The 56823-nt window shown below is 64.0% G+C and carries 53 protein-coding genes and 1 pseudogene (1 of these 54 only partly in view); 34 read left to right on the top strand and 20 right to left on the bottom strand.

Annotated features, from left to right (window positions below):
* The first annotated feature begins 1084 nt into the window (after positions 1-1084).
* Positions 1085-2428 (top strand): replication initiation protein, encoded by a 1344-nt coding sequence (locus U5768_RS00560; RefSeq protein ID WP_322028433.1) that lies wholly within the window; start codon positions 1085-1087, stop codon positions 2426-2428.
* A 71-nt stretch (positions 2429-2499) separates the two neighbouring features.
* On the opposite strand, the gene U5768_RS00565 is transcribed toward U5768_RS00560, so the two are convergent.
* The 3 genes from U5768_RS00565 to U5768_RS00575 are packed head-to-tail and all read right to left on the bottom strand — an operon-like array spanning position 2500 to position 4689.
* Positions 2500-3435 carry a phosphatidate cytidylyltransferase gene (locus tag U5768_RS00565; RefSeq protein ID WP_322028434.1) on the bottom strand — a complete coding sequence of 312 codons (936 nt, stop codon included), beginning with the start codon at positions 3433-3435 and terminating at the stop codon, positions 2500-2502.
* 2 nt (positions 3436-3437) lie between these two features.
* Entirely contained in the window at positions 3438-4058 is a 621-nt protein-coding gene (locus tag U5768_RS00570; RefSeq protein WP_322028435.1) for a lysophospholipid acyltransferase family protein, read from the bottom strand.
* Positions 4051-4689 carry a CDP-alcohol phosphatidyltransferase family protein gene (locus U5768_RS00575; protein WP_322028436.1) on the bottom strand — a complete coding sequence of 213 codons (639 nt, stop codon included), beginning with the start codon at positions 4687-4689 and terminating at the stop codon, positions 4051-4053. Before U5768_RS00575 ends, U5768_RS00570 begins: the two co-directional genes overlap by 8 nt.
* Before the next feature lie 235 nt (positions 4690-4924).
* Between U5768_RS00575 and U5768_RS00580 the strand changes: the two genes are divergently transcribed.
* The 3 genes from U5768_RS00580 to U5768_RS00590 are packed head-to-tail and all read left to right on the top strand — an operon-like array spanning position 4925 to position 7048.
* On the top strand, positions 4925-6082 hold the full coding sequence (locus tag U5768_RS00580; RefSeq protein ID WP_322028437.1) for an MGDG synthase family glycosyltransferase: 1158 nt from the start codon (positions 4925-4927) through the stop codon (positions 6080-6082).
* Positions 6079-6558 (top strand): hypothetical protein, encoded by a 480-nt coding sequence (locus tag U5768_RS00585; protein ID WP_322028438.1) that lies wholly within the window; start codon positions 6079-6081, stop codon positions 6556-6558. Before U5768_RS00580 ends, U5768_RS00585 begins: the two co-directional genes overlap by 4 nt.
* 31 nt (positions 6559-6589) lie before the next feature.
* Complete coding sequence (locus U5768_RS00590) at positions 6590-7048, top strand: dual specificity protein phosphatase family protein (protein ID WP_322028439.1); 459 nt, start codon at positions 6590-6592, stop codon at positions 7046-7048.
* Between the two features lie 34 nt (positions 7049-7082).
* Here U5768_RS00590 and U5768_RS00595 read toward each other — a convergent pair whose 3' ends face one another.
* Complete coding sequence (locus U5768_RS00595) at positions 7083-7826, bottom strand: helix-turn-helix transcriptional regulator (protein WP_322028440.1); 744 nt, start codon at positions 7824-7826, stop codon at positions 7083-7085.
* Positions 7827-7945: 119 nt separating this feature from the next.
* Between U5768_RS00595 and U5768_RS00600 the strand changes: the two genes are divergently transcribed.
* The 7 genes from U5768_RS00600 (at position 7946) to U5768_RS00630 (ending at position 17045) form a co-directional block, all read left to right on the top strand.
* On the top strand, positions 7946-8557 hold the full coding sequence (locus U5768_RS00600) for a YebB family permuted papain-like enzyme (protein WP_322028441.1): 612 nt from the start codon (positions 7946-7948) through the stop codon (positions 8555-8557).
* A 124-nt stretch (positions 8558-8681) separates the two neighbouring features.
* A complete protein-coding gene (locus tag U5768_RS00605) occupies positions 8682-10550 on the top strand; it encodes an MFS transporter (RefSeq protein WP_322028442.1) in 1869 nt (622 codons plus the stop codon).
* An 81-nt stretch (positions 10551-10631) separates the two neighbouring features.
* Entirely contained in the window at positions 10632-12305 is a 1674-nt protein-coding gene (locus tag U5768_RS00610; protein ID WP_322028443.1) for a long-chain-fatty-acid--CoA ligase, read from the top strand.
* Between the two features lie 232 nt (positions 12306-12537).
* Complete coding sequence (gene fae, locus U5768_RS00615; protein ID WP_322028444.1) at positions 12538-13050, top strand: formaldehyde-activating enzyme; 513 nt, start codon at positions 12538-12540, stop codon at positions 13048-13050.
* A 23-nt stretch (positions 13051-13073) separates the two neighbouring features.
* Positions 13074-14105: an aldo/keto reductase gene (locus U5768_RS00620; protein ID WP_322028445.1), complete on the top strand. Its 1032-nt coding sequence runs from the start codon at positions 13074-13076 to the stop codon at positions 14103-14105.
* Complete coding sequence (locus U5768_RS00625; RefSeq protein WP_322028446.1) at positions 14102-15541, top strand: NAD-dependent succinate-semialdehyde dehydrogenase; 1440 nt, start codon at positions 14102-14104, stop codon at positions 15539-15541. Before U5768_RS00620 ends, U5768_RS00625 begins: the two co-directional genes overlap by 4 nt.
* A gap of 82 nt (positions 15542-15623) precedes the next feature.
* The gene (locus U5768_RS00630; protein WP_322028447.1) at positions 15624-17045 is read left to right on the top strand and encodes an MFS transporter; all 1422 of its coding nucleotides are present in this window, start codon (positions 15624-15626) and stop codon (positions 17043-17045) included.
* 75 nt (positions 17046-17120) lie between these two features.
* Here the strand turns inward: U5768_RS00630 and U5768_RS00635 are convergent, their stop codons facing one another.
* Positions 17121-17990, bottom strand: coding sequence for a LysR family transcriptional regulator (locus U5768_RS00635; protein WP_322028448.1), 870 nt, complete (start codon positions 17988-17990; stop codon positions 17121-17123).
* 319 nt (positions 17991-18309) lie between these two features.
* Here U5768_RS00635 and U5768_RS00640 point away from each other — a divergent pair.
* A pseudogene (locus tag U5768_RS00640) lies at positions 18310-18543 on the top strand (DNA methyltransferase); the annotation flags it as partial.
* On the opposite strand, the gene U5768_RS00645 reads toward U5768_RS00640, so the two are convergent.
* The 5 genes from U5768_RS00645 to U5768_RS00665 all read right to left on the bottom strand — a co-directional run bounded on the left by U5768_RS00645 (position 18527) and on the right by U5768_RS00665 (position 21960).
* Positions 18527-19564 carry a lysozyme gene (locus tag U5768_RS00645; RefSeq protein ID WP_322028449.1) on the bottom strand — a complete coding sequence of 346 codons (1038 nt, stop codon included), beginning with the start codon at positions 19562-19564 and terminating at the stop codon, positions 18527-18529. The pseudogene U5768_RS00640 and the gene U5768_RS00645 overlap by 17 nt on opposite strands.
* Positions 19564-20079, bottom strand: coding sequence for a PAAR domain-containing protein (locus U5768_RS00650; protein ID WP_322028450.1), 516 nt, complete (start codon positions 20077-20079; stop codon positions 19564-19566). Before U5768_RS00650 ends, U5768_RS00645 begins: the two co-directional genes overlap by 1 nt.
* A gap of 2 nt (positions 20080-20081) precedes the next feature.
* The gene (locus U5768_RS00655) at positions 20082-20645 is read right to left on the bottom strand and encodes a PAAR domain-containing protein (protein WP_322028451.1); all 564 of its coding nucleotides are present in this window, start codon (positions 20643-20645) and stop codon (positions 20082-20084) included.
* Positions 20646-21212: a hypothetical protein gene (locus tag U5768_RS00660; protein WP_322028452.1), complete on the bottom strand. Its 567-nt coding sequence runs from the start codon at positions 21210-21212 to the stop codon at positions 20646-20648.
* 76 nt (positions 21213-21288) lie between these two features.
* Positions 21289-21960 carry a PAAR domain-containing protein gene (locus U5768_RS00665; RefSeq protein WP_322028453.1) on the bottom strand — a complete coding sequence of 224 codons (672 nt, stop codon included), beginning with the start codon at positions 21958-21960 and terminating at the stop codon, positions 21289-21291.
* A gap of 904 nt (positions 21961-22864) precedes the next feature.
* Here U5768_RS00665 and U5768_RS00670 point away from each other — a divergent pair.
* The gene (locus tag U5768_RS00670; RefSeq protein WP_322028454.1) at positions 22865-23134 is read left to right on the top strand and encodes a hypothetical protein; all 270 of its coding nucleotides are present in this window, start codon (positions 22865-22867) and stop codon (positions 23132-23134) included.
* 50 nt (positions 23135-23184) lie between these two features.
* On the opposite strand, the gene argG is transcribed toward U5768_RS00670, so the two are convergent.
* Positions 23185-24519 carry an argininosuccinate synthase gene (gene argG, locus U5768_RS00675; protein ID WP_322028455.1) on the bottom strand — a complete coding sequence of 445 codons (1335 nt, stop codon included), beginning with the start codon at positions 24517-24519 and terminating at the stop codon, positions 23185-23187.
* Positions 24520-24722: 203 nt separating this feature from the next.
* On the bottom strand, positions 24723-25733 hold the full coding sequence (locus U5768_RS00680; RefSeq protein WP_322028456.1) for a glycosyltransferase family 2 protein: 1011 nt from the start codon (positions 25731-25733) through the stop codon (positions 24723-24725).
* A gap of 281 nt (positions 25734-26014) precedes the next feature.
* Between U5768_RS00680 and U5768_RS00685 the strand changes: the two genes are divergently transcribed.
* The 8 genes from U5768_RS00685 to U5768_RS00720 all read left to right on the top strand — a co-directional run bounded on the left by U5768_RS00685 (position 26015) and on the right by U5768_RS00720 (position 34017).
* Positions 26015-27100, top strand: coding sequence for an FUSC family protein (locus U5768_RS00685; protein WP_322028457.1), 1086 nt, complete (start codon positions 26015-26017; stop codon positions 27098-27100).
* Positions 27101-27229: 129 nt separating this feature from the next.
* Positions 27230-27955 (top strand): 2OG-Fe(II) oxygenase, encoded by a 726-nt coding sequence (locus tag U5768_RS00690; protein ID WP_415913824.1) that lies wholly within the window; start codon positions 27230-27232, stop codon positions 27953-27955.
* A gap of 30 nt (positions 27956-27985) precedes the next feature.
* Complete coding sequence (locus tag U5768_RS00695; protein ID WP_322028458.1) at positions 27986-28537, top strand: methylated-DNA--[protein]-cysteine S-methyltransferase; 552 nt, start codon at positions 27986-27988, stop codon at positions 28535-28537.
* Positions 28538-28544: 7 nt separating this feature from the next.
* Positions 28545-29282: a 2OG-Fe(II) oxygenase gene (locus U5768_RS00700; RefSeq protein WP_322028459.1), complete on the top strand. Its 738-nt coding sequence runs from the start codon at positions 28545-28547 to the stop codon at positions 29280-29282.
* A 231-nt stretch (positions 29283-29513) separates the two neighbouring features.
* The gene (locus U5768_RS00705; protein WP_322028460.1) at positions 29514-30233 is read left to right on the top strand and encodes a DUF969 domain-containing protein; all 720 of its coding nucleotides are present in this window, start codon (positions 29514-29516) and stop codon (positions 30231-30233) included.
* On the top strand, positions 30230-31180 hold the full coding sequence (locus U5768_RS00710; RefSeq protein WP_322028461.1) for a DUF979 domain-containing protein: 951 nt from the start codon (positions 30230-30232) through the stop codon (positions 31178-31180). Before U5768_RS00705 ends, U5768_RS00710 begins: the two co-directional genes overlap by 4 nt.
* Before the next feature lie 10 nt (positions 31181-31190).
* Positions 31191-32201: a DUF2891 domain-containing protein gene (locus U5768_RS00715; RefSeq protein WP_322028462.1), complete on the top strand. Its 1011-nt coding sequence runs from the start codon at positions 31191-31193 to the stop codon at positions 32199-32201.
* Positions 32202-32451: 250 nt separating this feature from the next.
* Entirely contained in the window at positions 32452-34017 is a 1566-nt protein-coding gene (locus tag U5768_RS00720; protein ID WP_322028463.1) for a methyl-accepting chemotaxis protein, read from the top strand.
* Positions 34018-34030: 13 nt separating this feature from the next.
* On the opposite strand, the gene U5768_RS00725 is transcribed toward U5768_RS00720, so the two are convergent.
* The 7 genes from U5768_RS00725 to U5768_RS00755 form a co-directional block, all read right to left on the bottom strand.
* A complete protein-coding gene (locus U5768_RS00725; RefSeq protein ID WP_322028464.1) occupies positions 34031-35773 on the bottom strand; it encodes a Na/Pi cotransporter family protein in 1743 nt (580 codons plus the stop codon).
* Positions 35774-35812: 39 nt separating this feature from the next.
* Positions 35813-38593: an HAD-IC family P-type ATPase gene (locus tag U5768_RS00730; protein WP_322028465.1), complete on the bottom strand. Its 2781-nt coding sequence runs from the start codon at positions 38591-38593 to the stop codon at positions 35813-35815.
* 190 nt (positions 38594-38783) lie between these two features.
* The gene (locus U5768_RS00735; RefSeq protein WP_322028466.1) at positions 38784-39308 is read right to left on the bottom strand and encodes a GNAT family N-acetyltransferase; all 525 of its coding nucleotides are present in this window, start codon (positions 39306-39308) and stop codon (positions 38784-38786) included.
* 49 nt (positions 39309-39357) lie between these two features.
* Positions 39358-39909: a hypothetical protein gene (locus tag U5768_RS00740; RefSeq protein WP_322028467.1), complete on the bottom strand. Its 552-nt coding sequence runs from the start codon at positions 39907-39909 to the stop codon at positions 39358-39360.
* A gap of 279 nt (positions 39910-40188) precedes the next feature.
* The gene (locus U5768_RS00745) at positions 40189-40854 is read right to left on the bottom strand and encodes an O-methyltransferase (RefSeq protein ID WP_322028468.1); all 666 of its coding nucleotides are present in this window, start codon (positions 40852-40854) and stop codon (positions 40189-40191) included.
* Between the two features lie 73 nt (positions 40855-40927).
* On the bottom strand, positions 40928-41335 hold the full coding sequence (locus tag U5768_RS00750) for a VOC family protein (RefSeq protein ID WP_322028469.1): 408 nt from the start codon (positions 41333-41335) through the stop codon (positions 40928-40930).
* A 180-nt stretch (positions 41336-41515) separates the two neighbouring features.
* Positions 41516-42082 (bottom strand): XRE family transcriptional regulator, encoded by a 567-nt coding sequence (locus U5768_RS00755; protein ID WP_322028470.1) that lies wholly within the window; start codon positions 42080-42082, stop codon positions 41516-41518.
* Between the two features lie 161 nt (positions 42083-42243).
* Here U5768_RS00755 and U5768_RS00760 point away from each other — a divergent pair, with 161 nt between their 5' ends.
* The 5 genes from U5768_RS00760 (at position 42244) to U5768_RS00780 (ending at position 46774) form a co-directional block, all read left to right on the top strand.
* A complete protein-coding gene (locus U5768_RS00760; protein ID WP_322028471.1) occupies positions 42244-43623 on the top strand; it encodes an LLM class flavin-dependent oxidoreductase in 1380 nt (459 codons plus the stop codon).
* 70 nt (positions 43624-43693) lie between these two features.
* On the top strand, positions 43694-44200 hold the full coding sequence (locus tag U5768_RS00765) for a flavin reductase (protein ID WP_322028472.1): 507 nt from the start codon (positions 43694-43696) through the stop codon (positions 44198-44200).
* 110 nt (positions 44201-44310) lie between these two features.
* On the top strand, positions 44311-45486 hold the full coding sequence (locus tag U5768_RS00770; protein WP_322028473.1) for an MFS transporter: 1176 nt from the start codon (positions 44311-44313) through the stop codon (positions 45484-45486).
* Between the two features lie 121 nt (positions 45487-45607).
* Positions 45608-46327, top strand: a complete 720-nt coding sequence (locus U5768_RS00775) for a GNAT family protein (RefSeq protein WP_322028474.1) — start codon at positions 45608-45610, stop codon at positions 46325-46327.
* Positions 46328-46774 carry a GNAT family N-acetyltransferase gene (locus U5768_RS00780; protein WP_322028475.1) on the top strand — a complete coding sequence of 149 codons (447 nt, stop codon included), beginning with the start codon at positions 46328-46330 and terminating at the stop codon, positions 46772-46774.
* A 17-nt stretch (positions 46775-46791) separates the two neighbouring features.
* On the opposite strand, the gene U5768_RS00785 is transcribed toward U5768_RS00780, so the two are convergent.
* Complete coding sequence (locus tag U5768_RS00785) at positions 46792-47745, bottom strand: LysR family transcriptional regulator (RefSeq protein WP_322028476.1); 954 nt, start codon at positions 47743-47745, stop codon at positions 46792-46794.
* Positions 47746-47914: 169 nt separating this feature from the next.
* Here U5768_RS00785 and U5768_RS00790 point away from each other — a divergent pair, with 169 nt between their 5' ends.
* From U5768_RS00790 to U5768_RS00825, 8 genes are all read left to right on the top strand, one after another.
* Positions 47915-49036, top strand: a complete 1122-nt coding sequence (locus U5768_RS00790; protein ID WP_415913837.1) for a M20 aminoacylase family protein — start codon at positions 47915-47917, stop codon at positions 49034-49036.
* 47 nt (positions 49037-49083) lie between these two features.
* Positions 49084-49878, top strand: a complete 795-nt coding sequence (locus tag U5768_RS00795; protein WP_322028478.1) for an ABC transporter substrate-binding protein — start codon at positions 49084-49086, stop codon at positions 49876-49878.
* A 96-nt stretch (positions 49879-49974) separates the two neighbouring features.
* Positions 49975-51165, top strand: coding sequence for a porin (locus U5768_RS00800; RefSeq protein WP_322028981.1), 1191 nt, complete (start codon positions 49975-49977; stop codon positions 51163-51165).
* Between the two features lie 129 nt (positions 51166-51294).
* Positions 51295-52302 (top strand): deoxyribose-phosphate aldolase, encoded by a 1008-nt coding sequence (gene deoC, locus U5768_RS00805; protein ID WP_322028479.1) that lies wholly within the window; start codon positions 51295-51297, stop codon positions 52300-52302.
* 13 nt (positions 52303-52315) lie between these two features.
* Positions 52316-54697 carry an aldehyde dehydrogenase family protein gene (locus U5768_RS00810; RefSeq protein WP_322028480.1) on the top strand — a complete coding sequence of 794 codons (2382 nt, stop codon included), beginning with the start codon at positions 52316-52318 and terminating at the stop codon, positions 54695-54697.
* Positions 54698-54738: 41 nt separating this feature from the next.
* Complete coding sequence (locus tag U5768_RS00815) at positions 54739-55218, top strand: RbsD/FucU family protein (RefSeq protein ID WP_322028481.1); 480 nt, start codon at positions 54739-54741, stop codon at positions 55216-55218.
* On the top strand, positions 55215-56156 hold the full coding sequence (gene rbsK, locus U5768_RS00820; RefSeq protein ID WP_322028482.1) for a ribokinase: 942 nt from the start codon (positions 55215-55217) through the stop codon (positions 56154-56156). Before U5768_RS00815 ends, rbsK begins: the two co-directional genes overlap by 4 nt.
* Before the next feature lie 39 nt (positions 56157-56195).
* Positions 56196-56823, top strand: the 5' portion of a protein-coding gene (locus U5768_RS00825) for an ABC transporter permease (RefSeq protein WP_322028483.1). Its footprint extends 410 nt past the window's final position; 628 of the gene's 1038 nt are visible here — the first part of the coding sequence; the start codon lies at positions 56196-56198; its stop codon lies off the right edge, out of view.

The raw sequence follows: 56823 nt of genomic DNA on the forward strand, positions 1-56823 counted from the left end.
ACACTTAATCGAGACCCTCTGACATAGGCGCTCGCCAGCCTCCCGCAAAGTCACAGTTTTTGTGCAACGCCTCGAAACCAGCCGACCCATACCGGAGCGGCAACGTTTTTTGTGCTTCCCCATTTCTACCGCCCTGCCGGTGCAGCAAAGTTTGCACAAAAACCGTTACCTAAGCGAGGGGCACCACGTTCTAACTTATTTCCCCCCGCCTCCGCATGCACAAAAACCGTTACCTCATTCCCGTCCACACCGCGTGCGGCGGCACTCCGGGGCACTCTGCGGCCCATATCCACACCGCCAGCTACCGAAGTCATGGCTGCACAAATTCCGTTACCACCAATAACGCGACGCGCATAACTCGCAACGCCCTCGCCGCACAATAACCGTTACCGCCCGAGGCTCCATCCGAGGGAAGCACATAAACCGTTGCCTTCACGGCAGCTCGGCCAGGCGTGCACAAAATCCGTTGCCTTCACCTGTCCAGTCTATAAAGGGATCGTGAGCCGCTTCCTCCAATAACCGTTACCGGATCCGGCATGACCTCGGCTTGCCACGAAACGTCGTGCACATAAACCACTTCCTCCGATCATCGGATGCGCACAGAAATCGTTACCTCACTTCGGCTTCGAGGAGCCGAAAACCAGTTGCATCGTGGTTCTACACCGCTGAAAGCCTTTATTCACGAGTCTTCCCGGATCGCACGGGGACATACAACACGCCAAACTTCTCGCAGAGCCTCTTTTTTGCCGAACGGTTTGTTTGTTTACTTAAAGATAAAAACCCACCAACCAACTAACGTACGAACACGTTTCCTTTAGTTTCAACAGCTTGTCCCTCAAAAGCACTGTTCTTTGTGCTCGCTGCACCGTTTTATGTGCAGCGAAGGCCCGTTTTATGTGCTGTCGCTGTAGAGATATTTGTGCGATCGGGTACGTTTTTTGTGCGCGGGCCAAATCCGGTGCCTGTTTGAGGTAACGTTTATTGTGTTGACTTGTGTTTGCGTAGTGATAGAGTGCCGCCCAATGTCGACGGAGAGAGCGTGCGTATGTCGGAGGAGAGCGGGCGGAGGACCACAACACTGCAGATGTCGCTGGGTCTCTTTGAGGAGATGTCCGGCCAGCCGATCAATGAGAGCACGCGCGAAATCGGCTTTCAGCGCAATAACGTGTTCGTCGCCATCAACGGGCTGGGGCTGTCTTCGCGGCGATTCATCGACGCCGCCTATTTCATTGCCGCCCAGGAACCCGCGCCGCGCGAGACCTACGACGTCGACCTGAATTACTTCAAGTGGCTCATGCGCTATGAGAGCCGCAACGTTCGCCATTTGCAGAGCGTCATCAAGGAAGCGCAGCGCGTGCTGATCGAGGTGACCGACACGCCGCCCGACCGCGCCCCCAACGAAGACGATCAGTGGATTTCCGAGCAGCTAATGGGCAGCGTCAAGATCGGCAAGGGGCGTATCCAGTTCCGCATTCCGCCGCTCATGCTGCGCCACATCACCGGACCCGACAAGCATCACTGGCTGAACCTGTGCATTACGGCGTCGTTTTCCCAGACTTACGCCCGCGCGATCTACGACTATGTGCTGCCCTTCGTGGCGATGGGTTTGACCGACTGGATCGAGCTGGACGTCATGCGGCGCTGGCCCGGCAAACTCGGTACGAGCGCGTCGGAGTTCAAGCATTTCCGGCCTAAGTACCTCGACCCGGCGGTGCGCCAGATCAACGAGCTATCGGACATCGATCTCACCTACGAGACGCGCGCTGACTCGGAAACGTCGCGCAAAATCAACAAGATCCGCTTCCGGATGAAGCGCAAGGACACGGTCGCCGCGCTCCTTTCCCGGCAGCCCGACGCGCACGACCTGCTGCTCACGCTCAAGGAGGAATTCGGCCTGAGCAACAAGCAGTTCGACGTGATTGCGGAACATCGCATGAGCTGGACCGACGAGCGCATCCAGCAGGCGATCGAATACACGCGGTTCCGGCTCAACCAGGGCAAGGTGACCAAGAGCCCCGCGGGCTATCTGATGAAGGCGCTGAGCCACAACTGGCAGGTCTCTGAGGCCGAGCGCAAGATGGTCGCGATCCAGGGCGAACTGGCCGTGGCGGCGAGCGCCCAGGAAACCGCCAGGACGGTGGCGACCACGGCGGTGAAGCAGAGCATCGCCGCGCGCGACGAAGAGGCGAGGTCGCAGCGCAACGAGGAGGTCAAGCAAGGCCGCGAGCACTTCGAATCGGCCGACGAGAAGACCCGCAAGGAGCTGGTGCGGCTCTACATCGCCTCGCAGGCCGGCAAGCTCATGCTGCGGCGGTTGAAGCTCGAAGCGGGCACGCTCTCCGACGCGAACATTCTCAACCACTCCGATCTGTCGTGGTACTTCGGGCAATTCGTCTACGGCAAAATGAAGCAGCTTGCCGTGCAGTAAGCGTCTTCAATACGCTCGACGGCTGAAGTCGGTTCGGGCGTGTTTCAGGGGCGTCGGACCGGCCCCGGTGCTCAGGGCGTCGCGAAGCAATACCGCGTGAGGTGGAAGAAGATCGGCGCGGCGAAACAGATCGAATCGACGCGATCGAGCATGCCGCCATGACCGGCGATCATCACGCCCCAGTCTTTCGCGCCCATCGAGCGCTTGACCGCCGAGAGCACGAGGCCGCCGACAAAGCCGCCGGCCACCGTGACCGCCGACATCAGCAGCGCCTGCCATACGTTGAATGGCGTGAGCCCGTGCAGGAGGGTGCCGAGCCCGATCGCGAGCGCGCCGCCGCCGAGCAGGCCTTCCCACGTTTTCGAAGGGCTGACGAGCGGCGAAAGCTTGTGCTTGCCCCAGAGCTTTCCGCAAACGTACTGGAACACGTCGCTCGACTGCACGACGAGCAGGAAGAACAGCAGGAGCGGTCCGTTATTGCCGAAATAATGCGGCAGCGGCAGGAGCAGCAACGCAGGCGCATAGCTCAGCGAATAGACGCACACCATGAGCGCCCACTGGATTTGCGCGTTGCGCTCCAGGAAGTCTCTGGTGTCCTGTGCGAACGCCGCCGCGGCCGACATGATGAAGAACATGTACACCGGCACGAAGATCGAGAAGAGGCCGTACCAGTGGAACGCGATCAGCAGGTACTGGACGGGCAACGCGACGTAATACGCGAGCAGCAGCGAGCCGTAGTCGGCGGGTTTGGTCGGCGTGAGCGTGATGAACTCGCGCAACGCAAAAAACGAGCAGACGAAGAACAAGCCGAGCGTTGCATACGGACCGAGCCACAATGCGGTCGTAATCACGGCGACCATAATCCACCACGCCGAGATGCGCTGGTTCATGTTGGCGATCGTTGCGTTCGCCGTTCCGAGCTTCGCGCGCAGCACAGCGCCGGTTACTGTGAAGAGGCAGAGCAGGGCGAGCACGCCCACCACTGTGATCCAGAATACGTGTGGCATGGTCAGCCTCTAACGGAGTCCTGAAGATTGACGAGCGCGCCGCGCGCCTGCGCGATAAACACGTCCTTGTCGAGGCCGGTTGCGCCCGGCACGGGGTCCCCGAACGACACGTCGCAGTTCAACGGCACGGGTACGAGCTTGCCCTTGGGCATTGCGCGCATCAGGTTGGATAGATAGACAGGCACGAGCCGCGCCTCGGGAAATTCACGCGAAAGCCAGAAGAGCCCGCTCTTGAACGGACCGATCTCCCCGTCGAGGCTGCGCGTGCCTTCCGGAAAGATGATGATCGACCAGCCCGCCGTCAGCGCCGTGCGCACGAGGCGCAGCGGATCGTCGTCGCTGGCCGTGCCTTGCCGGTTCACATACACCACGCGCAGTACGCGGTTCGCGATGAAGCGCCGGGTGGGTGTGGCGTCCCAGTAGTCGCGCGCGGCCACCGGACGCACGCCGGAGCGCAAATCCACCGGGAGGGCGGCGAGAATGGCCAGCGTATCGACGTGGCTCGAATGATTCGCGTAGTAGATCGTCTGTTGCGCGGAAGGCGGCGTGCTCGCGTAGCGGCCGCGCGCGCCCACGACGAGCCGCACGAGCCCGAGCAGCCAGCGCTGCATTACGTTATGCATGTTCCGGGTCTTCCTGGGCGCCGTTGAGGTCGTGTATGAGCGCCCGCGTGCGCGTCACGCAGGTCAGCGCGCTGCCGGCGGCGATGAGGGCAAGCGACGCGAGGAGGCAGACGTGGCCGCGATTCAGCCAGGTTTCCAGCATGGTCGCGGCGCAGGCAAACGTAAGGACTGCCATGCGATGCTGCTTGGCCATGGGCCCGATGAAGCGTTGCGGCATCCCCACGGCGCCGCCGAACACGCGCACGTACGCGGTAAGCGCCGCGAACAGCGCGGCCGCCCAGCCGAGCGACGGAACGTTCGCGGCGTAGCCGGCGGCGACAAGGAGGCAAGTGTCTGCCACGCGGTCGGGAAACTCGTTGAAGATCGGTCCGGTGATGGACTTCTTGCCGCCTTCCACGGCGACGAGGCCGTCGATCACGTTGCACAGCAGCCGCAACTGAATGCAGACGATTGCCATCGCCATCGAGACGATGCTGTCGAGGCGCAGGAGGGCTAGCGCACCGATTCCGGCGAATACGGCGCTTGCGCACGAAATCTGGTTGGGCGTAACGCGCGTGCGGGCCAGAAACGCCGCGAGCGCGACGACGTACCGGTTGGAGCGCGACTCGATGGGACGTCGGTTATCGTTCATGGGGTGTCGGCCAATAGTGCGTCACGGCTTGCTTTCGCGGTCGAAAAGCGTGCATTCTGCCCCGATCGAACATATCAAAAAAGCCAATTTCGGCGCGCGAGCGTGAGGCGTGCGGGCCGCGGCCGTATCCTTGCGGTTGATCAACCGTTCGGCATCCAAAGCGCACGCTTTACGACTCGCCGCGACAAAATCATCCGCTTTCTCAAGGCAACGCCGACCCGATCGGCTAATCGACATGGTCAAGCGAGCAACGAAGATCCTTCTTCTGAGCGTCAGCGCGGGCGCGGGGCACACGCGCGCCGCCGAAGCGATCCAGGCCTTCGCCCAGGCGCATCCGGCGGGCGTCGTGGCTTCCCATCTCGACGTCATGGATTTCGTGCCTTCGACCTTCCGCAAGCTCTACACGGATCTCTACATCGAATTCGTCACGAGCAAGCCGGCCTTGTGGGGCTATCTCTACCAGAAGACCGACGAGGCCGATCCCGCCTCGCTGGCGCAGAAGATCCGGCGCGCCGTGGAACGCCTGAACTGTCGCGCGTTGCTTGCCGCGATCGCGCAATACGAGCCGGATGCCATTGTGTGCACGCATTTCCTGCCGGCCGAACTGCTCTCGCGCGAGATTCGCCATGGCCGCGTGCAGACGCCCGTATGGGTGCAGGTGACTGACTTCGATCTCCACAGCATGTGGATCGTGCCGGCCATGAGCGGCTATTTCGCGGCGAGCGACGAGATCGCCTGGCGCATGCGTATGCGCGGCATCGCCGCGGAGCGCGTGCACGTGAGCGGTATTCCCGTCATGCCCGCGTTCGGCGAGGCGCACGAGCGCGCCGGGTGCGCCGCGCATGCCGGGCTGGACCCCGCGCGTCTGACCTTCATGATGATGGCGGGCGGGGCGGGCTTGTCGGGGCTCGACGCGGCGGCGGCCCGGTTGCTCGATATGGACGGCGATTTCCAGCTCATCGCGCTTGCGGGCCGCAACGAGGCAATGCTCGCGTCGCTTCAGGCGCTAGCGGCGCGGCATCCCGGACGGTTGTTCCCGCAAGGCTTTACGCACCGCGTCGATCGTTTGATGGCTTGCGCGGACCTCGTCGTCACCAAGCCGGGCGGCTTGACGACTTCGGAGTGCCTGGCGATGGGCTTGCCCATGATCGTTACCGCGCCCATCCCCGGACAAGAGGAGCGCAACGCCGACTACCTGCTCGAGCAAGGCGTCGCGCTCAAGGCCATCGACGCCGACGCGCTTGTCTACCGCGTTCGCGCATTGCTCGACCAGCCCGAGCGTCTCGCCGGCATGCGTCAGCGCATCGCGCCGCTTGGGCGGCCGCAGGCGGGGCGCCTCGTGCTCGACACGGTGCTGGACGCGCTCGCGCCGCACGCGCAAGGACCGGCGTGAACCGCGCGCGTTTCGTCCCCGGCCCGCGCCTGCTCGCGCTGCTCGCATGGGTCGTGCTGCTCGGCTTCTTCTTCGCCAATGTCGAAATCCAGATCGAAGGCAGCGCGGGCTGGGCGGCCAATCTGCCGACGTGGCGAATCGAGAAGCACTGGCTGCTCGATATCTTCTGGGGCGGCCGCCCGATGACGGGTTACCACGCATGGGTTTTTCCGTTCGTCGCGCTCTTTTTTCATCTGCCGCCGCTGTTCAACTGGCAATGGTCGTGGCGCATCGAGGCCCGCATCGTTGCCTGCATCATGGTGTTCTGGCTCACCGAGGACTTTCTCTGGTTCGTGCTCAACCCGGCTTACGGTCTCGCGCGCTTCACGCCCGCGAACGTGCCGTGGCACATCCACTGGTTCTGGTTCGCGCCCACCGACTACTGGACGATGAGCGCCGCCGCCGTAGCGCTCCTGTTCGTCTCGCGCACGCGGTGAGAACCGCGCCCTGCAACGAGCGTTTTCCGACATGGCCGTCAACAACCTTTTTTGCGTCACGCCTTCGCTGTATCGCAGCGCGAGGCTCACCCGCCGCGACGTGCCGCATCTGCAGGCGCTCGGCATCCGCAAGGTCGTGAGCTTTCGCGCGTTTCATTCGGACGACGCCATTCTCGCCGGCTCGCAGATCGCGGTGCTGCGCGTGCCGATCAACACCTGGCGCATTTGCGACAAGGACATGATTGCCGTGCTGCGCATCCTGCGCACCGTCGACGACGATGGCCCCGTGCTGATCCACTGCCAGCACGGCGCGGACCGCACGGGGCTCGTGTGCGCACTGTACCGCGTGGTGTATCAGGGCTGGAGCAAGTCCGCGGCGCTCGAAGAACTGCGGCACGGCGGCTTCGGCTTCCACACGATCTGGCGCAACATCCAGCGCTATTTCGAGCGCGTCGACATCGAAGCGCTGCGACACCGCATCGAAGCCTGAGCGGCGCTTTCGGCCCGACCCGGCGCTATTCGCGCTATTCGCCAACCTCGCGCCGCAGCCGCGCGAACATGCGCGGCTCCCACTCACGCGTGCCGATGAGCAACCCGGTTCCGCGCCGATGCGCGAGCGGCGCCGCCGCCGATTCGTCGTGCAGCGCGGCGAACCGGCTCTTGAGCCGGCGCAGCTCCAGTGCGAGTTCGGCGCGCGCTGCGTCGGTCAACATGCCCTGAACGAATTCCAGCGTTTCGCCGCTGGCCGCGAATCGGGCTTCGAGAAAGTCGCCGAGTCCGTGGGTGAGGAAGTATTGCCGGATCGGACCACCCGGTATCCAGTCGAAGTCGCGTGCAACGAGCAAGCGAATGCGGTCGCCGGGCATCAGGGCGATCAGGCCCATGCGGTCGAGCACGAGGAGCAGCTTGAGGCATGCGGCGCGGGAGAGGCGATAGGTGCGCACGATGTCGTCCGGCGACCAGTGGTTGAGCGCGCACACGGCGACCAGCATGAGGTGTTCGTCGGAGACGAGTTGCGCTTCCTGGTCCGCGCTCAACACCTGCAGCGTCGGCACCGCCGAAGCCGCCTGCTGCGCGAGTTCGGCGAGCGTGAGGCCAAGCAGTCCGCACACCTGTTCCAGCCGGCCGATGGTGAAACTTCCCTTCGCGAAGAGCCGCTTGACGCTCGGCTCCGAGAGCCGTAGCGCCAGCGCGACGTCGCGGTAGGTGAGCCGGCGAGCGCGCAACTCGCGCTTCAGCGTCTCGACGAGTTGGGTGGATTCGCTCATGGTGAGTATTAAAAAATGATCCTGTGAGGGCAATTTTACGCGACCGAAATTGCAAGATAAGCATTTGATGATGCCTGCGAGCACAATTCGCCCGGTCAAATCCGTTGAGGACCGTGCTCATGCGCACCCCCGCCATTGCAGTCGCCACCACGCCGCCTACGCCACTCGCCCGCTTGCTGATGCCCGGCGATCTCCTCTTCATCCGCGTGCCGGCGCGGCCCTTTCTGGAAGTCGCGGCCGCCACGCGAAGCTGGACCAATCACGTCGGCGTTGTCGTCGAGACCGGGCGCGGCGAACCGCTCGTGGCCGAAAGCACGTTCCCGCTTGCGCGCTTCACGCCGCTCTCACGCTTCGTCGGGCGTTCGGTGAATCGCGACGTTGTCGCCGCTCGCATGGCATGCGCGCCTCGCGCCGACCAGGCGCACCGCCTGCGCGCCGCGGCGGCGCGTCGTACCGGCGTGCTTTACGACACGGGCTTCAATCTCCACTCGCGTCGCCAGTTCTGTTCGCGCTTCGTGCGAGAAGTGTTCGACGAGGCGCTCGACATCGAGCTTGGTGTAGTGCAGACCTTCGAGCAGCTCTATGCATGCAACGCCGACGCGGATCTGCGTTTCTGGAACGCTTGGTTTCTGGGCCGCATTCCGTGGGCGCGCGAAACGGTCACACCGGCCAGCCTGCTCGAAAGCCCGCTTGTCGAGTTGATCTTCGACAAGCGCACGCTGCGCGGCTGACCGCTCGCACCATCACACGCCGATACTTCCCGCCACCTCCGCTTTGTTCCACGCCATGAATGAAAGCCACTCTCCTTCTTCTCACCACGAACACCGGATCGCCGGCGCCAGGTCGTCGTCATCCATGAAGCTGCTGCGCGAGCGCCGCTTCGCGCCGTTCTTCTGGACGCAGTTCTTCGGCGCGCTCAACGACAACGCGTTCAAGATCGGCTTCACTTCGCTCGTCACGTACGAGAGCGCGATGTTCCCCGGCGTGCACGCGAAGACAGCCGCATTCCTGATTCCGGCGATCTTCGTCCTGCCGTTCGTGCTCTTTTCCGCGACATCCGGTCAGATCGCCGACAAGTTCGACAAGGCCGTGCTCACGCGCCTCGTCAAGTCGTTCGAGATCGCGGCCATGTTGATCGGCGCGCTGGGATTCGGCCTGCATAGCGCGCCGCTGCTCTATCTGTGCACTTTCCTGATGGGCGTGCATTCGGCGCTGTTCGGCCCGGTGAAATACGCTTACTTGCCGCAGCATCTCGCCGAAGGCGAACTCGTCGGCGGCAACGGGCTGGTCGAAACGGGAACGTTCGTTGCGATTCTTCTCGGCACGATCGTCGGGGGACTGGCGGCGTCGGCGGCGCACGGGCCAGCCGTGCTGGCGGAGTCGTGCGTGGGGATCGCGCTCGCGGGGAGAGTCGCCTCGGCTTTCGTGCCCGCTTCGCCCGCACCGCAGCCGGCGTTACGCATCAACTGGAATCCGGCTGGTGAAACGTGGCGCAATCTTGCCATTGCCCGCAGCGACCGCACGGTATTCCTGGGACTGCTTGGTATTTCGTGGCTGTGGTTCGTCGGCGCGATCTTCCTCTCGTCGTTCTTCAACTTTGCGAAGGACGTGCTGAGCGCCAACCCCGACGTCGTCACGGTGCTGCTCGCCACGTTTTCCATGGGCATCTGCGCAGGCTCGCTGCTCTGCGAACGCCTTTCGCGCGGACGTATCGAAATCGGGCTCGTGCCGCTGGGTTCGATCGGCATCAGCGTGTTCGCTATCGATCTGTTTTACGCGAGCCATACGCTGCCCGCCGCGAGCCATTTGCAGAACGTCGGCGAATTTCTTGGCGTGCCGCTGCATTGGCGCGTGCTTGCCGATCTGTTTCTGCTTGCCGCGTTCAGCGGCCTCTACAGCGTGCCGCTCTATGCGCTGATCCAGAGCCGCAGCCCGGAGAGCCACAGGGCGCGCATCATGGCCGCCAACAACATCCTCAACTCGCTGTTCATGGTTGCCGCCGCGCTGCTGGCCGTGGGTCTGGGCGCGGTTGGCATCGGCATTCCTGGCCTTTTTCTCGCGACGGGGCTGCTCAACATCGCTGTCGCCGTTTATATCTACGCGCTGGCGCCGCAGTTTCTTTTGCGTTTTGTCGCGTGGGTGCTCGTGCAGACGTTCTATCGCATCCGGCTCGTCGGCGTCGAGCGCATTCCGCAGAAGGGCGCGGCGGTGCTGGTCTGCAACCACGTGAGCTTCGTCGACGCCATCGTCATCATGGCGCAAAGTCCGCGGCCAATCCGCTTCGTGATGGATCACCGCATCTTCCGCTCGCCGCTCGCGGGCTGGGTCTTTCGTCACGTCAAGGCGATTCCCATCGCCCCGGCGCACGAGGACGCACCGTTGCTTGAGCGCGCGTATGCGGCCTGCGCCGAAGCGTTGGCGGACGGCGAACTCGTCTGCATCTTTCCCGAAGGCAAGCTCACGCGTACCGGCGACATCAATCCGTTTCGCCACGGCGTAACGGAGATCCTGCGGCGCGCCCCCGCGCCGGTCATACCCATGGCGTTGCGCGGCCTGTGGGGCAGCGTATTTTCGCGCGACACGCAGGCGCGCGCGCCGAGGCCGCTGCGCCGTGGCGTGGCGAGCGTGCTTACGCTCGTCGTGGGCGAGCCGCTACCGGCGGCGGACGCCACGCCCCAACGGCTGCAGCAGATCGTGGAAGACCTGCGCGGCGCGCACCGCTAGACGATTCGCGCGGCGCTCATGCAAGCCGTCCCGACGAACGGGCGGCACTCATCACTCATTCCGAAGACGCACGACATCATCATGGAAAAACCCTGGCTTGCCGCGTATCCCGCGGGCGTCCCGGCAGAAATCGACGTGAATCGCTACCGGTCCGTCACGGCCCTGTTCAAAGAAAGCTTCGGGCGCTACGGCTCGCAACCCGCCTTTGCGTGCATGGGCAAATCGATCAGCTATGCACAGCTCGACGCGCTTTCGCGCAATCTGGCGGCGTGGTTCCAGTCGACCGGCATGCGCAAAGGCGCGCGCGTGGCGATCATGATGCCCAATGTGCTTCAGTACCCGGTCGCGCTCGCCGCGATCCTGCGCGCGGGCTATGTCGTGGTGAACGTGAATCCGCTCTACACGCCTCGCGAACTCGAACATCAGCTAAAAGACAGCGCGGCGCAAGCGATCGTCGCGCTCGACAACTTCGCGGCGACGCTGCAGGCGGTCGTGCGCAACACGGCGATCCAGCACGTCGTCGTGGCGACGCTGGGCGACCTGCTCGGCGCGAAAGGGTGGTTCGTGAACTTCGCGGCGCGCCACGTCAAGAAGATGGTGCCCGCGTGGAGTCTGCCCGGCCACACGCCGTTCAACCAGGCGCTCGCGCGCGGCGCACGCCTGCCGTTCGCGGCGGTGGATCAGCAGCCCGACGACGTCGCGTTTCTTCAGTACACGGGCGGCACGACCGGCGTTTCGAAGGGCGCGACGCTGCTCCATCGCAATCTGATCGCGAATCTGATGCAGACGCAGGCATGGCTCGAACCGGCGCGCGCGAAACGGCCCGGCTCCGGCCAGTTGACGACGGTAGTCGCGTTGCCGCTCTATCACGTGTTTGCGCTGACCGTTTGCGGGCTGCTCACGATCCAGACCGGCGCGCTCGGTGTGCTGATTCCGAATCCGCGCGACATCGGCGGCATGATCCGCGCGCTGCGCGGCTACCGCATCACCATGCTGCCTGCCGTGAATACGCTCTACAACGCGCTGCTCGATCATCCGGATTTCGGGCAACTGGACTGCTCGCAACTCTTCGGGGCGGTGGGCGGCGGCATGGCGGTGCAGGAAAGCGTGGCAAGGCGGTGGTTCGAGAAGACGGGCGCGCCCGTCATCGAAGGGTACGGTCTGACCGAGACGACAGCCTGCGTCACCTGCAACGCTGCCGATTCGACGCGATACAGCGGCACGATCGGCTTGCCGCTGCCCTCGACGGAAATATCGATTCGCGACGACGACGGCAACGAAGTGGCGCGCGGCGAGTCGGGCGAGCTTTGCATTCGCGGTCCGCAGGTGATGGCCGGCTACTGGAATCGCGCGGACGAAACGCAAGGCGTCATGACGGCGGACGGCTTCTTCAAGTCGGGCGACATCGCCGTGATGGACGAACAGGGCTTCGTGAAGATCGTCGACCGGAAGAAGGACATGATCCTCGTCTCGGGCTTCAACGTGTATCCGAATGAAATCGAAGACGTGGTCGCGCTGCATCCCGGCGTTTTCGAGGTTGCGGCGGTCGGCGTGCCGGATGCGCATTCGGGCGAGGCGGTGAAGGTTTTCGTCGTGCGCCGCGACCCGGCGCTCACGGAGACCGACGTGTCCGACTGGTGCAAGGAGCGGCTGACAGGCTACAAGCGGCCACGGCGCGTCGAATTCCGCGACGCGCTTCCCAAAAGCAACATCGGCAAAATTTTGCGGCGCGAGTTGCGGGACGGCAAGGCGTGAGGAACTGAAATTCCGCCGATAGCGGCACCGTGAATCGAGGCCGCGTTGTCCGTTCGTATTCCTGAATACCTTTCGCGATTCGCGCGCGCACGGCTTTCGGCGCTACCTGGCGAAAACCCGGATATGAGTTTGCCTCTCACCCCGCTGAGAAATCATCGATTCATGCGCGGCGCACCCCAATCGCACAATCCGACGACCGTTTCAATTCCAGATCAGAAGAGGAGCAGGAAAAATGGACAAGCAGCTTTATATCGGCGAAGGGTTCGAAGGTCCGGGCGTCAATCTCGCGCACATCAACGTGCTGGTCGGACCGCGCAGCGGCCCGGCCGGTCAGGCTTTTTCGACCGCGCTGGCCACGCCCTCCGCGGGTCATGCGCCGTTCGTGGTGATCGCACAGCCGGGCGTTCCCACGAAGCCGCTCACGCTCTACGTGAACAAGGCACAGATCGAGGGAGACTTCCACGGCAACGCAACGTGGGGCGCGTCGCAGGCCGGCATCGCCAGGGCAGTGGCTGAATCGCTCGAAAACGGCACGCTGCCGCCGGAAGCGGAAAACGACTGGGTCGTGGTGTCGGCGAACTGGGTCAACCCGAAGACCGACGACCTCGACGCGGTATTCAAAAACAATTACATGGCCTGCAAGAACGCCATCGTCGCAGCCATGAAGGGCCTGCCCCGCAAGGAAGACGTGTTCGCCGCCGCGCGCGACGTGTCCAACCCGTTCTATACGCCGAAGAAAGCCTGAGCGACCCAGGTAAGAGGACAAAAATGGAATACATCCGCCTTGGGCAATCCGGCCTGAAAGTATCGCGTCTGTGCCTCGGCACGATGAACATGGGCACGCCGCAATGGAAGCCGTGGATTTTCGATGAAGCGCAAAGCGAGCCGATCGTGCGCCACGCGCTCGACGCAGGCGTCAACTTCATCGACCTCGCCGACTTCTATTCGACGGGCGTGGGCGAAGAAGTCGTCGGCCGGATTCTGAAGCGGCTCACGCGCCGCGAGGAAATCGTCGTGACGACCAAGGTCGGCTACGACATGGGCGCGTATCAGAACGCGGGCGGCCACTCGCGCAAGCACGTGATGGACGCCATCGACGGCTCGCTCAAGCGTCTCGGCATGGATTACGTCGACATCTACATGCTGCATTATTTCGACGTGAATACGCCGGTCGAGGAAACGATGGGCGCGCTGAACGATATCGTGCGTGCGGGCAAGGCGCGCTATATCGGCGTGTCGACGATGTACACGTGGCAGTTCGCGAAGATCATGCAGGTGTGCGACCGCAACGGCTGGCACAAGCCCGTCAACATGCAGCTTCAGCTCAATGCCGCATACCGCGAGGAAGAGCGGGAGATGATTCCCTACTGCATCGATCAGGGTGTGGGCGTGTCCGTTTTCAGTCCGCTCGCTCGCGGCCTGCTCTCGTGCGACGCCGCGTCGACGCGCAACCAGACCGACTTCTTCACGGCGCAGATGTATGGCGACGCCGCGTCGCGCGAGATCTCGGCGTCGGTTGCCCGCGTGGCGCGTGCGCGCGGCGTGAGCCCCGCCCAGATCGCGCAGGCGTGGGTGCTCTCGCGCGAAGGCGTATCGAGCATGCTCGTGGGCGCGGATTCGCCCGCGCAGTTCGACAGCGCGCTCGCGGCCCTCACGACCGACCTCAGCGCGGACGAACTGTATGAGATCGACCGCAACTACACGCCGTGCGATCTCATCAACGACTACACGGCGGGCCGGCGCGTGGCGCGCGAGGCGCGTCCGGCACAAGCCTTCGGCGAAGAGGTGCGGGCAGCATGAGCGAATTTCTGCGTACTGGGCATTACATCGACGGCGCCTGGCGCACCGGCAGCCAGACCTATGCGGTCCGCAACCCGGCTACCGGCGAAATCATCGCGCAGGTAGCGAAGGCCGGCGGCGACGAAACGCGCGAAGCCATTGCGGCCGCCGAGCATGCTTTTCCCGCGTGGCGCGCGTTGACGGCCAAGGAGCGCGGCGCGCGCGTGAAACGCTGGGGCGAGCTGATGCTCGAACATCGCGACGCGCTGGCCGAACTCCTCTCGCGCGAGCAGGGCAAGCCGCTTGCCGAAGCACGGGGCGAGGTGGCTTATGCCGCGAGCTTCTTCGAATGGTTCGCCGAAGAGGCGAAGCGCTGCTACGGCGACGTCATTCCGAGCCCGAAGCCGAACTCGCGCATCATCGTGACGCGCGAGCCGGTGGGCGTGGTGGCCGCGATCACGCCGTGGAATTTCCCGCTCGCGATGATCACGCGAAAGGTCGGCCCCGCGCTCGCGGCGGGTTGCACGATGGTGCTCAAGCCTTCGGAGGAGACCCCGCTCAGCGCGTTCGCGCTCGGCGTGCTGGCCGCGCAGGCGGGCGTGCCGGCGGGCGTGTTCAACATCGTATCCGGCGATGCGGTCGCCATCGGCAATGCGCTCACGGAGTCGCCTGTCGTGCGCAAGCTCTCGTTCACGGGCTCCACGCGCGTGGGCAAGCTCCTCGCGCGCCAGTCGTCGGACACGCTCAAGAAGCTCTCGCTCGAACTGGGCGGCAACGCGCCGTTCATCGTCTTCGACGACGCCGATCTCGACGCAGCGGTGCAGGGCGCCATCGCATCGAAGTTCCGCAATACCGGGCAGACGTGCGTTTGCGTGAACCGCTTCTACGTGCAGGACGGCATTTACGACGCGTTCACGAAAGCGTTCGCGAAGGCAGTGAAGGCGTTGCGCGTGGGCGCGGCGCTGAGCGGCGACTTCGACCAGGGGCCGCTCATCAACGACGCGGCGCTAACGAAGGTCGAGGCTCACGTCGCCGATGCGCAGCGACATGGCGCGCGCGTGCTCACGGGCGGCAAGCGGCATGCGCTCGGCGGCACTTTCTATGAGCCGACGGTGCTCGTCGATGCATCCGCCGGCATGCTGATCGCTTCGGAGGAAACGTTCGGGCCGGTCGCCGCGTGCTTCCGGTTCAGTACGGAGAGCGAAGTGATTACGCTTGCCAACGACACGCCGTATGGCTTGTCCGCGTACTTCTATACGCGCGACCTTGCGCGCGCCTGGCGTGTTTCCGAAGCGCTGGAATCGGGAATGGTGGGCATCAACGACGGCATCATCTCGACCGAAGTCGCGCCGTTCGGCGGCGTGAAGCAATCGGGCCTGGGCCGTGAGGGATCGAAGTACGGGCTCGACGAGTATGTGGAACTCAAATACGTGTTGATGGCCGGTCTCGGCCAGTAAGGACACGACCGCGACGCTTGCGTGCGCAAGCGTCGCAAACCGCAGTACGAAACTCGAATCAGAATTACCGCAAGGAGACAGCATGGCTAATCGCCCTTCGTGGCCGGACGCCCTCGACGAGGCGCCGGTTCGTCCGTCTGCGCCCGCCTATGATGCAAAGAGCGACGCAAAGCGCGGCGCGCAACATCGGGATCAGGGGCGTGTGACGCTGGACGACATTCCCGTCAACGCTTTCCATATCAAGATTGCAGGCCTGACCTTCGGCGCCCATTTCACCGAGGGCTACGCGCTGGGCACGATCGGCTATGCGCTCGCGTCGCTCAACAAACAGATGCCGCTCGACACCTTCTGGACCGGCATGGTGGGCAGCGCCGCGCTGATCGGCATTTTTCTCGGCAGCCTCGTATTCGGGCGTCTTTCCGACCGCATGGGTCGCCAGCGCATTTTCCTGCTGAGCTTTCTGATCATCACGATTGCCGCGTTCGCGCAGTTTTACGTCAGCTCGCCGCTCATGCTTTGCGCGCTTCGAGTGCTGATCGGCATCGGCATGGGCGGCGATTTCGCCGTCGGCCATACGTTCCTTGCGGAGTTCTCGCCGCGCAAGCATCGGGGCACGCTGCTCGGTTCGTTCAGCGTGATCTGGACGATGGGTTACGTGGTGGCCAGCGTTCTCGGCATTTATTACGCGGAAGCGTCGCCCGACGCCTGGCGTTGGCTGCTCGCCTCGGCCGGCGTACCGGCGCTCTTCGTGCTGCTGGCGCGCATGGGCACGCCCGAGTCGCCGCGCTGGCTGCAGAGCAAGGGCCGCGTGGCGGAGGCCAATGCCATTGTCCACAAATACTTTGGACCGAACGTCGTGCTCGACGCCGTGCCCGACATGCCAAAGGAGGCCAACGACGGCTTCGCACGCCTGTTCAAGCCGGACATGATCCGCCGCACGCTGTTCAACTGCACGTTCTTCGTGTGCCTCGTGATTCCGTATTTCGCGATCTACACGTTCCTGCCCGCGGTTCTCAAGGCGGTGCATCTGAACGAAGGCACGGGGGCGGACTTCCTGCTCAACGGCTTCCTGATCTTCGGCGCGCTGCTCGGCATCTGGCTGATGATCCGCCTGCCGCGGCGAACCTTCCTGATCGCGTCGTTCCTGATCACCTGCGCGTCGCTCGCCACGCTGAGCCTGCTGCCCGATTCCGCGCGCACGGCCATGATCGTCGCGTTCGCGGTCTTCACGGTGACGATGTCCGCGTTTTCGAATCTCGTGGGGGTGTATCCGCCGGAATGCTTCCCGACTTCCGTGCGCGCGTGCGGCGTGGGCGTGGCGATTGCGTGCAGCCGCCTCGGATCGGCAATCGGCACGTTCCTGCTGCCGCTTGGCATTGCGCAGTTCGGCTTTCATCCGACGATGATGGCGCTGGCCGCCGTCCTGTTGATCGGAGCGCTCGTGTCGTTGGCGTGGGCGCCGGAGACGAAGCATTTGACGCTCAATCAGGCGAGCCACCACTGACGGGGTACGCCCATGCCCGGGCCGCCCTTGCGACGGCTCAGGCGGCTCAGCCGGTTCTCGCCCGGCTCACTCGGCTTACTCGGCGACCATGATCTGCTGGCGCACCCAGTCCGCAAAGGCCTGCACGTGCGCCAGTTGCACGTTCTCGCGGGCAATGTCGAGCCAGTAGCCGTGGGGTCCGGTGACCTGCACGTCGGAGAGTGGGACGAGGCTGCCGTTCGCGAGTTCCTCGGTGATCATGTTGCGGTCGACAATGGCGAGCCCCGCGCCCTTGCGCGCCGCGTGGATGGCCTGTTCCAGCGTCGAGAATTCGATGCCGTCGTCTTCGCCGTCGCCGGGCAGATCGGCGGCGTTCAGCCAGTCGGACCAGAAGTTGAGCCGCTCGCCTTCATGCAGCACATGCAGATGCGGCAATCTGCGCAGGAGCGTTTCGAACGGTTCGCCGGCGAGCGAGGGCGCGCTGACCAGCGTATGCCGCTCCACGGCCATGAGTTCAGAGTAGGCGCCTGGCAGCGCGCTGGTCCCGAAACGTATCGCGCAGTGACAGTCGGCGGTCGGACTCGTGCGGACCGAGAGATCGACGTCCGGCAGCGCGGCGGAAAGCAGCGGCAGACGCGGCGAGAACCACTGCGTGGCGAAGGTCGGCGGCAAGGCGATCACGAGCCTGCGGCGCGCTTTCTCCGAAGACGCCGCGAGCGTGCCGCGTTCGAGCAGGTCGAACGCCTCGGAAACACACGGCAGCAGGCGCGTTCCCGCCGAGGTGAGCCGAATGCCGCGATGATCGCGTTCGAAGAGCTTTTCCCCGAGCGACTCTTCCAGGATTCTGATCTGCCGGCTCACCGCGCCTTGGGTGACGCAAAGCGATTTGGCAGCGCGATTGAAACTCAGGTGTTGCGCGGTTTCTTCGAAAAAACGCAGTGCGATCAGAGAGGGGAGGCGTCGCATGAGATCTTGCCTGGTGGCAGCCGGGAGGCAACGGGGACGCGCAAATTACGATGGAAGCGTTCCATCGTCAAGCGATAAATTGGGCCTGACAGAAAGATCTGACGGCGGCCCGACCAGTTGGCACACCGTCAAATCAATCGACAAGATGCGCCCGTCCACACGGTCGCGACCGCTGCGCGTGACCAGATCGACCAGACCTTTCACGGCGCAATGCGAATACGTCATATGGGGCACGGCGGGTACGATGCCCGTGAATCCATCAGGCGAAGCGATACCGGGATTTTACGAGTGAGTAGCGCCGCGCGATCGGGTACACGTCACGCAAAAGCCATTGCCGCTTAAGCGTGAGCTACTGCGCGTTGTGCGTCCTGGTGGCGTAGTGCTTGATTGCTTCATGGGTGCAGGTACAACGGGCGTAGCATGTATACAGACTGGCCGCCGCTTCGTGGGTATCGAACTGGACCCTGGGCATTTTCGTAATGAAAAGCCCCGCTGGCGCGGGGCAACGTGCATCAACATATGGCAAACGAGTGCTCCTAATTCGTCGTTATAGAACGTAGATCGTGAAGAAACTCATTTTGCTGTTTCCTAATCGAATAGCGGCAACGTGCGGCCATAACGTCGTATAGCTCGATATGATTTCTCCGCTCCCGTTCTTTCAGTGACGGGTACTCGATACTAATTGCAAGATCGCAAGCCTTCGCCGCTTCGTCTTGCGCTCGCATGTAGCTGACCAATTCGGCCTTATTCTCGTCACTAATGCCGTGAGCCATCTTAATTGCGCCAGAAAGTTTCTGATTATCCGCCTCCAGACTCTTTGTGTGGCCTTCGTAGCAATCGAAATCCCCGAAGCCACCGCCGCCAACGTGTCGCAGGCAGTTTGCTTGCGTAAGATTTTCACTTGCATACGAACCCTGAAGATAGCCAATTGCCAATATGGCAGCGGCGGCTAGCTTAGTGATACGCATGATGATGTCCCTTGGGGTGGTTGGTCGCTTTATGTGATGAATCGTGAGTCGCGCCGTAGTTCCCTGTTTCAAAAGTCGTGCCTCCAAGGCCCTTCGCCATTCGATGCCGTGCGCACGGTAAGTTTTTATATAGGCAGGGATTGCCGCATAACTACCGGTATTTACCTTGTCAACTAGTTTCGCGATCCCTCCTGCTGGACCTGCATTATAGGCAATGCTTACCAGTGCATCATATTCGTATTGATTAAGTGGGACCTTGATTCTACGGTTTATAGCAGATTCGCATTCGTCAAAATTTTCCTTAGTGAATTCGCGTGCGCGTTCTATCGTGATTTTATCCCCGACCTTTAACTTATCTTCCGGCCTAACCTTGTGACCAAGCGCGACCGTAGGATAGCCCTTGCTATCAACATAAACCTCCAGAATCATTCCATCGACTACCGGAAGCCCCATATAGGTTCCGTTCAAAACTCCGCTTTCTAGTACCGCCATAAAGGTGACGCCATCGGCGGAAATCGTCCACGGCTTACAAATTCGGCCTGATTGGAGATTTACACATGAGTTAGGGTCGGTGTTCGTTTCAGCGCTTCCGAGTGGGTCGGGCATTATGCTTCCTCTCTGTGACCAAGATAAATTTGGATGGATTGCGCGCCGTCTGTTTCGTAGCGCTCTGTGAGTCCACTTGAGCCGGTTACGCCGTGCCGTAGTTCGCCCGACGGCATGCGAACTGTGTAGTAGGTATCCGCGAGCGGTGAGCCCTGCGCGTCGCGAAGCGTAAACTGTTGATCGTATGTCTCACTCGTAAGCGACACTTCGCGCGTTCCGGGTTGCGCGTCGCCCGCGCTTTCAGTGAAAAGGGCATTCGAACCGCCCCATGCGAACACGAAATTTTCGCCACAGGGGCATAGAACGCGATCGCCGTCCTTGACCATTGGATAACCGTCATCGAGCCAATCGTCAGCGGTGCCGTAAATTTCCCATGCCCCTTTGCACTTTCCGCACGTCGCCTTGTTTCCCTTTCGGGCGTACATCTTGCCGCGCTCGTCATACATGCGGCTTCGGCCGATGACTTCACCGCCCGTCGACGTGCGATCCCCGTCTGTGGCCAGTCGATCAAACATGCTTACTCCCTGTGCCCGAGATAGATTGCGATTTTTTGCGCGCCCTCCGTTACGTGCCTCGCGGTGCGGCCTGTACTGTCCGTAGTGCAGTGAATGAGCACACCGTCCGGCATGCGTACTGTGTAATACGTGTCCGCGAGCGCGTTACCCCTTACGTCCGTGAGCGTAAATTGCTCGTCATGTCTTGCCCTGCCTGCTGTAGCGTAGGACGTCCATGACGTGCTAAAGGAAGCGTCGCCATTGTCGATGTACTCACAACTACGCGCGTAACGCGCAACGACGCGTGGATGCTGCGGGCATTTGCAAAGCACGATATCGCCGCTCACCGCTTCAAACGCTTGCAAGCGTTCGTCCCATCCTCTCAGGCTTTCGCGAATGCCAGCCCCGGACAGAATCGGGCCGAATGCCTGGCAAACAGAACACCAGGCCTCTTGTCCCAGGTGCGCCTGTTTTCTCTCGCGCCCGTCCGGGCCTTCGATGGTCGAATGATCCGCGCCGCCGATAACGCGACTGTTCCCGCCGTTATCGAGTGGATCCCCTTCAACAATTGCATAGTAGATCGTCAATTACGCCTCCCTGTGTCCGAGATAGAGCGCAAGGCGTTGCACGCCGTCCGTCCGATATCGCGCAGTCTTGCCCGCCGAATCGGTAATGCCGTGGAGTAATTCGCCGGACGGCATACGCACGGTGTACCAGGTATTCACAAGCGATTTACCAGCCGCGTCGGACAGCGTGAATTGTTGGTCGTATGCGAAGATTTGCGCCGGCGCTCTCGCAGCCGACGCGACCTTATCCTGGCCCTGGTCGAGAATCATCCATTTGCGCCCGTATGCCGCGACGATTCTGGGATGGTCGGCGCATTTGCATAGAACAATATCGCCGCCGACAGCTTGATCCCGCCCGCCGTTGACAAGATCGAGCATGCGCCCGCCCTTGCGTATGTTCACGCCGTATGTGATAGAGCCGGTGCTATTGCACTTCGTACACCAGGCATCATCTCTAATGAACACCATACGGCGCGGGCGCCCAGATTCGTCCTCAATGGTTCCAACGTTTTTCGTGGCGTAAACACGGCTTCCTTCGCCGCTTGTGAGTGGATCGCCGTCCACTGCCGCATAGTAAACACCAGCCATTTGCGCCTCCTTGTGTCCAGGATAAACGGCGGCAGGTTGCACGCCGTTTGTTTGATGCCGCGTCGTGCGGCCTGGACTACTGGCGCGTCAGCGCGACGCCGTGTTCATCAATGGGCACAAAAACAGTGGACGTGCGCGGCTCGCGGTGCGGGCTGTCCGTAATCATGTCGCCGTTATCCAGCAGACTGCCGATGACCGCATAGCGGCAACGTTCATTGCCCACCATACCGACTCCCGTAATGATGCGTGCGCGGGTTCCATCCTCGTACTCGACAAAATCGCCAATGCTCGCGGCCTTGCGGTATGTATCATCGACTTCCCAATCGCTCGATACTTCGCGGACCATGCCGCCGCGTGCGGTGGTCGCACCGAACACGGCGAAGCGCGCGAGCGGTTCACGCTGCGGGGGTGTCCAGCTTGCATCGAACAGGCCCGGAACCTCTGTTCCGTCTTCAATAAACAGCCCCTTTGCGAGGTGCCCCCATGGCGTTTCGATGATTCGATCGCCGTTGCTCAGGTGTGAACCGACAAGCGCAGCGGCGCGGTTGTCAATGGTTGCCGCGTAACCCGCTCCGTCCACAATGACCGCCTGGCTTCCACCGGGGTATGTCACAACGTCGCCAACGCGGGCAATACCCAGACCGCACAACTTCATTTTCGATGCAGTGCTAATCCGGCCTCCGCGCTCAGTGAGTGCGGCAATCGTTGCGAAGCGGTAATGCGTTCCCTTACGCTCCTGTTCCGACATTTCCATACCTCCATGAAGTAGAAAAACGACCGGCCCCGAACTGCGACCGGCGACGCAGCGGGTGAACCTTCGCTCGTATAGGCGATGCTGACGCCGCTTTCGCGGAGGGGATATCGGACTGTTCTGATTCAGGGTGCGAACAATTCACAGCGCATCGGGCCGCGCTCTTGACTTGACATTCGACAAAACGTGTCTAATATCGCGAATTATTCGGATGGTCGAAATCCGACTCGATTAAGTGAAAGAGCCCGCGCAATGCGGGCTTTCGTGTTTCTGCGCTGTACAAATCCCCCGTAAAGGCTCACTCATGCGAGACCTGTTCGAGTCATGCGGCGACGCTGCGCGATGCGCTACGCCACGCCGTCGAGCGTGGCGGTATGTCTTCGCTCGGTGTCCTGCATCAGGGCGTGCCGTCCGCCGCATCCGTCGCCAGCTCGAACGGCCCGCACCTATCGCGCGCGCTGCTCGTTATCGCCTACGCGCCGCGGACGCTGAAATGCAGTTGCGGTGCGCGCTGCTGCGCGGGCAGCTATCCGAATCCCGAATGGGCCGACGCCATGCGCGTGTTACTCGCACACGTTGCACCGCTACTCGCAGGACACGCAGCGAACGAAGCACTGCATAGCGCGATCATGCGAACGCATTGACGCGCACAAAGGAAACGGCGGTAAGCCTCGCGGAATGGTGCGGCGTGAACCGGCACACGGTCGCGGCACACGTCGGCATCATGCGTTCCCGTAACCGCTGGATCGTTTCGGCGGCGGCGTAGGCTTCGGCACCCATGACCGTGATGTAGTTAATCAGGTCTTCGCGCGCTTATTCGCTGGGGAATATCCGGCGCTTCTTTGTGGGGCGACTTGCCGGTTGGGTCAGGTAACACTGAACAGTCATCGCGTCCGCTCCGTTGCTGGATTCGGCCCGCTCGACCAGGAGAAGCTTGCGAGCGATCGATCGGCGCGCCGGTTATGCGCTTTGCGTCACACACCGCTCGCAAACCATGTCAGGGCTTTTCGTAAGTGCGACGACTCGCGCCATTATGGCCAGCGTGCGCATTAAGCCGAAAGACGAAATCCGCGCCATCGTGCGGGCGCTCAACAAGACCGCCGCACAGGCACGCACAGGCGTATCGCGCGCGATTCTGGAACACGAAATCGAATGGCTCGCGAAGCGATAAAAAAAAGGAAGGCCGAAGCCTTCCCTCTTTCTTGCCAACCGGACGACGCCTTACTTCTTCTCGTCGTTCAGTTGCGGGAGCGTGTAAGCAGCGCCCGGCGAGAGCAGGCCGACCTGCGAGTACACGCGCAGCTTCTCGCGCGTATCGGTGATATCGAGGTTGCGCATCGTCAATTGGCCGATACGGTCGCGCGGCGAGAACGTCGAGGCGACCTTCTCCATCGACAGACGCTCCGGCTGATACGTGAGGTTGTCCGACTTCGTGCTGAGGATCGAGTAGTCGTTGCCGCGGCGCAGTTCGATCTTCACTTCGCCGGTGATGGCGCGCGCCACCCAGTGCTGGGCCGTTTCGCGCAGCATGATGGCTTGCGGGTCGAACCAGCGGCCCTGGTACAGCAGGCGGCCGAGACGCCGGCCGTTCTCGCGGTACTGCTCGATGGTGTCTTCGTTGTGGATGCCCGTGACGAGGCGCTCATAGGCGATGTAGAGCAGCGCGAGGCCAGGGGCTTCGTAGATGCCGCGGCTCTTCGCCTCGATGATGCGGTTTTCGATCTGGTCGCTCATGCCCAGACCGTGACGGCCGCCGATGCGGTTCGCTTCGAGCAGCAGTTCCACGGCGTTCGGGAAAGTCTGGCCGTTCAGCGCGACCGGCTGGCCTTCCTCGAAGCGGATCGTCACTTCTTCGCGGTCGATCTTGACGTCGTCGCGCCAGAACGCCACGCCCATGATCGGGTTCACGATCTTGATGCCGCTTTCCAGGCTTTCGAGATCCTTCGCTTCGTGCGTGGCGCCGAGCAGGTTCGAGTCGGTCGAGTAGGCCTTTTCGGCCGACATCTTGTACGCGAAGCCCGACTGGCGCATGAACTCCGACATTTCCGAGCGGCCGCCCAGTTCGTCGATGAACTGCTGGTCGAGCCACGGCTTGTAGATCTTCAGGTCCGGATTGACGAGCAGGCCGTAGCGGTAGAAACGCTCGATGTCGTTGCCCTTGTAGGTCGAACCGTCGCCCCAGATGTTGACGCCGTCTTCCTTCATCGCGGCCACGAGCATGGTGCCCGTCACGGCGCGGCCGATCGGCGTCGTATTGAAGTACGTGACGCCGGCCGTGGAGATGTGGAACGCGCCGCATTGCAGAGCGGCGATGCCTTCGGCCACGAGCTGCGCGCGGCAGTCGATCAGGCGCGCACCGGCGGCGCCGTATTCGGTCGCGCGGCGCGGGATCGAATCGTAGTCGTCTTCGTCGGGCTGGCCCAGGTTCGCCGTGTAGGCGTAAGGCACGGCGCCCTTGAGCTTCATCCAGTGCAGCGCGGCGCTGGTGTCGAGGCCGCCGGAGAAGGCGATGCCGACCTTTTGGCCGGTGGGAAGGCTTTCAAGAATTGTGCTCATGATGAACGAGGGTGCGGAAGGAATTCGGTCGAATCGTCAAGTATGTTGTATCCCCGGCCTTTCGGCAAGCCTGACGGGGAGGGCCGGCGGGCCCTTTCGACGCGGCATGGCGTTCATAAAAAAGGGGCGTAGCGCCCAGCCCGCACGCCGTCGCGATGTGTCGTAAATTGTAACAAACGCTGTATCGGCCCCGTTTTTGAAGGCTAGGGCATGCGCGCCCGGGAAGTGTCCACGGCTTGCTCGTCCTGGATGCCCAGCAGCGTGGCGGGCTCCGCGCCGGGCCGGCGCGTGGCCTTCCAGATCATCAGCAGGTGGTAGTAGAGGCGCGGGCTGAAACCGAACCGGTACGCATGGAGGTTGCCGAGCGCGAGTTGCAGCCCGGCGCGCGCCTCGCGATTGCGCGCGAGCAGCGAAACCACGATCGGCACGAGCCGGCGCATGGCGAGCTTGCGGGCCGGTTCGAGTTCGGGCGGCAGCGCGAGGCTGCGCAGAAAGCGCCATGCGGAGATCGACGAGGCATTGATGCCCGTGCGCGTTGCCTGGGATACCGAAACATCCGTGATGCGGTAGCACGAGACGTATTCGTTCACGTAGCACACACGTCTGGCCGCGAGACAAAGCTGCGTGCCGAACACGTAGTCGCAGCAGGTGCCGTGGCGGTCGTCGTAGCCGATGCGCTTGACGAGCGCCGCGTTGGCGAGCCAGCCGTTGTTGGGGAACATCTGCACGATGCCCACGCGTCCCGGCGGATTCTGGAGGCCCGCCGCGCTGGCCGTGCGGTGATAGGCGATGTTCATGCGTTCACTGGCGGCGTGCATGATGCGCCCGTCATGATCGGTTTCGTATTGATCGCCGAACGCGACTTCCAGATCCGGATAGCGCTCCCATTGCGCCAGCAGCTTCTCGATGCAGTGCACGAGCAGGTAATCGTCGTCGTGAATGAGGAGGATCTTGTCTCCGCTCGCGCGCTCGAAAAGGCTCGCCACGTTGGGCGCCTGGCCGAGCGCCGGAACGTTGCGCCGGTAAGCAATGCGCGGGTCGCTGCCGTAACGCGAGGCGACCAGTTGCGCCGTGCGATCGTCGCTCGAATCGTCGCCGATCACGATCTCGATGTTCGCGTGCGTTTGCATGAGGCACGATTCGATGCAGCGAACGAGCAGTTCAGGCCGGTTGTACGTCGGCAGGCAAATGGAGACCTTCGTTGTTGTCGTCATAGGTAGACCCCAGTGCTGGAGGTAGGCGCAGGCGTTCGCAAAAGGCGGGTTCGTAATGCGAACTTCATCCGGTGAACATGACGGTAAATGAAAAAAACGCGAAAGAAATGGAAAATAATTTGCGGGGAACAGCGCTTGCGCCCCGCGCTTTTATCCGACGAATCGGAAAGAAAATCCCGCTGCAAAAATAATCGGGAATGCATGCGAATTAACCGGGTGCCGGAACGGTCGCGGCAATCGCGTTAACATTTACGCTCCGCCTGAAACGACCGACGGCATCCATGGCATCCATTTCCTACGCCCACAAACCGCTCACGCCGTTTCGCCGTGCGCTCGCCCGCTTTTCCCTTTCCGAACTCGCGAAGTACACGAAGCTCACGCTCGGCATGTGGATCGGCTTCGGCGTGCCGTACGCATGCGGGTATCCCGAAGCGGCGGTTGCCCTTTCGGGCTCGGCCATGCTCACGCTCGCGCTCGGCAGCTCCATTTCGGCGGCGCGCGGGTACTTCTACAAACGCGTGATGTCGAACCTGGTCGCGATGCCGATCGGCACGCTGCTGATCTGGCTGACCGCACCGCATTTGTGGCTGGGCGTGATCCTGCTGCCGCTGGTGATCTTTACGATCGTGCGCTTGAGGCCTTCGGTGTTCCAGATGACGAGTGTCACCGTGCCGATGACGCTCGTGCTCTACACGGGCGAGCACATACCGTTGCTGGAGCAACGTTTGATCGGCGTGGTGCTCGGCATGCTGCTGGGTTTCATCATCCAGCAGATCGCGTTTCCGCCCGATCACGGCTTCTGGGCAAATACGCTCGTGAACGACGGCAACGCACAGGCCGACACGTTGCTCACCGAAGTCGCGACGAAAACGCTGGACCGCGCGAAACTGAAATCGGCGGCGGCCGCGCTGCGGGTGTCGAGCAGCAACCTGAAACAGGCGCACGATCTCCTCAAGTCGGATCTGGAGCAATCGTGGGTGTCGCCGCATTTGAAGCGCAACCGCGATCGCCTGCCGCTGTTCGCGTGCTACCACGAGCTATTCGACTCGATCGTCGGCTTCCTCGAAACGCTCGATACGTTCAATGCGCAATTCGAGGCGCTGGAGCCGCAATGGAAAGACGCGTACCGGCGCGGCCTCGCGCGCCTCGTCGACGTGCATCGGCAACTGGCTTCACAGGCCGACCTTCGGGTGGAACGCCCGGGCCTTCTCGCGGAGCCGCTCACTCGCGCGGAACTGCACGCGCTCGTCGAGGCACTGCCTGCAACGGGCGTGTTCACGAGCGTCTATCTCGGGCACTTGACCGGCTACGGCATTCTGCTGAGCCGTTTGAGCGACATGCACACGGAGCACCTGCGCAGGGTGTGAGCGCTGGCGTCGCGGGCCTTTTCCATCGACATGTTTCTACCGAATTAGAGCGCAATATCCGGATCGGAATGGGCGGCGCGCTGGCGTATCGTGGGTCTGTGCGAGTCGGCGAGAGGAGGAACAGACGCGATGACAACCTCGGCCATGAGGGCGGAGAAACCGGAATCCGCAAAATACGATTGGGTCGAGATCGAGCGATCGCTCGATGCGCGCGGCTACGCGGTGCTGCCTCGCGTGCTCAAGCCCGGGCAATGCGCGCAACTCGCCGCGCTCTATGCGAAGGACGAAGGTTTTCGCTCGCGCATCGTCATGGCGCGTCACAATTTCGGGCGCGGGGAATACAAGTACTTCGCGTATCCGTTGCCGTCGCTGCTTCAGCGCTTGCGGCACGCGCTTTATCCATATCTCGCGCCTATCGCCAATCGATGGAACGGGCAACTGGGGATCGACACGCAATATCCCGACGATCTCGACGCGTTTCTCGCCCAATGTCACCGCGCGGGGCAAACGCGCCCGACACCCCTGATCCTCGAATACGGCCCCGGCGACTATAACTGCCTGCACCAGGATCTCTACGGCGAGCATGTGTTTCCGCTGCAGGTGGCGATGCTGCTCTCGCGACCGGGCCTCGACTTCGAGGGCGGTGAATTCGTGATGACGCAGACCGCATCGAACGGCCAGTGTGCCGAAGTGGTTCCGCTGGAGCAGGGCGACGCGGTGCTTTTCACCGTCAATCAGCGGCCCGCGGCGAACCGGCGCGGCGGCACGCGCAAGGTCGCCATGCGGCACGGCGTGAGCGTGGTGCGCAGCGGGAAGCGTCACACCGTCGGCCTGATTTTTCACGATTCACGCTAGTGCGCGCCAAAACGCAAAGGACTGCAAATCATGTCGTTATTTCTCAGCCATATCGACTCGCCGCTCGGCGGCCTCATGCTGGTGAGCGATGCGCAGCATCGGCTGCACGCGCTCGAATTCTCCGATCACCGCGTGCGTCTGCATCGCGGCTTGCGAGAACGTCACGGTAGCGCCGAATTGATCGACGCCGCCGCGCCCGCATCGATTGCCGACGCCATGACGCGCTATTTCTCCGGCGAACTCAATGCGCTCGATGCTCTCCCGGTCGTCATGGCGGGTTCGGACCTCGAAGAAAAGGTCTGGGCCGCGTTGCGCCGCATTCCCGCCGGCACGACCACGAGCTACGGCAAGCTCGCCAAATCCCTGGGATTCGAAGATCCGCGCGCGGCTATCGACATAGGCGCGGCGAACGGCGCAAATCCCATCGCTATCGTCGTGCCGTGCCACCGCGTGATTGCCAGCAACGGCGAGCTGAAGGGCTACGCGTGGGGCTTGCATCGCAAGCGCTGGCTACTCGAACACGAGAAGGCCATTCCCTCTCCGAGCGCCGTCGCGCAGACGGCAACGCTTCCCGGTTTTTGACGTGGCTATGACTTCATCCGCCGACACATTCGACAAGCTCGATTGGCGCGCAATCGCCACGCAACTGGACAGCGAGGGCTACGCGACATTGCCCCGACTTCTTGGCGCGGACCGCGCCCGCGCGCTCGCGCATGAGGCCCGCACGTCAAATGCGTTGCGCCGCGCCTCGCTCGATTCGCTCGAACTCGGCCGCGGCGATCTGCTGTATTTCGGCGCGGCGTTGCCGCAGCCGTGGGCGCACTGGCGTGCGGACTTTTATCGTCACCTGGCGCCGCTCGCGAATCGCTGGAACGAGATGTTTGGCATTGCTGATCGATTCCCTGAGGCGCTGGAGGCATTTCTCGCGCGCAACCGGCGAGCGCGGCAAACGCAGCCGCAGTCGCATATGAACCGGCTGGGCGCCGGCGACTATCTGGCGCTGCATCAACGCAACGAAGGCGAGCACGTATTTCCGCTACAAGTGGTTGCCTTGCTCACGGCGCCCGGGGACGACTTCACGGGCGGCGAACTGGTGCTGACGGAGCAGCGCCCGCGCATGCAATCGCGCCCGACGGTCGTTCCGCTCGGCCTGGGCGACGCGGCGATCATCGCCACGGCTCAGCGGCCATTCAAGGGCAGTAGCGGTTATTACCGCGTCAACCTCCGGCATGCGATCAGCCGGGTGCGCAGCGGCGAGCGGATTGGCGTGGAGTTAGTGTTTCATGACGCGCCCCAGGCGGCCCACGATCAACTCGCCTGCATATAGATGCAACTAACTGTCTAGCCCGCGCCGCCCAAGCCAACGCCGCGCTGCGGCGGCAACAAACTGTCTCCACCTGCCGCTCGCGGCCCAGGGACTTCCCTTAAAAAGACTTTATCGACTATTTGTCGATAAATTGTCGTGATAGATTCCTGGCTGATTTGGGCGCAACGGGGAAGCGCGCGCCCACGCGGCCGGCTCCACGAGACCGGCGGGAATACAAAGGGCGGAGGAGACATGCTGGTTTTGATAGGGGTGCCGATCGTCGTGATCGGCTTCGCGTTGCGCCTGAACGCGCTGCTCGTCGTGACGGCGGCGGGCATCGCAACGGGGCTGGCGGGCGGCCTGCACACGGTCGAGATCGTCAGCGCGTTCGGCAAGGCGTTCGCCGACAACCGTTACATGGGCCTCGTCTGGCTCACGCTGCCGGTGATCGCGCTGCTGGAGCGCAACGGCCTGCGCGAACAGGCCAGACACCTCATTTCGCGCGTGCACGCAGCCACCACGGGCCGCGTGCTGATGCTCTACTTCGTGATCCGCCAGATCACGGCCGCGCTCGGTCTCACGTCGCTGGGCGGCCACGCGCAGATGGTGCGTCCGCTCATCGCGCCCATGGCCGAAGCCGCCGCCACGAAGCGCTATGGCGACGTGCCCGACGCCGTGCGCCAGCAGATCCGCGCCAACGCCTCGGCCGTGGACAACATCGCCGTGTTCTTCGGCGAGGACATCTTCATCGCGATCCAGTCGATCCTGCTCATCAAGGGCTTCCTGGAGCAGAACGGCATCATCGTTCAGCCGCTGCAGGTTTCCGTGTGGGCGATTCCCACCGCGTTCGCGGCGCTCCTCATCCATTGCGTGCGCCTGAAACTGCTCGATCACAACCTTTCGCGACGCTTGAACGTGAGCGGCGCGGCCAACACGCCAGGCGCTGCAAACCGCGAGGGAACCGCATCGTGATCAAGCTCGAATCGCTGTATGTCGTCGCGGGCCTGATGTTCGCGTCGTTCGCCCTCTTCAACCTGCTCGACCGCGCGAACCCGCGCCGCGTCGTCAACTTCGTGTTCTGGGGCGTCTATGCCGTGACGTTCCTGTTCGGCGGCGTGCTGCCGCATTTCGTGATGGGCTGCCTCGCCATCGCGCTCGCCTTGATCGCGGGCTCAGGCAAGCTGGGCCGCAGCCCGGCGGGCAACGACACGGCGAAGACCGTGGAGCGCCGCGAGGAGGGCGCGCGGCGCTTCGGCAACCGGCTCTTCATTCCGGCGCTGCTCATTCCGGTCGTGACGCTGGTCGGCACGCTCACGCTCAAATACGCGCCTTTCGTCGAGGCGAAGAACGTCACGCTCATCTCGCTCGTGATCGCCACGCTCGTTGCGTTCGGCGCGGCGCTCGTCATGCTGCGCGATTCGCCCGTGCAGGCGCTCAAGGGCGCGCGGCACACCATGGACGCCGTGGGCTGGGCCGCCATCCTGCCGCAGATGCTCGCGGCGCTCGGCGCGCTGTTCGCGGCGGCGGGCGTGGGCCACGTGGTGTCCGAACTCGTCACGAACTGGATTCCGCAAAACTCGGCGTTCGCGGTTGTGGCCGCCTACACTTTCGGCATGGCCGTATTCACGATGATCATGGGCAACGCCTTCGCCGCCTTTCCGGTCATGACCGCCGGCATCGGCCTGCCGCTGATCGTGCATCAGTTCCACGGCAATCCGGCCATTCTCGGCGCGATCGGCATGCTTTCGGGCTTTTGCGGCACGCTCATGACGCCGATGGCCGCGAACTTCAACATCGTCCCGGCGGCGCTGCTCGAACTGAGCGACAAGAACGGCGTGATCAAGGCGCAATGGCCCACGGCCGTGCTGCTTCTCGTCGTCAACACGCTGCTGTTGTACGCCTTCGTTTTCCGGTTCTGACGAGTTCACGATGACCCCACACCTCACCGCCGCCCACGCCTCGAAGTTCGCCTCGCTCGCGCTGGCCCACCTCACGCGCGAGTACCCGAACAAGCTGACGCACTCGCTCGAAGGCCCGCAGGACGTGCAGGGCCCGCGTGCGCTACATCCGGTCTTTTACGGCAGCTACGACTGGCATTCGTGCGTGCACGGCTACTGGCTCGTGCTGCATCTGCTGGAGCGTTTTCCCGATCTGCCCGAGGCGCAGCAAATCGTCGCCGTGGTGGACGAACACTTCACCCCGGAAAAGATGGCTGGCGAGATGGCTTACCTCACGCTCGCGCACAACCGCGGTTTCGAACGGCCTTATGGCTGGGCGTGGCTGCTCGCGCTCGCGGCGCAACTCGATGCGCTGACGCTGCCACAGGCCGGGCGCTGGAAGGCGGCGCTGGCGCCGCTGACCGACTGGTTCGCCGAGCGATTCGAGGAATTTCTGCCGAAGGCGACCTATCCGCTGAGAGTGGGCACTCACTTCAACACGGCGTTCGCGCTCACGCTCGCGCACGATTTCGCGAAAGCCACCTCGCGCCCGGCGCTGGCGAGGCTGATCGAAGAGACCGCCACGCGCTGGCACGCGAACGACGCGGGCTGCCAGGCATGGGAGCCGGGCGGCGACGAATTCCTCTCTCCCGCATTGAGCGTGGCCCTGCTGATGAGCCGCGTATTGAGCGCGCCCGATTTCGAGCCGTGGTTCACACGCTTCCTGCCCAACCTCGCGGTGCAAGAGCCCGCCACGCTCTTTACGCCGGCCACCGTGACCGACCGCAGCGACGGCAAGATTGCCCACCTCGACGGGCTCAACCTGAGCCGCGCATGGTGTCAGCGCTCGCTCGCACGCGTCTTGCCCGCTGACGACGCCCGCGTGGCCGTGCTCAACGACGCCGCGCAAGTGCATCTGGCCAGCGCGCTCGACCACGTCGCCGGCGACTACATGGGCGAGCACTGGCTCGCCACCTTCGCCACGCTCGCCCTCGAAGCGTGATGGGGCCGGGGCGCGCCGTGCGTGCGCGCCCCACGCCCCACCCCGCGCCCTCGCTTCGAACAGCTAACGGTCGTGCTTCTTTGCCGCGAACCATAAAGTTCGCAACCTCTCTGCCGTTGTTATGTACTGGACGCTTAAACAGCCTGAACGATCGGGCTGCACTGGATAAGCGCGCCGGAACATCCGACGAAAAAACGACTGGGACACGTGTGGCCTCCAGAGCCGCGCGCCCACGCAAGAGAGACCAGGAATGCTTCACAAGCTGTCAATACGCGCGAGCCTGACCTTGATGATCGCCTTTTTCGGCATCGTCCTGATCGTCGGGGCTGCTACAGGACTCCTGTCGATGCGGGCGGGCAACGAGTCGCTGCGCACCATGTACACCGTCGACACGCCGGCCGTCGCGGACCTCGAAGGCAGCGCGGGGCAGTTGCTGCGTCTGCGCCTGGCGCTCGCCACCAACGCGTCGCTTTCCGAACTCGGCGATCACGACGCCGCGGACGCGGTCCTCAAACGCTTCGACCAGTACCTGAAGAACTCGAACGAGCGTCTGGACCACTATCTGTCGATTGCGAGCGGCGAAGGCGAAGCGCAGGACCTCATCGCCGACATGCAGGCCAAGCGCAACAGCTTCCTGCACGACGGCGTCGATCCGGCGCTGGCCGCGCTCAAGGCCGGCGACAAGACCGCGTTCCAGGAACTCCAGGGCCACAAGCTGCCGACGCTCTACAGCAACTACGAAAAGGCGATGCTGGTGCTGGAGAAACGCCAGATCGACCTCGGTGCGCAGCGCTATCAGGAAGCGCAGGACCGCTTCAATGCGGTGAGCGTCGCCGTGGGCGTGGGCATGGTGCTTTCGCTGCTGTTCGCATGGATTGGCCGCGCCGCGCTCATGCGCGCGATCGTGCATCCCGTCGACGCGGCCATTGCGCAGTTCCAGCGCATCGCCGCGGGCGACCTGAGCGGCGCTGTCCAGGCGACGAGCAACAACGAAATGGGCCGTCTGCAGGCCGCGTTGCGGCAGATGCAGGATGCGCTCATCAAGACGGTGAGCAGCGTGCGCGAAGGCGCGCTGTCGATCGACAAGGGCGTGAGCGAAATCGCCGCGGGCAACACCGATCTTTCGCAGCGCACCGAGGAGCAGGCGGCTTCGCTTGAGGAAACGGCGGCGAGCATCGAAGAGCTGACCTCCACCGTCAAGCAGACCGCCGAAAACGCACGCCAGGCGAGCACGCTCGCCGAGGGCGCGTCGGGTCTCGCCGCGCAGGGCGGCGCGCTCTCGCGCGAAGTGGTCGGCACGATGCAGGACATCGTGGGCGACTCGCGGCGCGTGGGCGAGATCGTGGGCGTGATCGAGGCTATCGCGTTCCAGACCAACATTCTCGCGCTCAACGCGGCCGTGGAAGCGGCGCGCGCGGGCGAGGAAGGGCGCGGCTTCGCGGTGGTGGCGAGCGAAGTGCGCTCGCTCGCGCAGCGCAGCGCGGCGGCGGCCAAGGAGATCAAGGAACTGATCGAATCGTCGACGTCGCGCGTGGAGACGGGCGCGAACCTCGTCGAGCGTTCGGGCTCGACGATGAGCGAGATTGTCGAAGCGATCGCGCGCGTGAGCGCGATCATGAACGAGATCGCATCGGCGGCTGCGGAACAGAGCACGGGCATCGACCAGGTCAACGTCGCCGTTGGGCAGATGGACCTCGTGACCCAGCAGAACGCGGCGCTCGTGGAACAGGCAACGGCCGCGGCTTCGTCGCTCGAAAACGAAGCGCATCGGCTGAACGCGGCGGTTTCGGTGTTCCGCACTGGCCGCGCAGGGTAGCGCCGCCCGGGCGTCACGCCTGGGTTTCGGCCTCAGGCTCGGCCTCGGCCACGGCAACCTGAGGCTCCAGCACTTTCACGTCGTGCAGCCACCGTGTGGCCTTCGCGATGGCGCGCGAGAGCCGCGCCACCTCGTTGAGCTGCTCGATTACGTCGTTGGCGAAGCGGAACACGAATGCCGCGCCCTCGTTGCGCAACTGCAGCGCGGACATGATGTGTTGCCGCGCCGAATCCGACTGCGCTTCGATTTCGGGCTTGGCGTTGACGATGCGCGTCACGACATCGGCCTCGGGATGCGCGATCGTCTGCACGGCGAGCGTGAAATACTCGATCACGGATTTCGCGAATTGCAAAAGCTCGGGGTTGTTCGCCAGCACGGTCACGTCCGCGCTTTGGGCGGCGCGCCGCTGGCTCAGCGCGAGCATGCTTGTGGTGGCTACGTCGCGGATGGCGTCGATGCAGGTCGCGATGCGCGCGAGATCCACCAGTTGCCGGCCTTCGTCGTCGCTGTGCACCGCGTCGGAGAGCTTGCCGATGTAAGTGAGAATAGCGGTGGCGAGCGAGTCCGCCGCCTTGTCCTCGTTCGTCACCGTGGAAAGCGCCTGCGTGGAGCTTTCCACGAGCAGCGCCGCGCTATGCTCGACCAGAAGCTGCACGAGCTTGCCGAGCGAAGCCAGTTCGAGCTGCACGCGCGCGATGGCGAGCGCCGGCATTTCCACCAGCGTTTCGTCGAGGTAACGCGGCACGCCCGGGTCCTGCCAAGCTTCGCGCCGCACCGGGGCGAGGCGTTCGGCGAGCTTCGCGATGGGTCCGGTGAACCAGATCAGCACGACGGTGCTGAACACGCTGAACACCGTATGCGCGTTGGCGGCCTGGCGCGGCGTTTCCGCGGCGAGGCGCGCGGTGCCGGTGAGATCGGGCGCGGAAGGCGAGATCATGCGTATGAAGTCGGCGAACTGTGGAATCGCAAAGACGAAAAACAGCACGCCCAGCACATTGAAGAGCAGGTGGACAATACCGACCTGCGCCGCCTCCGCCGACTTGCCAATCGAGGCGAGCAGCGCGGTGCCGCAGGTGCCCACATTCGCGCCGAGTATCAGCGCAATGCCCGATTCGAGCGGAATCAGCCCCTGGCTGCCCAGCGCGATCACGATCGCGAGCGTAGCCGCCGAGCTTTGCACGATCGCGGTGAACACCGCGCCGATCACGACGCCGATCAGCGGATTGCGCATGTCCTGCATCGCGTCGATGAACGGCTGGTAGTCGCGCAGCGGCCGCGTGGCGTTGCCCATCATCTCGATGCCGAGAAATAGCAGGCCGAGGCCGAGCAGCGCGCCGCCCAGCTCGCGCAGCGTTTCGCGTTTCGCAAAACCGTAGAGCAGGAAGCCGCCCGCGAGCATGAACGGCACGAGTGCGGAAATATTGAACGCGATGATCTGCGCGGTGAGCGTCGAGCCGATGTTGGCGCCCATGATCATCGGAATGGCCTGCCGCAGCGTCATGAGCCGCGCGGAAACGAAGCCCACCAGCAGGACGGTGGTGATGGTCGACGAATTGAGCAGCGCTGTAATGCCCGCGCCCGCGAGCACGCCGCGAAAGCGGTTGGCCGTGAGCGAACCCAGCAGCGATTGCAGGCGCGCCCCGGCAATCGTCTTAAGCGCCCCCGTCATGAGGTCCAGCCCGAACAGGAACAGGGCGAGGCCGCCAACCAGCAAACCGGTCACTTCAACCAGGTTCAGATGCGCACCAGGCAGCATGGTAAGGAGCCCTCGCTTTCGAGTCGGGACGAAACGAATTTACGCGTCATGGTACTGCCTTGTGGCCGCGCCGCGCTGTTGCGGGCTCACCGACCGCTTGAGCGCCGGTATCGAACGAATGACGAGCTTCTCGACTTCCACCACGAGGAAGAAGAGGATCGCGCCCGCCGCGAGCCAAAGCCACGCCGAGGGCGGCAGGGATGCGGTTTCGAATACGGCATGAAACGGCAGCGTGTAGGTGAAGAGAATCTGCAGCACCACGACGGCGCCGATGCCATACCAGAGATACGGATTGCCCTGGTGCGCGCGCGCCGATAGCGCCGAATTGATCAGCGAGCGGCTGTTGAGCAGATAAAAGACCTGACCCATCGTGATCGCGTTGACGGCGGCCGTGCGCGCGAGCGGGTCCGGCGCGCCTTGCGACTTCATCCAGAAGAACGCCGCGAGCGTATAGAGCACGAGCGTCGCGCCGACAAAGAGAATGCGCCACACGCCGAACGGCGTGACGATAGGCCGGTCGATCGAGCGCGGCGGGCGTTGCATCACGTCGCTCTCGTGCGGCTCGAAGGAGATGACGAGGCCGAGCGCGACGGACGTCACCATGTTCACCCACAGCACCTGCGGCGCGGTGATCGGCAGTGTGAAGCCGAACAGGATCGCGATGGCGATCACCGCACCCTGTGCGATATTCGTGGGCAGCATGAAGAGCATGGCCTTTTCGATGTTGTTGTAGACCGTGCGCCCTTCCTTGACCGCCGCCGAGATCGAGGCGAAGTTATCGTCGGCGAGGATCATGCCCGCCGCTTCCTTCGTGACCTCCGTGCCCTTGATGCCCATTGCCACGCCAATGTCGGCTTTCTTGAGCGCGGGCGCATCGTTCACGCCGTCGCCCGTCATGGCGACCACCTGGCGATTGGCCTGGATCGCCTTCACGAGCCGCAGTTTGTGTTCGGGGCTCGCGCGCGCGAACACGTCCACGTCGCGCACGCATTCCTGCAACGCGGCGTCGTTCATCGCCTCGATTTCGGTGCCGGCCACGGCCGTCCTGCCGTCGCCGATGCCGAGCATGCCCGCAATCGCGGCCGCCGTGACCTTGTGGTCGCCCGTGATCATCGTCACGCGGATGCCGCCGCCATGGCATTCGCGCACGGCGTCGATCGCCTCCTTGCGCGGCGGGTCCATGAGGCCCACGAGGCCGAGCAGCACCAGCGTCTTCGGCAGGTCCTGCGGGCCGAGGTTGCCCGTTTCGAGACCCGGCTCGGGCAGCCACGCCAGCGCCAGAACGCGTTCGCCCTGCGAGGCGAGCCGTTCGCCTTCGCGTGCGAAGCGCTCGCGGTCGAGCGGTGCGGGGCCGCTTGCCGTTTGCTGGCGGTCGCAGTTCTCGATGATCACTTCCGGCGCGCCCTTCACGAGCAGCATTTCGCCTTGCGCCGAGCGGTTCAGCGTGGCCATGAACTTGTGCTCGGACTCGAATGGAATGCCGTCGATGCGCGGCGCGGCCGCCGCTTCCGCGCTGCGGTCCATGCCGAGCTTGCCCGCGAACGGATAAAGCGCGCCCTCGGTGGGGTCGCCTTCCACTTTCCATTTGCCGTCTTCTTCGAAGAGCCCGGCGTCGTTGCACAGAATGGACACGCGGCCCATGAGCGTGAGCACTTCCGGCGGCGCCGCGCCGAGCGCCTTGCCGCCCGCGCGGACCTCGCCTTCGGGGGCGTAGCCGTCGCCGGTGACTTCGTAGGGCGCGTCCGCCGTCACGACCGAAGTCACCATCATTTCCATGAGCGTGAGCGTGCCGGTTTTATCCGAGCAGATGCGCGAGACGGAGCCGAGCGTTTCCACGGCGGGCAGACGGCGGATGATGGCATTGCGCTTCGCCATGCGCTGCACGCCAATCGCGAGCGTGATGGTGATGAGCGCGGGCAGCCCTTCGGGAATCACCGACACCGCAATGCCCACCACCGCCTGGAACAACTGGATGAACGTCATGTGGCCGAGCCAGTGGCCCCACGCGAAGAGCAGCACGCTGAGGATACCGATGGCGATCGTGATGACGTATCCAAACTTCTTGATCTGGCGTAGCAGCGGCGTTTCCAGCGCGCTGACCTCGGCGAGCATCTGGTTGATGCGGCCAAGCTCCGTCTGGCTGCCCGTCGCGACGACGATGCCGGTTGCGCGGCCCGAGAGAACCATCGTGCCGGAAAACGCCATGTTTTCGCGGTCGCCCACGGTGGCCTGGGCGGGCACCGCGCCGGTGTTCTTTTCCGCGGGCACGGACTCGCCCGTGAGCGCCGCTTCCTCCGTGCGCAGATTCCTCGCTTCGACGAGGCGGATGTCGGCGGGGATCTTGTCGCCCGATTCCAGCAGCACGATGTCGCCGGGCACGACCTCGTCGGCGGGAATCAGGCGCACTTCGCCCGCGCGCAGTACGCGCGCTTCCGCGGAAAGCATGTTGCGGATCGAGTCGAGCGCTTTCTCGGCGCGGCCTTCCTGGAGGAAACCCAGCAGCGAATTGAGGATGACCACTGCGAAGATGATGGAAGCGTCGAGCCACAAGCTCAGCATCAACTTGATGAAGCCGGCCGCGAGCAGCACGTAGATGAGCACATTGTTGAACTGGGCAAGCAGGCGCATGAACGGGCCGCTTTTCTTGCCTTGAGGCAGGACGTTCGGCCCGTAGGTGCCGAGGCGCTGCGCCGCGTCCGCCACGTCGAGCCCTTGCGACGCGTGCACGCCCAACTGGCGCTCGATCTCGTCGGCGGGCATGGCGTGCCATTGCACTGCGCCTGCACTTGCAACGCTTGCCGCACTGTCGCCAGAACTCATCTTCGCCCCCTGGTTGCGCAGAGATTCAACGCAATAGTAAGTTTTTTTCGCAGCAGGCACGCGCAAGCTGGTGCGCGCGGTTTTGTCCGGCGCGGCGGGCGCCGCGGGATGTATGGCAACATCTGCGCGCAGAAAGGGCGCGAAACGCTTGAGATCTACTCAGAGGGCGAGCGGATTGCGTGTATGTGCTTCAGCGGGGGAAGGTTGTGAAGGAGGCGAGCCTTTCGTACAGCGACCAAACATGGCCGCCCGGTTCTGGCTCGGTGTACAGCCCGACGCGAATAAAGCCAAGCGACTCGTAGTAAGCGCATAGCTGCGTATTGTGGACGGCGCAGTCGAGCCGGACAAAGCGCCGGTTCAAGCCGCGCACCTTGTCAGCGCACCAGTCAAGCATGAAGCGCCCGTATCCTCGTCCGTTAAAGCCTTTTCGGACAGAGAGCCCATGCACATAACCGGCAATGGGCTCCTGAGGTCCCCAACGAGTGTCGTCGTCCAGAACGAGCGAAAACGTTCCGACTGGATTCCCTTCCAGTTCAACTACATACACTTCCTTTTGGGCGACGTTGCTGCGTATCCAGTTCTCCGAAAATCCATTCCCTTCAGTACCCCACGCATAGTCGCGGTACGCCACCTTTTTCGCATGCGCATCGTTTCGAATCTGGGTAATTATCGGTACGTCATCTGCCGTCGCCCGACGGACGTTTTTTGAGGTCATCGGTCATATTTCCGCTGAGGAGTTTCCATGGAGAACGCATCGTTGCTGCTCACTGCCGAAGCGGCAACCGTAAAGCATTCAGTATTCGGCGCTCGTAGGCTGGCCAGTCTCTCGCGGAGTTCTCAATTGAGAGCTTGACTAGCGGTAGCTGGTCAAACAGAACGTCGGTGATTCGCCGATAATCCCGATATAGGGAGATTAAGCCTTCTAGTCCCTTGTAACCTTTGCGAACACAGTACGGACCCGCAAGCTTCCAGTTCATCTGATAGTCGGTCCACTCGGGGCCGCGCTCAGTACAGACGGTTCGAACCGCTTTTTCCACGTCCTCCTGCCAAAGATAGAGGATGAACGGATCAAGCGGCGCAATGACCGTGGCCAACGCGCTTACGTAGTCAAAAATCAGCGCTGAATCGGCGTCCATCAGCAGCAGGTGCGTCAGGTCTCCATGAAATAGTTGACCGTCCATCACCGGGATCGGGGAATCCTTCCGCGTCGCCTCGACAAAAGCGGCCCATCGGGCCAGCGCGCGGTCGGCGAGATGCCGCGGCGTGGCGTCCCTCCATGGCTCGAACCAATGCTCGAGTTCGTCCGTCGCTCGCACCGGGTGAGGCTCCGTCCTTTCATGTAGCGGTAACGCCAGGTACCCCGAGTCTTGCAGGTTCCTGGCAATGAATCGCATTGTCGTGGACTTGCCAGAACCCATGATGCCCTCGATTATTACGAGCCCATGAGCGAACGCTTCTGAACAGTCGGGATTCGCCGAGATTGCCATTGTCGTGACAACGCCCTGTAAGGTCCTGCGTGTCGAACCTGCGATGTGAAATTTTCGACGATTCAGGCGCGGCCGTCGCCGCTGCGCTACGCGGATGGCGACACCTTATCACCCAACCCGCATCGAAACCTCCACATCCTCCCCAAACGGAATCGACAGATACCCATTGCCGGGCGCGCGCACGCGCGCCAGATACTCGGGGCTGTAATCGGCATTATCCGCGACGACAAACGCACCCGCCGCAAGCCGCGATTCAACGAGGCTCAAAATGTCGCCGTACAGCGCCTTCGCGCCGTCGAGCAGCAGGAGGTCGATCGAATCGGGCAGATCGACGCTCAGCGTCTGCAAGGCATCGCCTTCGCGGATTTCCACGAGATCGGCAAGTCCGCCGCTCACAAGGTTTTCGCGGGCGCGTACGACCTTCGACGCCTCGAATTCACAAGTAATCAACCTGCCGCCGCCATTGTCGCGCAGCGCGGCCGCGAGATGCAGCGTGGAAATACCAAACGACGTCCCGAATTCGACGACCGTCCGCGCACGGCCGCCGCGCGCCAGCATGTAAAGCAGCACGCCCGTTTCCCGCGAAACGGGAAGCGCAACGTCCTTGAGGCGCCCGTAGAAGTCGAGATAGTCTGTCTTGCTCTGCATCAGCCGTGTGCGCTCCTCGGACGAGAGCGACGCCACTGCGGGAATGGAGGCCGGCGAAATGGCGTCGGCTTCTTCGAACAGTCGATTCAGCAGCGGCGCGAGTTGGGGGGAAGTCAATGTGTTCATAAATATTTTCGCAATATAAATAGCATGACTAAGTATCAATCGGGAATCCGTTCCGGCTTCGCGATCATACGGGTCAGTTGTCGAACGTGCCGCGATATTCGGGGGCGGCGTCCACGCGCGTATTCATTTCAAACATCACGCCACCGGGCGCGCGGCAGAAGAACCGCGACCCTCGGCCATTGTTGAAAATGCCGGTTTCCATATGAACGCCTTCCGCCGTAAAGCGCTCGTACAGATCGCGCACGGCATCGAGGCTCGGCAGTTCGAAGCCCACGTGGAAATTCCTGGGCCATGCCGGCACGTCCTCGCCTGCATGGTCGATCACCACGTCATAGCCGGGGCGCTTCAGGATGTACGACTGGTCCCACGTTCCCGCAACAGTGAATCCCAGATGGCGTTCGAAGAAGGCCGCTGTTGCGGCGGTGTCGGAAGAGGGGAAGCTCAGGTGATTGAGCTTCATGGCTTGAATCACGTCTTTCATCGTCGGTCTCTCATGATGTGGCGGCGGCCCTGTGCCGCTATCGCCCGAGGACTTCAGAATATAAGCAAATGCTCACATTCGGCTACTCGCATTGGACGTGCGAGCGTCGCGTGCGCAAAAGGCCTGTGTTTAGCCGGTTTAACGATGAGGCACCGCAGCCGCGCTGCGGCGTGCTCGCATTCAGCGTCGCACGAGCGCCACGACGTAGACGCACGGACCGTCGCCCGGATTGGAGAATGCGCAGTCGGAAGGCGGTCCGAGCTGGAGGCAATCGCCGGCTTCGAGCGTATGAATCTGCCCGCCTTCCTCGAATAGCAGCGTGCCGCTGCGCACCCAGATCTGTTGATGCTGGAACGTGAACGCCGATGCCGGGTAAGCCACGCGAACGCCGCCCGGCAACGCGATTTCCACGAGGTCGAGCATGCCGCCGTTGCGCGGCGAGACGGCCCGGCGCGTATAGCCGGTTTCGGGATCTTGCCAGATCTGCTGGTCGGCGGCGCGGCTCAAACGCTCGCCGGTTTGCTCGGCGAGCGCGAGCAGCATGGAAAGCTGCAGCCCGAAGGCGCCCGAAAGGCGGCCGAGCACGGTCGCCGTAGGGCTCGCTTCGCCGCGCTCGATCTTGCTGATCATCGCCCTGGAAACGCCCGAGCGTTCGGCCATGTCCGCGAGCGACCAGCCGCGCGATTCGCGCTCGATGCGCACGCGCATGGAAATGGCGGAGGTGGGGTCGATGAGCGGTCTATTCATGGCGTGGGGGCGGGATCGGGTCAAATTATACGGGGCACTGGCTGCACATCGCTTAGCAGAGTTCGCGCGCCCTCGTGTTAACCCGGATCAAAACCCGGTTTCATTAGTAGCCGTTCGTCTACTATAGTAGATGGCATCGAGCGCGCCGAAAAGGAGCCGACATGCCGCGTGAAATCCGTCTGAACGCTTTCGACATGAACTGCGTGGGCCACATCCAGCAAGGCTTATGGACGCATCCGCGCGACCAGTCGGGCCGCTACACGGAGTTGCAGTACTGGACCGATTACGCGAAGAAGCTCGAACGGGGCCTCTTCGACGGCATTTTTTTCGCGGATGTCGTGGGCGTATACGACGTCTACGGCGGCAATGCCGACGCGGCGCTGCGCGGCGCGGTGCAGGTGCCGGTGAACGATCCCACGCTCGTCATTCCCGCCATGGCGGCGGTGACGCAGCATCTGGGCTTCGGCGTGACGGCGAATCTCACGTACGAGCAGCCGTTTCTGTTTGCGCGGCGCATGTCCACGCTCGACCATCTCACGGGCGGGCGCATCGGCTGGAACATCGTGACGGGTTATCTCGACAGCGCGGCCCGCGCCATCGGCATGGACGGCCAGAACGCCCACGACGACCGCTACGATCTGGCCGACGAATACATGTCGCTCGTGTACAAGCTCTGGGAAGGCAGTTGGGACGACGACGCGGTCATCAACGACCGCGCCGGCGGCATCTACGCCGACCCCGCGCGCGTGCGCATGATTCATCATCACGGGCCGCAATACAAGGTCGATGCGATGCACCTGTGCGCGCCGTCGCCGCAGCGCACGCCCGTGCTGTATCAGGCAGGATCGTCCACGCGCGGCAGGCGCTTTGCCGCGACGCACGCCGAGTGCGTGTTCGTCAACGGCCAGAAGATGGAAGGCGTGAAGGAGATCGTCGGGGACATTCGGGCGCAGGCGGTGCGGCTCGGGCGCGCGGCCGACGACGTGAAGATCTTTCTTGGCGCGACGCTGATCGTCGGGCGCACCGATAGCGAAGCGCGCGAAAAGTTCGAGGAGTACCGCCGCCATGCGAGTTCCGAAGCGGCGCTTGCGCACGCGGCGGCGTCGCTTGGCATCGACTTCGCGCGCTACGATCTCGACGAGCCGATCGAGACGGGCAAGAGCCAGGCGATCGTGTCCAACGTCGAAGCCGTGACGCGCAGCGCGGGCCCGCAATGGACGCGCCGCAAGCTGCTGGAGCAGATGGTGCTCGGCAGCCGCCAGGCGCCGTGGGTGGGTTCGGCGCAAAGCATCGCGCAAACGCTGATCGACTGGAGCGAAACGGCCGGTGTGGATGGCTTCAATCTCTCGCGCACAGTGGTGCCGGAGTGCTTCGACGACGTGGTCGAACTGCTGGTGCCGGAACTGCAATCGCGCGGCGTGTACAAGCGCGCGTATCGCGAGGGCACGCTGCGCGAAAAGCTCTCGGGCCGCGCGCGGCTGCCCGCGTCGCACGCGGCGGCGCAGTATCGCGGCGAGCGCGTGAATGACGCACAAGCGTGACGCACAAGCGGCGCATGATAAAGAGTACTGAATTCCCGCTACGAGGAGACCGCGGCAAGCGGGCAAGAATATGGTAGACAAATCCCTCTTTCGCGACGCCATGGCAGGCCTTGGGGCCGCCGTGAACATCGTCACGACCGACGGCGACGCCGGGCGCGCCGGGTGCACGGCGTCCGCCGTGTGCGGCGTGACGGACGAACCGCCCACGCTGCTCGTCTGCATCAACCGCACGAGCCGCAATAACGCGATCCTGCGCGAGAACGGAAGGCTTTGCGTGAACGTGCTGGCGGCCGATCAGCGCGATGTGGCCACGCGCTTCGCCACGAAAGACATCGACATGGCCGAACGTTTCGCGCTCGCCGAATGGTATCGGCTCGAAACGGGCGCGCCGGCGCTGCGCGGCGCGGTGAGTTCGTTCGATTGCCACATCGCGCGCACGACCGAGGTCGGCACGCACACGGTGTTCTTCTGCGAGATCAAGGCGGCGCGCATGGTGGGCGGCCGCGATGGGCTGATCTGGTTCGGCCGCGCGTTTCATCGCGTGCTCGCGCAGGCGCACGCGGCCGCGGCGGCGTGAGCGTGGCGCACACGCCTTCCCGAAACGCTGAGGATTCCTCCTTTTCTTCAGACGAAACGGGATCGCCTGGGCCTGGCGCCGCGCAACGCGGCAAGGCTGCATCGCTCGCGTTGCTGCTGCTGGCGCAGGTGGCGGCGATGGGCGTCTGGTTTTCGTCGAGCACCGTGGTGGCCGTCATCAAGCAGGCGCACGCCATTGCTGCGTTCGACGAAGCCTTGCTCACGAGCGCCGTGCAGTGCGGCTTCGTGGCCGGCACTATCGCGTCCGCGCTGCTTTCGCTGCCCGACCGCTACGATCTGCGCCGGCTGCTCGCCGGTTCCGCGCTCCTGGCCGCCGCGGCCACGGCCTCGCTCGCGTTCCTGCCGCCGGTGGGCGGCGCCGTCGTCGCGCTGCGGTTCGTCACCGGCATGTGCATGGCGGGCGTGTATCCCGTTGGCATGCGGCTCGCCGCCACCTGGGCGCAAGGCGATCTCGGTCTTCTCGTCGGCCTGCTGGTGGGCGCGCTCACGCTCGGTTCGGCGAGCCCTCATTTGCTGGCGGCGACGGGCGGGCTCGGCTGGCGCACGATTTATGGCGTCGCCGCGGCTTGCGCGGCCTGCGCGGCGGTGCTGATCGGCTTTGCGGGAATCGGGCCGAATATCCGGCGCGCGACGCGCATCGACTTCGCGAAGGTCACGCAAGCGTGGCGCCAGCCGGCCTTGCGGCTTGCCAATCTCGGCTATCTGGGCCACATGTGGGAGCTTTACGCAATGTGGGCGTGGCTCGCGCTGTTCCTGCAGCAAACCTTCGTTGCGCGCGGCATCGCCAACGCCCGCACGCGCGCCGAATGGATGACCTTCAGCGTGATCGCCATCGGCGCGGCGGGCGCGTGGCTCGGCGGCGTGCTGGCGGACCGCGTGGGGCGCACGGCCGTCACGGTAGGCGCGATGGCGGCGAGCGCAACGTGCGCGGCGCTCATGGGCTGGCTCGCTGATGCGCCGCTCGTCGTGATGGGCACGGTCGCGCTCGTGTGGGGTGTGTCGGTAATCGCCGATTCCGCGCAGTTTTCGGCGAGCGTGGCCGAACTGGCCGATCCTGACTCGGTCGGCACGCTCCTGACCGCGCAGACCTGCGCGGGCTTCCTGCTCACGCTGGTGAGCATTCATCTCGTGCCCTACGCGGTAGCGTGGCTGGGATGGCGCGGCGGTTTCGGCATGCTGGCCGTGGGGCCCGCGCTGGGTTGCGTTGCGATGCTGCGGTTGCGGCGTCATCCCGATGCGATGAGGCTCGCGGGCGGCCGGCGTTGATCGGCGAGGCCGCGCGTGGTTCCACGTGAACAGCCGTTCGTGGACCTTTCCACAGAGCCACGACATGCGGTAACTTAACGCGGATATTGGCCATGTTTCGTGCTAAAGGAGCGTCTCACGCATGTCAGCAAGACTGAACGAATTTCTGCAGCCCATTGGCGACCCCGTAACCGGCTGGCAGCCGCGCGAACGCCCCGCGCGCGTGACGATCGAGGGGCAGTTCTGCCGCATCGAGCCGATCGACCTCGAACGCCATGCCGCCGATCTCTTCGAAGCCTACGGCACGGCGGCCGACGGGCGCGACTGGACTTATCTGTTCGCCGAGCCGTTCGCCGACTTCGCCACGTTTCGCGAGTACCTTGCGAAAGCCGCTGCATCGAACGATCCGTTTCATTACGCCGTGATCGACCGCGCGAGCGGCAAGGCCGTGGGCACGTTCGCGCTCATGCGCATCGAGCCGGTGCATGGCGTGATCGAGGTGGGCAGCGTGACGTTTTCGCCGCGCCTGAAGCAAACGCCGGTGTCGACCGAAGCGCAGTACCTGCTGATGCGCTACGTGTTCGATGATCTGGGCTATCGGCGCTACGAATGGAAATGCGACAGCCTCAACGCGCCTTCGCGCAAGACGGCGCTGCGTCTCGGCTTCCAGTTCGAAGGTATTTTTCGCCAGGCAATCGTGTACAAGGGACGCAGTCGCGATACCGCATGGTTCGCGATCATCGACAAGGATTGGCCGCTCGCGAAAGCCGCCTTCGAAAAGTGGCTCTCGAAAGAGAACTTCGACGCGCAGGGCAAGCAGCGCGCATCGCTTGCGAGCCTGAGAGAAACGGCGGCAGCCTGAATGTCCGGGGCGATCCTCATCCGCGACGTGGCGGCCGCCGACCGCGACGCGTGGCTCCGCCTTTGGGCGGGCTACAACGCGTTCTACGAGACGAACGTCGCGCCGCATATCAGCGAGCGCACGTGGCAGCGCATGCTCGATGCGAACGCGCCGCTGTTCGCGCGCGTTGCCGAAGCCGAGGGAAGGCTCGCGGGATTCAGCCTTTGCGTGCTGCATGAAGGCACGTGGGTCGATGCGCCCGTCTGCTATCTGGAAGACCTGTTCGTCGATCCCGTCTGCCGAGGGCAGGGCATAGGGCGGCAGCTTGTCGAAGACCTCATCGCGCTGGCGCGTTCGCGCGCGTGGTCGCGTCTGTACTGGCACACGCGCAAGGACAACCCCGCGCGCAAGCTCTACGACGAATTCGCGCAAGCCGACGATTTCGTGCGCTACCGGTTGCAGTTCTAGCGCGCTCGCGCGAAGGCTCAGATCAACAGTTTGAGCGTGCGGAACAGGGCGAGATCGTCCTTCTTCGCCGAGCGCGCGTGCCGGCGTATCACCTGAAGCAGGCAGTCGACGAAGGCGAGGGCCGCGCGGCTGAGCGGAGTGTTCCGGCGCGTGACGATGCCCAGTTGTCGGGGCTCGAAGGTCTCGCATAGCGCGAGCGGCCGTAGCCGGCCGCCGTACGGCGGCACGTGACTCAGAATCGTCGGGCTCCACGTGCACATGCTGGCCTGCTCGACCATGGTCTGGAGCGTCGCCACCGACTGCGCGCGCACGATCCGGCGCGGGTCGATCCGCGCGCCGTGACGCGTGAACAGATATTCGACCAGGTCGGCTTCGCCGTCCGGTGCGAAGTTCAGCACCCAGTCTTCCTCCAGCAACTCGTGAATCGAGCGCGCCCGCGCCTTGGGGTGCCCTTCGCGCACCATCACCGACGATTCGTAGGTCAACACGGGCTCGCAGGCAAACTCCTGCGTGCTGGCCCCGGGCTGCAACTGGCCGACCGCGAAGTCCATGCTGCCTTCGCGCAGCAGCGGCTGGGCGACGGCCATGAGCCCTTCGACGAGTTCCAGGCGGATATCGGGCATGCGTTCCCGAAAGAGCCGAACGGTCTCGGCCAGAAAGGTCAGCGTAATCCACGGCGTGACGCCCACCATGAGGTTGCCTTCCACGCGTCCCCTCAAACGCTCCAGGTCGCTGTGCGCATGTTCCAGTTGATTGAGCACGAGGCGCGCGTGCGTGAGCAGCACCTTGCCGTGCTCCGTGAACGTGATGCCTTCGGGCGCGCGGATCAGAAGCGGCAAGCGCTCGCTTGCCTCCAGTTCGCGCAGCGCGCGCGTGACGGCGGCCTGCGAAAGCCCGAGCGCGCGGGCCGCGCCGCGAATGCTGCCGGCCTCCGCGCTGGCGACGAGCGCCTCAAGTTGATGCAGTTTCATGGCGATGGGCGACAACCGGGGGTTGTCATCATAACAAAACGCTGGCTGTTCTCCGTTAATTGCGCTGCATACGATTCGATCCACGATGCACCAACGTGCACCAACGGGCGGAGGAGACGAATTGAGCAGGCAGTGGGTTTTGCCGGAAGTGGCGGCGGTCGAAGCCGAAATGATCGCGCTGCGCCGTGCGTTGCACGCGCAGCCGGAACTAGGCTTCGAGGAACATGCGACGAGTGCGCTCGTCGCCGAAAAGCTCGAAGCGTGGGGCTACGGCGTGACGCGCGGCGTGGGCGGGACGGGCGTGGTCGCGACGATGACGCGTGGGCGCGGTTTCAGCCTCGGGCTGCGCGCCGACATGGACGCGCTGCCCATACGCGAGGCCACGGGCCTGCCGTACGCCAGCCGCAGCGACGGCGTAATGCACGCCTGCGGTCACGACGGCCATACGGCGATGCTGCTGGCGGCGGCCCGCTGCCTCGCGCAAAACGCGCACTGGCGCGGCACGCTGCACCTGATTTTCCAGCCGGCGGAAGAGGGCCTGGGCGGCGCGCGCAAGATGATCGAGGACGGCCTTTTCGAGCGCTTTCCCTGCGACGCCGTGTTCGCCATGCACAACGTGCCCGGTTTTCCCGCGGGGCGAATCGGCTTTCACAGCGGGGCGTTCATGGCCTCCGCCGACGAAGTGACGATCCGCGTGATCGGCCGCGGCGGCCACGCGGCCGCGCCGCAGCAGACGATCGACCCGGTCGTGGTCGGCGCGTCGATCGTCATGGCGCTGCAAAGCGTGGTGGCGCGCAACGTGGCGCCGCACGAGCAGGCCGTGGTCAGCGTCGGCGCGTTGCACGCGGGTAGCGCATCGAATGTCATCGCGCCGCATGCCGATCTGCACCTGAGCGTGCGCGCGCTTTCGGCGCAGGTGCGCGAGCTGCTGGAGCGCCGCATCCGCGAACTGGCGCAGGGACAGGCCGCGAGTTACGGGGCGCGCGTGGAGATCGGCTATCGCCATGACTACCCGGTGCTCGTCAATCATGCCGACGAAACCGAAGTGGCGCGCCGCGTCGCGCTCGAATGGGGCGGCCCCGCGTTGCTGATCGACGGCTTGCGTCCGCTCATGGCGAGCGAAGACTTCGCGTACATGCTGGAGCGCTGCCCGGGCAGCTATCTTTCGATCGGCAACGGCGACGGCGAGCAGCATTGCTCGCTGCACAACCCCGGCTACGACTTCAACGACGCGAGCCTCTCCATTGGCGCGAGCTACTGGATCAAGCTCGCGGAGCACATCCTGCAATGAGCACGTAATCACCGAAGCAAGTTAAACAACAGAAAGGAGACGAACAAATGAAGCAATGGACGATGGCGCTTTCGCTGGCGCTCGCCGCGGCGGCAACGGCGGGCCAGGCGCACGCGGTGGATCTGAAGGGCCGCGAGATCCGGCTCGCGGTCGATCCCACGTATCCGCCGCTCGAATACAAGACGCCGGACGGCAAGCTCACGGGCTTCGGCGTCGATATCGCCAATGCGTTGTGCGCGCAACTGAACGCGCATTGCGTGTGGGTGGAAACGAGTTTCGACGGCATGATTCCCGGCCTGATCGCACGCAAGTTCGACGTCATCTCTTCGTCGATGACGATCACGCCCAAACGCGCGCAACAGATCGCGTTCACGAACAAGATTTCGAATGCGCCCGCGCGGCTGGTCGTGCGCCGCGGCTCGCCGCTGCTGCCTGACGCGACCTCGCTCAAGGGCAAGCGCGTGGGCGTGGAGCAGGGCACGAGTCAGGAAGATTACGCGCGCGCGAAGTGGCAACCGGCGGGCGTGGAGGTGGTCCCCTATCAAAACCAGGATCAAGTCTATGCCGATCTGACGTCGGGCCGTCTCGACGCCGCGTTCCAGGCATCGATTGCCGCAAGCGATGGCTTTCTGAAGCGGCCCGAAGGCAAGGACTTCATGTTCGCGGGGCAAGCTATCGACGACCCGACGTTCTTCGGTCAGGGCGACGGCCTGGGCCTGCGCAAGGAGGACACCGCGCTGCGCGACGACTTCAACGGCGCGCTTGCGGAGATTCTCGCGAACGGCACTTACGCGCGCATCAACAAGAAGTATTTCGACTTCGACATTTACGGCGCGAAATAACAAGGACAAGAGTCCCGCAATCGGCTGAAGCGGGCGAAGCAATCCAGCCGCTTTCGCCGAATGATTAGCATACCTGATAAAAATGGAAGACCAATGATGAAGAAGAGGAAGATCTTTTGCGCCATGGCGCTGTGCGGCGCGGCGGCGCCCGCCTTCGCGCAAGGCAGCGTGACCTTGTATGGTTTGATCGACGAGGGCATCGACTACACGAACAACGTGGGCGGCCATAGCGTCTACGAAATGACGAGCGGCTATGCGCAAGGCAGCCGCTGGGGACTGAAGGGCACCGAGGATCTGGGCGGCGGCAATAGCGCGGTCTTTCAGATCGAAAGCGGCTTCAACGCGGGCAACGGCGCGCTGGCCGAAGGTGGCCGCGCCTTTGGACGCCAGGCCTATGCCGGTCTGGCCAGCGAGCGTTATGGCACGCTCACGCTCGGACGCCAGTACGACTCCGTGGTGGACTTTCTCGCGCAGACCACGGCGAACGGCAACTGGGGCGGCTATCTGCTTTCGCATCCTTACGACAACGACAACACCGACAACACGTTTCGCCTGAACAATACGATCAAGTACGCGAGCCCCGCGTTTGGGGGCTTCTCGTTCGGCGGCACGTACAGCTTCAGCAACGACACGAGCTTCGCGAATAACCGCGCGGTGAGCGTGGGTGCGCAATACACGGGGGGCGGCTGGCTAGTGGCCGCGGCTTACCTGAACGCCAGCAATCCCGCGCTGACCTCGGGTGGCGCAATCGCGGGCGCGAGCAGCACGAACGGCGCGGACGGCAATTTCGCTTCGTCGCGGCTACAGATATTCGGCGCCGGCGTGAATTACACGGCCGGCTCGGCGACGGTTGGATTTGCGTACACCAATACCTGGATCGGCCAGCCCGTGGCGAACGTCGGGTATCTCGCCGGCGACGAGACGATCCAGCCGGTCACGGGGCAACTCGCCGGCGGCCGGGTGACGTCGCTGCGGTACCAGAACTTCGAGGTGAAGGGGAAATATCAGGTCACGCCAGCGTTTTACGTGGGCGCGGACTATGTCTACACGCTCGTCCACTACGACGCGACCACCGGCCGCGTGAAGCCCTCGATCCATTCGGCGGGGCTGATGTTCGACTACAACGCCTCGAAGCGCACCGACGTGTATCTGCAGAGCGCATTCCAGCTTGTGGCGGGCGACAGGACGGGCTCGTCGCTCGACCAGGCCTTCGTGCCCGGCGCGCAGGATCTTTCGTCCACCTCTCGCCAGGTCGTGGTGCGCGCCGCGATTCGCCATATGTTCTGAGTCGGGCTCTGACGCGACGGGATAGATAGGATTGTAACGAGTATTGTCACGATCGTTTCATCGGTATAGGATGGGTGCGAATAAACCACCACGGTTTGATGTGCATTGCACAAATTCGCCTCCCAGCCTATGTCAGAAGCTTCAACGAACTCGCTCATCGTGCTGCGCGGCGCGCCCGCCCAGCATGCTGCTGCGCGCAATGCCGGCGTGGCGTTCGACGCGGCGTGGCTCGACGCCTTGCGCGTCAACCAGTCCGCCGTCGAGCGCCGCACGGCCACGCTCGGCACGCGCCGTGCGGTCAAGAAGGACGCGCAGGCCGCGTGGCTCCTGAAGGCCATTACCTGCATCGATCTCACCACGCTCAACGGCGACGACACCGAGGGCCGCGTGCGGCGCCTGTGCACGAAGGCGCGCCATCCCGTGCGCGCCGACCTGCTGGCCGCGCTCGGCTTCGCGCCCGACGCCATCAAGACGGGCGCGGTGTGCGTGTACCACCGCTTCGTCGCGGCGGCCGTCGATGCGCTCGCGGGCAGCGGCATTCCTGTCGCGGCGGTGTCTACCGGGTTTCCCGCGGGCCTCAATCCGCACGCGCTCAAGCTCAAGGAAATCGAGGCCTCCGTCAAGGACGGCGCCGAAGAAATCGACATTGTCGTCACGCGCGAGTACGTGCTCACCGGCAACTGGCGCGCGCTCTACGACGAAGTGCGCGAGTTCCGCGCGGCATGCGGCGACGCGCATCTGAAGGCGATTCTCGCCACGGGCGATATTCGCGTGCTGTCGAACATCGCCAAGGCTTCGATGATCTGCATGATGGCGGGCGCGGACTTCATCAAGACCTCCACGGGCAAGGAAGGGACCAACGCCACGCTCGACGTTTCGCTCGTCATGGTGCGCATGATCCGCGAATACCGCGAGCGCACCGGCGCGCTGGTGGGCTTCAAGCCCGCTGGCGGCGTGTCGAACGCCAAAACCGCGCTCGCGTACCAGATCCTCATGAAGGAGGAACTGGGGCGCCCCTGGCTCGAGCCCGAGTTGTTCCGCTTCGGCGCCTCCAGCCTGCTTGCCGACATCGAGCGGCAACTCGAACACCACGTGAGCGGCCGTTATTCCGCCTTCCACCGCCACCCCGTAGCCTGAGCAGACCATACCGATGAGCGTAGCCGAGTATTTCCGAACGATGGATTACGGTCCCGCCCCCGAGGACGATCAGCCCGTGCGCGCGTGGCTCGCGCAGCACGAGGCCGCGTTCGGGCATTTCATTGACGGCGCGTGGCGCGCAAGCGCCGAAGGCGAGCGTTTCGAGGTGCGCGCGCCCGCCACCGGCGAAGCGCTCGCCGCCGTGGCGCAAGGCGGCGCGGCAGACGTCGCGGCTGCCGTCGCGGCGGCGCGCGCGGCGCAGCCCGGGTGGTACGCCATGGGCGGCGCGGCGCGCGCGCGCCATCTCTACGCGCTCTCGCGCATGGTGCAGCGCCACAGCCGTCTTTTTGCCGTGCTCGAAGCGCTCGACAACGGCAAGCCGATTCGCGAGGCGCGCGACATCGACATCCCGCTCGTGGCGCGCCATTTCCTCCATCACGCGGGCTGGGCGCAACTTCAGGAGAGCGAACTGACCGGCTGGTCGCCGCTTGGCGTGATCGGCCAGATCGTGCCGTGGAATTTCCCGCTGCTGATGCTCGCATGGAAAGTGGCGCCGGCCATCGCGCTCGGCAACTGCGTGGTGCTCAAGCCCGCCGAATACACGCCGCTCACCGCGCTTCTGTTCGCCGAACTCGCGCATCGCGCGGGGCTGCCCAAGGGCGTGCTCAACGTGGTGACGGGCGACGGCAGCACGGGCGCGGCGCTCGTCGAGCATCCGGGCGTCGACAAGATCGCTTTCACCGGCTCGACTGAAGTGGGCCGCCTGATCCGCACCGCCACGGCCGGCACGGGCAAGTCGCTCACGCTCGAACTGGGCGGCAAGTCGCCGTTCATCGTGTTCGACGACGCCGACCTCGACGGCGCCGTGGAGGGCGTTGTGGACGCCATCTGGTTCAACCAGGGCCAGGTGTGCTGCGCGGGCTCGCGCCTGCTCGTGCAGGAGGGCGTGGAAGCGCGCTTCATCGACAAGCTCAAGCGCCGCATGGCGACGCTGCGCGTGGGGCCGTCGCTCGACAAGGGCATCGACATCGGCGCGATCGTCGATCCCGTGCAGCTCGAACGCATCGACTCGCTCGTGGAAGCCGGGCGGCGCGAAGGCTGCAACGTGTGGCAGCCGCGCGAAGTCGAAATGCCCTCGGGCGGCTGCTTCTATCCGCCTACGCTCGTCACGGGCGTGGGGCCTGCCTCGACGCTCGCGCAGGAGGAAATCTTCGGGCCGGTGCTCGCGGCCATGAGTTTTCGCACGCCGGAAGAGGCGGTGGCGCTCGCGAACAATTCGCGCTACGGACTTGCCGCGAGCGTGTGGAGCGAAACCATCGGGCGCGCGCTCGACATCGCGCCGCGCCTGCAATGCGGCGTGGTGTGGATCAACGCGACGAACCTCTTCGACGCGAGCGTGGGCTTTGGCGGTTACCGCGAATCGGGCTTCGGGCGCGAGGGCGGCCGGGAAGGCGTCTACGAATATCTGAAGCCGGCCGCATGGAGCAAGCTGCCGATGCGCGCGCCACGCGAGGCGCGCGCGCAGCAGCAGGACTTTGCGCACGCAGGTGCGGCGCTCGATCGCACTGCGAAGCTTTTTATTGGCGGCAAGCAGGTGCGGCCCGATAGCGGCTATTCGCATGCCATCTATGCGCCGAATGGCGAATGGGTGGGCGAAGTCGGCGCGGGTAGCCGCAAGGACGTGCGCGACGCCGTGGCCGCCGCGCGCGGCGCGGGCAAGTGGACGCAGATGAGCACGCACGCCCGCGCCCAGGTGCTGTATTACCTCGCGGAGAACCTGAGCGCGCGCGCCGAAGAATTCGCGCGGCAACTCGCGCACCGCGCCGGGCATGACGCACGGGCAGCGGAGCGCGAAGTGGAAATGGCCATCGACCGGCTGTTCAGCTACGCGGCGTGGGCCGACAAGTTCGACGGCGCGGTGCATACGCCGCCGTTGCGCGGCGTCGCGCTCGCGATGCACGAGGCGCTTGGCGTCATCGGCATAGCGTGCCCCGACGAGGCGCCGTTGCTCGGCTTCGTTTCGCTGATCGCACCGGCGCTCGCAATGGGCAATCGCGTCGTGGCGCTGGCGAGCGAGGCGTGCCCACTCACGGCGACGGATTTTTATCAGGTCGTGGAAACCTCGGATGTGCCCGCGGGCGCGCTCAACATCCTGACCGGCGAACGCGCCGCGTTACTGCCGGCGCTGGCGAAGCACGACGACGTGGACGCGCTCTGGTGCTTCGGCGCGGCGGCCGATTCGGCCCTCGTGGAGCGCGAGTCGGTCGGCAATTTAAAGCGGACTTTTGTGGATCACGGCCGCGAGGTTGACTGGTTCGACCGGTCGAGTGCAGGATTGCCCTTCTTGCGCCACGCCGTGCAAGTGAAGAACATCTGGATACCGTACGGCGACTGAGCGTTTCGAACAAGAAAGCGCCCGCCCCCAGGAGACAAAAAATGCTGAAGAATCTCGACCCGCTTCTGAATGCCGATGTCCTGCAAGCGCTGCGCGCCATGGGTCACGGCGACGAACTCGTGGTTTGCGACGCGAACTTTCCCGCCGACTCCGTTGCACGCGCAACGGTACTCGGCAAGCTGCTGCGCATCGACGGCGCGGATGCGCCGCGCGCCGTACGCGCCATCCTCTCCGTGCTGCCGCTCGACACCTTTGTCGAAGCGCCGGCCATGCGCATGGAGGTGGTAGGCGAGCCCAACACGATACCCACGGTGCAGCACGAAGCGCAGACCGAAGTCGACGCCGCGGAAGGCCGCGCCGTGCCGTTCGCGCCCATCGAGCGCCATGCGTTCTACGCGCGCGCGCGCAAGGCCTACTGCGTGATCGCCACGGGCGAAACGCGCGGCTACGGCTGCTTCGTGTTCACCAAGGGCGTGCTGCTCGCGCCCGACGCGCCGCGCGCGAAGGAGCCGGGCCAATGAGCGGACGCGTCGTCATTCTCGGCATCTATGTGACCGATCTCGCGTTCCGCGCGAGCCGCATGCCGATGATCGGCGAGACGCTCGCCGGTTCGGCGTTCGCGATGGGGCCGGGCGGCAAGGGCTCGAATCAGGCCGTGGCCGCCGCGCGCGCGGGCGCGCAGGTGGTGTTCTGCACGCGCGTGGGCAACGACGCGTTCGGCGATATCGCACGCGCAACCTGGGCCGCCGAAGGCATCACCGCGCGCACCCAGGCCGTGGACGGCGTCGCGACGGGCGCGGCGCACATCTTCGTGGACGACACGACCGGCATGAACGCGATCATCGTCGCGGCGGGCGCGGCGGCCACGATGGAGCCCGCCGACGCCGAAGCGATCGAAGCCGATATTGCGGATTCCCAGGTATTCGTCACGCAGCTCGAACAGCCGCTGGCGGCGGCGCGGCGCGGCCTCGAAATTGCGCGCCGGCATGGCGTGAAGACTGTGTTCAATCCTGCGCCCGCCATGGCGCTGCCCGACGACATCTTCCCGCTATGCGACTACGTCACGCCGAACGAGACCGAGGCGCAGGCGCTTACCGGCATTGAAATCCGCAACGCCGACGACGCGCGCCGCGCCGCCGACGCGCTGCTCGCCAAGGGCGCGGGCGCGGTCATCGTGACGCTTGGCGAAGCGGGCGCTCTGTTTCATACACGCGATACATCGGTTCTGCTGCCCGCGTTCAATTGCGGCCCGGTGGTGGAAACGGCGGGCGCGGGCGACGGCTTCACGGGCGGTTTTGCAGCGGCGCTCGCACGCGGCGACGATGCGCTCGCGGCCACGCGCTTCGGCTGTGCGCTCGCCGGTATTTCCGTCACGCGCGCGGGCACGGCGCCCTCCATGCCGCGCAAGGAAGAAGTCGACGCGATGCTCGCACGCACGGCGAGCGCCGACGCACATTAAGCATTGCCAGGTGAAAACACACCGCAAAGGATGAAGTCCATGAAGTCTGCACTCTTTGCCAAATGGTTCGGCGACCGGCAGTTGAACTTCCTGCTGGCCGTGAACCTGCTGGTCGTGGCGGTCGCAGTGTGGGTGTCGCGCGGGCAGTTCGTCGGCATCGACAACCTGCAGTCGATGGGCGCGCAACTGCCCGAAGTCGCGCTGCTCGCGCTCGGCATCATGCTTTCCATGCTGTCGGGCAACGGCGGCATCGATCTTTCCGGCGTGGGGCTAGCGAATCTCTCCGGCATGATCGCCGCGCTGGTGGTGCCGCGTTTCGTGAGCGGCGACGACTCGCCCGTGCTGTATACGGCGCTCTTTTGCGTGATCGTCCTGTGTATGGGGCTCATCGGCGGCCTGCTCAACGGCGTGGTGATCGCGCGGCTCGGGCTCACGCCCATTCTCTGCACGCTCGGCACGCAACTGCTTTTCACGGGCTTTGCCGTGGCGCTGAGCAACGGCGCCTCGGTGCACGTCGATTACGTCGAACCGCTTGCCGACATCAGCAACGGCACCTTCTTTCAGGTGCCAATCTCCTTCCTGCTATTCGTGGCCGTAGTCATCTTGCTGGGCTGGCTACTCAGGCGCACGCCGTTCGGGCTGCGCCTCTATCTCATGGGCACGAACC

Origin of the sequence: Paraburkholderia sp. J76, from assembly GCF_905220295.1 — a bacterium.
In the GTDB taxonomy this organism is placed as follows: Bacteria; Pseudomonadota; Gammaproteobacteria; order Burkholderiales; family Burkholderiaceae; genus Paraburkholderia.

Bases quoted from the DNA above. Each gene is read 5' to 3' on its own strand.
- fae (WP_322028444.1), top strand. From the start codon at position 12,538: ATGGACAAGCAGCTTTATATCGGCGAAGGGTTCGAAGGTCCGGGCGTC.
- U5768_RS00785 (WP_322028476.1), bottom strand. From the start codon at position 47,745: ATGAAACTGCATCAACTTGAGGCGCTCGTCGCCAGCGCGGAGGCCGGC.
- U5768_RS00775 (WP_322028474.1), top strand. From the start codon at position 45,608: ATGTCAGCAAGACTGAACGAATTTCTGCAGCCCATTGGCGACCCCGTA.
- U5768_RS00750 (WP_322028469.1), bottom strand. From the start codon at position 41,335: ATGAAAGACGTGATTCAAGCCATGAAGCTCAATCACCTGAGCTTCCCC.
- U5768_RS00625 (WP_322028446.1), top strand. From the start codon at position 14,102: ATGAGCGAATTTCTGCGTACTGGGCATTACATCGACGGCGCCTGGCGC.
- U5768_RS00665 (WP_322028453.1), bottom strand. From the start codon at position 21,960: ATGTCGGAACAGGAGCGTAAGGGAACGCATTACCGCTTCGCAACGATT.
- U5768_RS00685 (WP_322028457.1), top strand. From the start codon at position 26,015: ATGGCATCCATTTCCTACGCCCACAAACCGCTCACGCCGTTTCGCCGT.
- argG (WP_322028455.1), bottom strand. From the start codon at position 24,519: ATGAGCACAATTCTTGAAAGCCTTCCCACCGGCCAAAAGGTCGGCATC.
- rbsK (WP_322028482.1), top strand. From the start codon at position 55,215: ATGAGCGGACGCGTCGTCATTCTCGGCATCTATGTGACCGATCTCGCG.
- deoC (WP_322028479.1), top strand. From the start codon at position 51,295: ATGTCAGAAGCTTCAACGAACTCGCTCATCGTGCTGCGCGGCGCGCCC.
- U5768_RS00595 (WP_322028440.1), bottom strand. From the start codon at position 7,826: ATGAGCGAATCCACCCAACTCGTCGAGACGCTGAAGCGCGAGTTGCGC.
- U5768_RS00650 (WP_322028450.1), bottom strand. From the start codon at position 20,079: ATGTTTGATCGACTGGCCACAGACGGGGATCGCACGTCGACGGGCGGT.
- U5768_RS00570 (WP_322028435.1), bottom strand. From the start codon at position 4,058: ATGCATAACGTAATGCAGCGCTGGCTGCTCGGGCTCGTGCGGCTCGTC.
- U5768_RS00605 (WP_322028442.1), top strand. From the start codon at position 8,682: ATGAAGCTGCTGCGCGAGCGCCGCTTCGCGCCGTTCTTCTGGACGCAG.
- U5768_RS00630 (WP_322028447.1), top strand. From the start codon at position 15,624: ATGGCTAATCGCCCTTCGTGGCCGGACGCCCTCGACGAGGCGCCGGTT.
- U5768_RS00730 (WP_322028465.1), bottom strand. From the start codon at position 38,593: ATGAGTTCTGGCGACAGTGCGGCAAGCGTTGCAAGTGCAGGCGCAGTG.
- U5768_RS00760 (WP_322028471.1), top strand. From the start codon at position 42,244: ATGCCGCGTGAAATCCGTCTGAACGCTTTCGACATGAACTGCGTGGGC.
- U5768_RS00690 (WP_415913824.1), top strand. From the start codon at position 27,230: ATGACAACCTCGGCCATGAGGGCGGAGAAACCGGAATCCGCAAAATAC.
- U5768_RS00800 (WP_322028981.1), top strand. From the start codon at position 49,975: ATGAAGAAGAGGAAGATCTTTTGCGCCATGGCGCTGTGCGGCGCGGCG.
- U5768_RS00705 (WP_322028460.1), top strand. From the start codon at position 29,514: ATGCTGGTTTTGATAGGGGTGCCGATCGTCGTGATCGGCTTCGCGTTG.
- U5768_RS00700 (WP_322028459.1), top strand. From the start codon at position 28,545: ATGACTTCATCCGCCGACACATTCGACAAGCTCGATTGGCGCGCAATC.
- U5768_RS00795 (WP_322028478.1), top strand. From the start codon at position 49,084: ATGAAGCAATGGACGATGGCGCTTTCGCTGGCGCTCGCCGCGGCGGCA.
- U5768_RS00620 (WP_322028445.1), top strand. From the start codon at position 13,074: ATGGAATACATCCGCCTTGGGCAATCCGGCCTGAAAGTATCGCGTCTG.
- U5768_RS00765 (WP_322028472.1), top strand. From the start codon at position 43,694: ATGGTAGACAAATCCCTCTTTCGCGACGCCATGGCAGGCCTTGGGGCC.
- U5768_RS00645 (WP_322028449.1), bottom strand. From the start codon at position 19,564: ATGCCCGACCCACTCGGAAGCGCTGAAACGAACACCGACCCTAACTCA.
- U5768_RS00695 (WP_322028458.1), top strand. From the start codon at position 27,986: ATGTCGTTATTTCTCAGCCATATCGACTCGCCGCTCGGCGGCCTCATG.
- U5768_RS00560 (WP_322028433.1), top strand. From the start codon at position 1,085: ATGTCGCTGGGTCTCTTTGAGGAGATGTCCGGCCAGCCGATCAATGAG.
- U5768_RS00745 (WP_322028468.1), bottom strand. From the start codon at position 40,854: ATGAACACATTGACTTCCCCCCAACTCGCGCCGCTGCTGAATCGACTG.
- U5768_RS00720 (WP_322028463.1), top strand. From the start codon at position 32,452: ATGCTTCACAAGCTGTCAATACGCGCGAGCCTGACCTTGATGATCGCC.
- U5768_RS00660 (WP_322028452.1), bottom strand. From the start codon at position 21,212: ATGGCTGGTGTTTACTATGCGGCAGTGGACGGCGATCCACTCACAAGC.
- U5768_RS00790 (WP_415913837.1), top strand. From the start codon at position 47,915: ATGATCGCGCTGCGCCGTGCGTTGCACGCGCAGCCGGAACTAGGCTTC.
- U5768_RS00575 (WP_322028436.1), bottom strand. From the start codon at position 4,689: ATGAACGATAACCGACGTCCCATCGAGTCGCGCTCCAACCGGTACGTC.
- U5768_RS00610 (WP_322028443.1), top strand. From the start codon at position 10,632: ATGGAAAAACCCTGGCTTGCCGCGTATCCCGCGGGCGTCCCGGCAGAA.
- U5768_RS00580 (WP_322028437.1), top strand. From the start codon at position 4,925: ATGGTCAAGCGAGCAACGAAGATCCTTCTTCTGAGCGTCAGCGCGGGC.
- U5768_RS00735 (WP_322028466.1), bottom strand. From the start codon at position 39,308: ATGACCTCAAAAAACGTCCGTCGGGCGACGGCAGATGACGTACCGATA.
- U5768_RS00815 (WP_322028481.1), top strand. From the start codon at position 54,739: ATGCTGAAGAATCTCGACCCGCTTCTGAATGCCGATGTCCTGCAAGCG.
- U5768_RS00715 (WP_322028462.1), top strand. From the start codon at position 31,191: ATGACCCCACACCTCACCGCCGCCCACGCCTCGAAGTTCGCCTCGCTC.
- U5768_RS00780 (WP_322028475.1), top strand. From the start codon at position 46,328: ATGTCCGGGGCGATCCTCATCCGCGACGTGGCGGCCGCCGACCGCGAC.
- U5768_RS00810 (WP_322028480.1), top strand. From the start codon at position 52,316: ATGAGCGTAGCCGAGTATTTCCGAACGATGGATTACGGTCCCGCCCCC.
- U5768_RS00680 (WP_322028456.1), bottom strand. From the start codon at position 25,733: ATGACGACAACAACGAAGGTCTCCATTTGCCTGCCGACGTACAACCGG.
- U5768_RS00565 (WP_322028434.1), bottom strand. From the start codon at position 3,435: ATGCCACACGTATTCTGGATCACAGTGGTGGGCGTGCTCGCCCTGCTC.
- U5768_RS00600 (WP_322028441.1), top strand. From the start codon at position 7,946: ATGCGCACCCCCGCCATTGCAGTCGCCACCACGCCGCCTACGCCACTC.
- U5768_RS00590 (WP_322028439.1), top strand. From the start codon at position 6,590: ATGGCCGTCAACAACCTTTTTTGCGTCACGCCTTCGCTGTATCGCAGC.
- U5768_RS00635 (WP_322028448.1), bottom strand. From the start codon at position 17,990: ATGCGACGCCTCCCCTCTCTGATCGCACTGCGTTTTTTCGAAGAAACC.
- U5768_RS00725 (WP_322028464.1), bottom strand. From the start codon at position 35,773: ATGCTGCCTGGTGCGCATCTGAACCTGGTTGAAGTGACCGGTTTGCTG.
- U5768_RS00755 (WP_322028470.1), bottom strand. From the start codon at position 42,082: ATGAATAGACCGCTCATCGACCCCACCTCCGCCATTTCCATGCGCGTG.